This window comes from Limnothrix sp. FACHB-406, assembly GCF_014698235.1.
In the GTDB taxonomy this organism is placed as follows: Bacteria; Cyanobacteriota; Cyanobacteriia; order CACIAM-69d; family CACIAM-69d; genus CACIAM-69d.
Genome location: NZ_JACJSP010000004.1, coordinates 286,647 through 336,905, shown reverse-complemented (window position 1 = coordinate 336,905; position 50,259 = coordinate 286,647). Strand labels below are relative to the sequence as shown.

Annotated in this window: 42 protein-coding genes, 1 pseudogene and 1 riboswitch (1 of these 44 cut by a window edge); of the genes and pseudogenes, 17 read left to right on the top strand and 26 right to left on the bottom strand. The window is 56.4% G+C overall.

Annotated features, from left to right (window positions below; all coding sequences use genetic code 11):
• Nucleotides 1-223: 223 nt before the first annotated feature.
• From H6G53_RS06665 to H6G53_RS06640, 6 genes are all read right to left on the bottom strand, one after another.
• The gene (locus H6G53_RS06665; RefSeq protein ID WP_099534486.1) at nt 224-1,210 is read right to left on the bottom strand and encodes a pentapeptide repeat-containing protein; all 987 of its coding nucleotides are present in this window, start codon (nt 1,208-1,210) and stop codon (nt 224-226) included.
• The gene (locus tag H6G53_RS19195) at nt 1,188-1,880 is read right to left on the bottom strand and encodes a pentapeptide repeat-containing protein (protein WP_347343085.1); all 693 of its coding nucleotides are present in this window, start codon (nt 1,878-1,880) and stop codon (nt 1,188-1,190) included. Before H6G53_RS19195 ends, H6G53_RS06665 begins: the two co-directional genes overlap by 23 nt.
• Nucleotides 1,881-2,052: 172 nt before the next feature.
• Entirely contained in the window at nt 2,053-3,357 is a 1,305-nt protein-coding gene (locus H6G53_RS06655; RefSeq protein WP_190531591.1) for a dihydroorotase, read from the bottom strand.
• Nucleotides 3,358-4,716, bottom strand: a complete 1,359-nt coding sequence (locus H6G53_RS06650; protein ID WP_190531589.1) for a histidine phosphatase family protein — start codon at nt 4,714-4,716, stop codon at nt 3,358-3,360.
• Nucleotides 4,717-5,046: 330 nt separating this feature from the next.
• Complete coding sequence (locus H6G53_RS06645; protein ID WP_190531587.1) at nt 5,047-5,802, bottom strand: MORN repeat-containing protein; 756 nt, start codon at nt 5,800-5,802, stop codon at nt 5,047-5,049.
• Between the two features lie 332 nt (nt 5,803-6,134).
• On the bottom strand, nt 6,135-6,311 hold the full coding sequence (locus H6G53_RS06640; RefSeq protein WP_190526109.1) for a hypothetical protein: 177 nt from the start codon (nt 6,309-6,311) through the stop codon (nt 6,135-6,137).
• Nucleotides 6,312-6,876: 565 nt separating this feature from the next.
• On the opposite strand from H6G53_RS06640, the gene H6G53_RS06635 reads away from it, so the two are divergent.
• From H6G53_RS06635 to H6G53_RS06625, 3 genes are all read left to right on the top strand, one after another.
• Nucleotides 6,877-8,649, top strand: a complete 1,773-nt coding sequence (locus H6G53_RS06635) for a glycosyltransferase family 2 protein (protein ID WP_190531585.1) — start codon at nt 6,877-6,879, stop codon at nt 8,647-8,649.
• A gap of 286 nt (nt 8,650-8,935) precedes the next feature.
• Nucleotides 8,936-9,280 carry a YbaB/EbfC family nucleoid-associated protein gene (locus H6G53_RS06630; protein ID WP_099532961.1) on the top strand — a complete coding sequence of 115 codons (345 nt, stop codon included), beginning with the start codon at nt 8,936-8,938 and terminating at the stop codon, nt 9,278-9,280.
• Nucleotides 9,281-9,437: 157 nt separating this feature from the next.
• The gene (locus H6G53_RS06625; RefSeq protein ID WP_190531583.1) at nt 9,438-9,935 is read left to right on the top strand and encodes a low molecular weight protein-tyrosine-phosphatase; all 498 of its coding nucleotides are present in this window, start codon (nt 9,438-9,440) and stop codon (nt 9,933-9,935) included.
• 295 nt (nt 9,936-10,230) lie between these two features.
• On the opposite strand, the pseudogene H6G53_RS19190 reads toward H6G53_RS06625, so the two are convergent.
• The 3 genes and pseudogenes from H6G53_RS19190 to H6G53_RS06610 all read right to left on the bottom strand — a co-directional run.
• Nucleotides 10,231-10,617, bottom strand: a pseudogene (locus H6G53_RS19190) (YraN family protein); the annotation flags it as partial.
• A gap of 11 nt (nt 10,618-10,628) precedes the next feature.
• Nucleotides 10,629-11,384: a hypothetical protein gene (locus H6G53_RS06615; RefSeq protein WP_190531580.1), complete on the bottom strand. Its 756-nt coding sequence runs from the start codon at nt 11,382-11,384 to the stop codon at nt 10,629-10,631.
• A gap of 90 nt (nt 11,385-11,474) precedes the next feature.
• Nucleotides 11,475-13,445 (bottom strand): family 10 glycosylhydrolase, encoded by a 1,971-nt coding sequence (locus tag H6G53_RS06610; protein WP_190531578.1) that lies wholly within the window; start codon nt 13,443-13,445, stop codon nt 11,475-11,477.
• 403 nt (nt 13,446-13,848) lie between these two features.
• On the opposite strand from H6G53_RS06610, the gene H6G53_RS06605 reads away from it, so the two are divergent.
• On the top strand, nt 13,849-14,190 hold the full coding sequence (locus H6G53_RS06605; RefSeq protein WP_099532966.1) for a carbon dioxide-concentrating mechanism protein CcmK: 342 nt from the start codon (nt 13,849-13,851) through the stop codon (nt 14,188-14,190).
• A 108-nt stretch (nt 14,191-14,298) separates the two neighbouring features.
• On the opposite strand, the gene H6G53_RS06600 is transcribed toward H6G53_RS06605, so the two are convergent.
• The 3 genes from H6G53_RS06600 to H6G53_RS06590 form a co-directional block, all read right to left on the bottom strand.
• Complete coding sequence (locus tag H6G53_RS06600; RefSeq protein ID WP_190531576.1) at nt 14,299-18,021, bottom strand: hypothetical protein; 3,723 nt, start codon at nt 18,019-18,021, stop codon at nt 14,299-14,301.
• A gap of 177 nt (nt 18,022-18,198) precedes the next feature.
• Nucleotides 18,199-22,620 (bottom strand): DUF4347 domain-containing protein, encoded by a 4,422-nt coding sequence (locus H6G53_RS06595; RefSeq protein WP_190531574.1) that lies wholly within the window; start codon nt 22,618-22,620, stop codon nt 18,199-18,201.
• Between the two features lie 1,592 nt (nt 22,621-24,212).
• Nucleotides 24,213-25,607 carry a DUF3370 domain-containing protein gene (locus H6G53_RS06590; RefSeq protein WP_190531572.1) on the bottom strand — a complete coding sequence of 465 codons (1,395 nt, stop codon included), beginning with the start codon at nt 25,605-25,607 and terminating at the stop codon, nt 24,213-24,215.
• Nucleotides 25,608-26,518: 911 nt separating this feature from the next.
• Here H6G53_RS06590 and H6G53_RS06585 point away from each other — a divergent pair.
• The 4 genes from H6G53_RS06585 to H6G53_RS06570 all read left to right on the top strand — a co-directional run bounded on the left by H6G53_RS06585 (nt 26,519) and on the right by H6G53_RS06570 (nt 30,077).
• Nucleotides 26,519-27,205, top strand: a complete 687-nt coding sequence (locus tag H6G53_RS06585; protein ID WP_190531570.1) for a DUF4114 domain-containing protein — start codon at nt 26,519-26,521, stop codon at nt 27,203-27,205.
• A gap of 406 nt (nt 27,206-27,611) precedes the next feature.
• Nucleotides 27,612-28,604: a GRP family sugar transporter gene (locus H6G53_RS06580; RefSeq protein WP_190531568.1), complete on the top strand. Its 993-nt coding sequence runs from the start codon at nt 27,612-27,614 to the stop codon at nt 28,602-28,604.
• A 62-nt stretch (nt 28,605-28,666) separates the two neighbouring features.
• A complete protein-coding gene (locus H6G53_RS19185) occupies nt 28,667-29,095 on the top strand; it encodes a GFA family protein (protein WP_099532972.1) in 429 nt (142 codons plus the stop codon).
• A 22-nt stretch (nt 29,096-29,117) separates the two neighbouring features.
• Nucleotides 29,118-30,077 (top strand): RluA family pseudouridine synthase, encoded by a 960-nt coding sequence (locus tag H6G53_RS06570; protein WP_190531566.1) that lies wholly within the window; start codon nt 29,118-29,120, stop codon nt 30,075-30,077.
• Between the two features lie 50 nt (nt 30,078-30,127).
• Here the strand turns inward: H6G53_RS06570 and H6G53_RS06565 are convergent, their stop codons facing one another.
• Together H6G53_RS06565 and H6G53_RS06560 are read right to left on the bottom strand one after the other, a co-directional pair.
• Complete coding sequence (locus H6G53_RS06565) at nt 30,128-31,078, bottom strand: SPFH domain-containing protein (RefSeq protein ID WP_099532974.1); 951 nt, start codon at nt 31,076-31,078, stop codon at nt 30,128-30,130.
• Nucleotides 31,079-31,352: 274 nt separating this feature from the next.
• Entirely contained in the window at nt 31,353-31,832 is a 480-nt protein-coding gene (locus H6G53_RS06560; protein WP_190531564.1) for a hypothetical protein, read from the bottom strand.
• 94 nt (nt 31,833-31,926) lie between these two features.
• Between H6G53_RS06560 and H6G53_RS06555 the strand changes: the two genes are divergently transcribed.
• Nucleotides 31,927-33,273, top strand: coding sequence for a cell wall metabolism sensor histidine kinase WalK (locus H6G53_RS06555; protein ID WP_242026117.1), 1,347 nt, complete (start codon nt 31,927-31,929; stop codon nt 33,271-33,273).
• 92 nt (nt 33,274-33,365) lie between these two features.
• Here H6G53_RS06555 and recR read toward each other — a convergent pair whose 3' ends face one another.
• Nucleotides 33,366-33,992, bottom strand: a complete 627-nt coding sequence (gene recR, locus H6G53_RS06550; RefSeq protein WP_190531562.1) for a recombination mediator RecR — start codon at nt 33,990-33,992, stop codon at nt 33,366-33,368.
• A gap of 77 nt (nt 33,993-34,069) precedes the next feature.
• On the opposite strand from recR, the gene purN reads away from it, so the two are divergent.
• Nucleotides 34,070-34,762, top strand: a complete 693-nt coding sequence (gene purN, locus H6G53_RS06545; protein WP_242026116.1) for a phosphoribosylglycinamide formyltransferase — start codon at nt 34,070-34,072, stop codon at nt 34,760-34,762.
• A 242-nt stretch (nt 34,763-35,004) separates the two neighbouring features.
• Here the strand turns inward: purN and rpsJ are convergent, their stop codons facing one another.
• The 7 genes from rpsJ to H6G53_RS06510 form a co-directional block, all read right to left on the bottom strand.
• Nucleotides 35,005-35,322: a 30S ribosomal protein S10 gene (gene rpsJ, locus H6G53_RS06540; protein WP_099532978.1), complete on the bottom strand. Its 318-nt coding sequence runs from the start codon at nt 35,320-35,322 to the stop codon at nt 35,005-35,007.
• 119 nt (nt 35,323-35,441) lie between these two features.
• On the bottom strand, nt 35,442-36,671 hold the full coding sequence (gene tuf, locus H6G53_RS06535) for an elongation factor Tu (RefSeq protein WP_099532979.1): 1,230 nt from the start codon (nt 36,669-36,671) through the stop codon (nt 35,442-35,444).
• A 25-nt stretch (nt 36,672-36,696) separates the two neighbouring features.
• Nucleotides 36,697-38,772, bottom strand: coding sequence for an elongation factor G (gene fusA, locus H6G53_RS06530; protein ID WP_099532980.1), 2,076 nt, complete (start codon nt 38,770-38,772; stop codon nt 36,697-36,699).
• A gap of 228 nt (nt 38,773-39,000) precedes the next feature.
• Nucleotides 39,001-39,471, bottom strand: a complete 471-nt coding sequence (rpsG, locus tag H6G53_RS06525; RefSeq protein ID WP_099532981.1) for a 30S ribosomal protein S7 — start codon at nt 39,469-39,471, stop codon at nt 39,001-39,003.
• A gap of 279 nt (nt 39,472-39,750) precedes the next feature.
• Nucleotides 39,751-40,131, bottom strand: coding sequence for a 30S ribosomal protein S12 (gene rpsL / locus H6G53_RS06520; RefSeq protein ID WP_099532982.1), 381 nt, complete (start codon nt 40,129-40,131; stop codon nt 39,751-39,753).
• A 232-nt stretch (nt 40,132-40,363) separates the two neighbouring features.
• Nucleotides 40,364-40,705 carry an iron-sulfur cluster assembly accessory protein gene (locus H6G53_RS06515; protein ID WP_190531560.1) on the bottom strand — a complete coding sequence of 114 codons (342 nt, stop codon included), beginning with the start codon at nt 40,703-40,705 and terminating at the stop codon, nt 40,364-40,366.
• 220 nt (nt 40,706-40,925) lie between these two features.
• A complete protein-coding gene (locus tag H6G53_RS06510; RefSeq protein WP_099532984.1) occupies nt 40,926-41,348 on the bottom strand; it encodes a phosphomannose isomerase type II C-terminal cupin domain in 423 nt (140 codons plus the stop codon).
• Between the two features lie 812 nt (nt 41,349-42,160).
• Here H6G53_RS06510 and atpD point away from each other — a divergent pair.
• The 3 genes from atpD to H6G53_RS06495 all read left to right on the top strand — a co-directional run bounded on the left by atpD (nt 42,161) and on the right by H6G53_RS06495 (nt 44,852).
• Nucleotides 42,161-43,612 (top strand): F0F1 ATP synthase subunit beta, encoded by a 1,452-nt coding sequence (gene atpD, locus H6G53_RS06505; protein WP_099532986.1) that lies wholly within the window; start codon nt 42,161-42,163, stop codon nt 43,610-43,612.
• A gap of 107 nt (nt 43,613-43,719) precedes the next feature.
• Nucleotides 43,720-44,121, top strand: a complete 402-nt coding sequence (atpC, locus tag H6G53_RS06500) for an ATP synthase F1 subunit epsilon (RefSeq protein ID WP_099532987.1) — start codon at nt 43,720-43,722, stop codon at nt 44,119-44,121.
• Nucleotides 44,122-44,465: 344 nt separating this feature from the next.
• On the top strand, nt 44,466-44,852 hold the full coding sequence (locus H6G53_RS06495; RefSeq protein WP_099533033.1) for a hypothetical protein: 387 nt from the start codon (nt 44,466-44,468) through the stop codon (nt 44,850-44,852).
• Between the two features lie 272 nt (nt 44,853-45,124).
• Here H6G53_RS06495 and H6G53_RS06490 read toward each other — a convergent pair whose 3' ends face one another.
• Nucleotides 45,125-45,655: a peroxiredoxin gene (locus H6G53_RS06490; protein ID WP_099532988.1), complete on the bottom strand. Its 531-nt coding sequence runs from the start codon at nt 45,653-45,655 to the stop codon at nt 45,125-45,127.
• A gap of 295 nt (nt 45,656-45,950) precedes the next feature.
• Here H6G53_RS06490 and H6G53_RS06485 point away from each other — a divergent pair, with 295 nt between their 5' ends.
• From H6G53_RS06485 to rpsR, 4 genes are all read left to right on the top strand, one after another.
• Complete coding sequence (locus tag H6G53_RS06485) at nt 45,951-46,373, top strand: biopolymer transporter ExbD (protein WP_190531558.1); 423 nt, start codon at nt 45,951-45,953, stop codon at nt 46,371-46,373.
• A gap of 175 nt (nt 46,374-46,548) precedes the next feature.
• Nucleotides 46,549-47,094, top strand: a complete 546-nt coding sequence (locus H6G53_RS06480; protein ID WP_099532990.1) for an RDD family protein — start codon at nt 46,549-46,551, stop codon at nt 47,092-47,094.
• A 159-nt stretch (nt 47,095-47,253) separates the two neighbouring features.
• Nucleotides 47,254-47,448: a 50S ribosomal protein L33 gene (rpmG, locus tag H6G53_RS06475; protein WP_099532991.1), complete on the top strand. Its 195-nt coding sequence runs from the start codon at nt 47,254-47,256 to the stop codon at nt 47,446-47,448.
• Nucleotides 47,449-47,600: 152 nt separating this feature from the next.
• Nucleotides 47,601-47,816, top strand: a complete 216-nt coding sequence (gene rpsR, locus H6G53_RS06470) for a 30S ribosomal protein S18 (protein WP_099532992.1) — start codon at nt 47,601-47,603, stop codon at nt 47,814-47,816.
• A gap of 141 nt (nt 47,817-47,957) precedes the next feature.
• Here rpsR and H6G53_RS06465 read toward each other — a convergent pair whose 3' ends face one another.
• From H6G53_RS06465 to rnc, 3 genes are all read right to left on the bottom strand, one after another.
• Nucleotides 47,958-49,079 carry a sirohydrochlorin chelatase gene (locus H6G53_RS06465; protein WP_190531557.1) on the bottom strand — a complete coding sequence of 374 codons (1,122 nt, stop codon included), beginning with the start codon at nt 49,077-49,079 and terminating at the stop codon, nt 47,958-47,960.
• Between the two features lie 136 nt (nt 49,080-49,215).
• Nucleotides 49,216-49,388, bottom strand: a riboswitch (cobalamin riboswitch).
• Between the two features lie 4 nt (nt 49,389-49,392).
• Nucleotides 49,393-50,091 (bottom strand): Uma2 family endonuclease, encoded by a 699-nt coding sequence (locus tag H6G53_RS06460; RefSeq protein ID WP_234406846.1) that lies wholly within the window; start codon nt 50,089-50,091, stop codon nt 49,393-49,395.
• Nucleotides 50,088-50,259, bottom strand: partial view of a ribonuclease III gene (gene rnc / locus H6G53_RS06455; protein WP_190531555.1) — the final stretch only. 1,058 nt of this gene lie beyond the right edge of the window; 172 of the gene's 1,230 nt are visible here — the last part of the coding sequence; the start codon falls outside the window, past its right edge — the gene reads right to left on this strand; it ends in the stop codon at nt 50,088-50,090. The genes H6G53_RS06460 and rnc overlap by 4 nt, the downstream gene beginning before the upstream one ends.

Here is a 50,259-nt window from a genome sequence, read left to right as displayed (position 1 = left end):
TCGCAATCGTCGTCGCCGTTTTGGCTTGAGGCTTCATCTGCTGGCCGGGTTGCTCAACTACCAGGCAACACATCCAATTTGATTCGTGCAAGAGGTCTATTTTCTAGTGTTCCTACACACCACAATCTCTCTGTTCAATTCGGCGGTGGACTGTGCTCCACGAGCCGGATTTTTTTGTGGCAAATCTTGGTGGCCAATCAACGCGGCACATTAGCGCGGCAAATCAGCGCGGCACTAGGGGCGATCGCTCCGGTACGGAATGCCAAGGGCGCGGGACTCCATACAACGCCACCGTTCCCTGGCCGTTCCAGCGCTCCCCATTCGGCAGGGTAGCCCGCCGAAAATCCGCTTGCTCCAATTGAGCATCGTGCAAAACGGCCCGGGTGAGATTGCTGGCAAACAAAATGGCTTGGGTCAAATCTGCCCGACTCAAATCCGCGTCAATTAGCGCGGCCCGACTTAAATCGGTGCGGATCAGATTGGCTCGGCGGAGGTTAGCCCGACTCAGATCCACCTCTGACAAATCAAAATGGCTCAGATCGGCAGTGGCCAAGTTACTTTGGGGCGCAATTAACCACAGGCCCGCCCCGATCGGGTCAAAGTCCTGGGGCCAGCAGGTAGCCTCATCCATCAATGCCCCGTGAAAACTAGCCCCTTGGAGTTGGGCGTGGCTCAGGTCGGTTCCGCGCAAATCTGCCCGATCGAGATAGGCCTCCTGTAACTGGGCTTGGGCTAAATTCCAACCCCGTAAGTCCGCTTGGCTGAGGTTGCTGGCCGCGGCTTTCAGGTGGGAACCCAGGACGATCGCCCCTTGTTGCAACCAGTCGATCGCCCCTTGGGTGCGGGCATCCACGCGGGCCTGTCGCCAGTCCACCCCATCCACCCAAGTCCACCGCAAATCCGCCCCACAAAGATCTGCCCCGTTTAAGCTGGCTCCTCGCAGATCTGCACCCCGTAAATCAGCTTCGCGCAAATCCGCCCGCCGCAGGTAAGTGCCCCGTAGATCGGCTTCGCGCAAATCCGCCCGCCGCAGGTTCACCCCCGACAGATAGGCCGAAGACCAATTGACCGCCCGAGCCACAACCTCACGAAAGCGGGCCCCGGAAAAATCCGCCCCGCTTAAGCGTAGTTCCGACAAATTGGCTCGATCAAAATTCCACTTGCCCTGGTGATATTGCTCAATCCACTCAGCCGCCTGACTCTGTTTCATGGAGATCACCGATCGCGCCGTTGGCTACCAACTGTTGATAGTCTTCGGCCGTTAGTCCTTCGTTATTGCCCAAGACCGCACCCGTGACGATCGCCCGATGAAAATTCACCCGACTCAAGTTGGCCCCGCTCAGGTTAGCCCCGCTTAGGTTAGCCCCGCTCAGGTTGGCCAGGGCCAAGCTGGCCTTGTGCAGATCTGCTTTGGTTAAATTGACATCGCTCAAGAGGGCCCCGGACAAATCTGCCCCGGCTAAGCGTGCTTCCGCCAAATCGGCCCCGCTCAAGTCCGCATCACAAAGCTGGGAACCCCGTAGGTTCACCCGTTGCAGATTGGCCCCGCTCAGGTCACACCCCTCCAGTCGCACCCCCAGAAGTTGTCTGCCGGTTAAGTCTTGTTGGGGATTCAGTTGGGCCAGGGTCAACAAGTCGAGAAAGCTGGCTTGCGGATTGGCCCAAATGGCCGCGATCGCCCCGGCCCAGGGCCCGTCAATGGCTCCACCCGATCGCGCCAGGAGGCAATCCAACACTGCTCGCTGCTCCGGCGACAGGGGGTGACGCTCCGCCAGGTTCAACGATTGGGTAATTTGTTCGATCGCCGCATCCAAATCCACGCGCGATCGATCCGCACCCGCCTGTTCCGCAGGGGCCCCTGCATCCTGAAAAACCGTCACAATTCAATCTCCTTCAATTGCCGTTTGCACAACGGCTGCTGCACATGATCACTACCCAGTTTTTAGGGTAACCCGAAGGGAACCGGCGGCCGGCTGAATGCAAAGAGAGTTCAACATTCTCACGATCCGCATCACGGCGGCACGAGGGTTCATCAGAAGGTTCATCAACCGTTCAGGTCGGTAACCAGGTTTGCACCACGCGCCCCGTAATTTTGTGGCCCAGCCATGGGCTGTTCTGGGCCAGGGACTGCAATTGGGCCGGCTCCACTGTCCAGGTGGCGGCGGGGTCAAACCGAATCAGGGGCTGGGCCTGACCGGGGCCGATCGCTTGGGGCGTTTGGCCCAACAACTCGGCGGGCCGCTGACTGAGCGATCGCCACAGTTCCAGCGCCGTCAATTCCCCGGTCATCACCAACCCTGACCAGAGCAAGGGCAAGGCCAACTCCAGCCCGATCGCCCCTGGGGGTGCTTCGGCAAAGGCGACGGTTTTTTCTTCGTAGGTGTAGGGAGCATGATCCACGGCGATCGCGTCAATCGCTCCGGTTTTGAGGGCAGCGATCAGGGCTTGGCGATCAGTGGGATTGCCCAAGGGAGCAGGCAGATGCAGGCTGGGATCATAGGGCAAAGGGGGGCGATCGCTACCCGGCAGCGGTCGCCGGCCGTCAATGTGGCTGGTGTCGCAGAGCAATTGCAACCATGACAGGCTGGCCGTGAGGGGCAACCCATCGGTCTTGCCTTGGGCCACGAGGGCCGCGGCGCGATCGGTGGCTAAACGCATCACATGCAGGCGGGCGGGGCGATCGCGTAGCAATTCCAAGAGGGTGGCTAGGGCGCTGCTTTCGGCCGCCGCCGACACCCCCACCAGCCCCAACCGCAACGCCTCAACCCCTTCCAGCACCGGGCCGCGACTGGCCGAGGCCCTTTGACCCATCACCATCAACGGCAACCCCAAGGGCCCTGCATAATCCAGCAAGCGTTCCATTAAGACCCAATCCCGGATCGCTCGCCCGTCGGTGAAGCCCACGATGCCAGCGGTGGCTAACTCTGCCAACTCGCTCATTTGCTCCCCTTGGGTTCCTTGGGTCAAGGCTCCCCAAAGGTGCAGGCGGGGGCTTGGCTCCGGCAAGGCCGCCCAGCGATCGCGCAGGTTTTGCACCATGGCGGGCTGATCGATCACCGGTTGCGTGTTGGGCAACAGGGCGAGAGTGGTGAACCCACCGGCCAGGGCGGCGGCGGCCAAGCTGGCGAGGGTTTCTCGGGACTCATAACCCGGTTCGCCCGATCGGGAATAGCAATCCACCAGGCCCGGAGCCAAAATTTGCCCCGCCGCCTCAATCACTCGGGTTCCCTCCGGCAGGGCTTGGGGATCCGGGTCGATCGCCCTCACTTGCCCCTGATCCAACAGAACCGTGGCCCGACGATCAACCTGGGCCACCGGGTCAATCAGACGAATTTCCCGTAGCAGTTCGATCGCCATCTACAGCGCCCCAGCGGCCGTTTTGTCCAAAATAGTGCCGGATAGGTGATGGGTAATATTCATCGCCTGCAACACCGGCAAACTATCGGGCCCGTCGGGATAGCAAATTGCCGTTACCCCACCGTTCCCTTGCTTAAAGCGCCAAATGCTGTCGGGGCCAAGACCCGTGAGCTGACAGAGCAGGGCTTTATTCACGGCATCATGGGCCACCACCAAACCGGTCAAGGGGCGATCGGCTGGCGTTGCCACTTCACCCGCCTGAGCCAGCACGGCCGCCCAGGCCTGCTCAGCGCGATCGAACACCTGTTGCAAATTCTCACCCTCCGGCATTTGCACCGTTTCCGGGTGCGTTTGCCACTGTTTCAGCAAGCCCGGATATTCCGCCTCAATTTCCGATTCATACTTGCCTTCCCACAGACCGTGGCCAATCTCCTTGAGGGTATCCAGCAAGCCCAATTCCAGCCCCGGGTGATGCGCCAAAATTGCCTCCGCCGTGGCCTTGGGGCGAGCCATGGGGCTGCTGAAGGCAAAGTCGATCGCCACATCCTTCAGGAAATTGCCCGCTTTGGCCGCTTGACCGTGACCCGTTTCATTCAAGGGCACATCAATTTGGCCCTGAAACCGCCCCTGACGGTTCCATTCCGTTTCCCCGTGGCGCACCAACAGCAACTGCGGCCCCCGATCGCCCCCACCGGGCTTGGGCACGGCGGAACCCCCCAAGGCTCCCAAATGCGCCGTCAGGTTCATGGATTCCAGTTGCACCGCATCCCCTAGGCCACCGGCAAAGTTCAGCACGCTGATTCCGCAGTTCGATTGCAGCAGGCAGTGGTAGCGATCAGGGCCAATTCCCAACGCCGTACTCAACAAACAACGGTTAATGCCGTTATGGCCCACCAAAACCACCGTTTGTCCCTGATGGCGGCTCAAAATCTCTTCCCAAAAGGCCTTAGCCTGCTCTCGCAGGGACAGCACCGGGAAATGTGTTCCACTGGCCAGCGCCATGCTGAATTCGTGGGGCTGGTGTTTCCATTGGTCATAGGCTTCAGGAAACTGAGCCTTCACGTCACTCACGGCCATCCCTTCCCAAAGGGGCAAATCCACCTCTCGCAACAGTTCGTTGGTGGTCAGGGGCGGCGCGGGTTGCAATTGCTGACAGATGGTTTCGGCCGTTTGGCGCGCACGCTGCAGGGGGCTGCAATAGAAGGCATCGATCGCCAAACCTTGCAGGGCGATCGCCACCTGGGTAGCCTGGTTACGCCCCAAGTCAGTCAGCACCGACTGATCGCAGCGCCCTTGAATGATCCGGCGGGTGTTGAAGTTACTTTGTCCGTGGCGGATGAGGATAACGCGCGTAGCCAAGGGGCTGTCTCCTAAAGTGGGGGTCAGGGGGGAGCGGGGCAACAGGACTATTGCCGGGCTGAGGGCTTGTCAGAGCGAAGATGCAGCGGTTTGGCGATCGAACAGGGCCTTGCTTCGGGGATTGAAGGCGGGCCCATGGCAGACAACCGGCGCTCAGCCAGGATGCATTCTACCGCTCTGGGGTGAATCAACAGTTCTTCTGATTCGGATCTTCTGATTGAAGATTTCCATGGGAAAACAACCGCCACCCAAGGAAGCGGTTGCAACCAAAGCACACCAGGGGCCGATCGGGCCAGAAACCGCTACACCACCAAGGCGCAACCGATCAGCCTATTGCGCTAACACATCCGGTGCGGTGGTTTCGCCAAAGCCCGATCGCCGTTGGGTGGGTGGGTTAGGGCTGGCGCTGGGCGTGGGTTGTTGGGTGGGTTGCTGGGTGGGTTGGGTCGCCGCTGGCGGATTGGTGGCCTCAGAAGTGGGGGTCGATCGGCTCTGGGGCGTGGGGGTAGGGGTCTGAGCCGGTACGGTGCGCGGAGCAGGGGTCACCGGCTCAGGCGATCGCGGCTCGGTCGCTTGGTTCAAGGCCGTGCGCACGGCTTCGATCGACTGGGACTCCTTGAGTCGGCCCCCTTCCCACAGCCCCGCCAACTGTTGCCCATTGGCATAGCTATAGATGCCGCGACCGTGGAAAGCATTGTTGCGAAATTCCCCTTCGTAGCGATCGCCATTGGCGGTGCGGTAATTGCCGCGGCCGTTGAACTGTCCCGCCATAAAGTCTCCTTCATAGCGATCGCCCGCAGGCGACACATAAAGCCCCCGCCCTTGCAGCTTGCCGTTCACCACCTGGCCTTCATAAACCCCACCCGCCGCATAGGCATAGCGGCCGCGCCCCGTGCGCTGACCCGCCACAAAGTCTCCCTCGTAGCGATCGCCATTGGCCGCCAAGCAGTTACCTGGGCCCGTGAAGATGGCCGCCTTGGCTAATTCTTCACAGGACGCGGTGGCGGAATTGGTGGATAGGCGCACTTCTTCCGATCGCGCCGCTGGACTAATCCCGATCGTGCCAACACAGGCACTCAGAACCATCGGAAGCACAACACCCCGACCCCATGGCCAAGGCAAACAAGTTGAGTTGGATCGCATAAGGTTTAGATGAGTAGCTATTGCAATCGTTCTGAGCAACCGCCCATCGGCGGCATGGCGAGCGGCGTGGCTAAATCTTTTGTAACTGGCTGATCGCGATCATGACGAATTTTCTATTAAATCGTTATTTTAATCGGGCTTGTCTATTTTGTCTGCATTCAAGCAATCACTTGAATTGATCTGATTGTGAGAATTGATTTGTTTTAGAGCATTTTTACCCTAATTTTCACTCCGATTTTTGAACCATCCAAGCTTCAGTAACATCGTTGGGATCGTTACAAAAACCAGTAGGACATCTTGAGGCTGGACTCAAAATCATCTGCATCGGTTTTGTCTTGGCTCAGAGGCAATGGTTGGGAGGCAATGCTCGGAATCGCGATCGGACGCTGACCTTTCCGACCTTCAATTTTGGAAATGATGATGAAGCGATTACAAACTCCCAAAGCAGTCAATCCTTAAGTCGTTCAAGGCCAATTGCAGATCAAGAACAGATCAAAAAACAAAATCGACAGAAAATCAGTCGAAAAACCCTTCAAAATCGATCTAAGACTCCCATCAGGGACGAGGGAGATTGGCTTGAAACCTTGATTAGTTCCCTCAGCTTTGCTCATAGACATAGAGCATAACCGATGGAATAGCTGATGGATTAGCTGGGAGAATGGGCGGGAATAATGACTAGGGACAGGGTTGTGGCGATGCATTAGCGCAGATCCCGCTTGTTGGGGGCATCGTTAGCTTGGGGGGCATCGTTAGCTTGGGGGGCAATGGCTGCGGATGGCTTCCCTCCCGCGATCACCCTTGGGGTCTGAAATGCTGAAAATGCCGCCCAATTAGTCCCGAGCAGGGTACATCAGCATCGATCGAAGTAAGCAGTATGTGCGCTGGCTGATTGACCACCCCAGGGTCTGGCCCTGGCCGGGTCGGGTGATCATCCCCAGTTTGCAACACTTGAGGCGATTTCCTTGGGATCTGCGCCGTGGCTCATCCTTGCAGCCTGGGTCTGCCCACAGCCGTGCTATGCAATTCAGTATCGTCATCGCTACCTATAACCGCCGTCGGCTGCTCGATCGGGCGATCGCCTCTGCCTTGGGGCAAAGCTATCCCTGTGAAGTCGTGGTGGTGGACGACTGTTCCCGGGACGATACCCCCGAATGGGTGGCTCAGTTGCAACTCAGCCTCCCGATCGAGCGACGCGCCCAATTGGTCTATTGGCGCAACAGCATCAATCAGGGCCATTCAGCCAGCGTGAACCGAGGTGTGGAGCTGGCCAAGGGCGACTGGGTGAAGTTGCTGGATGATGATGATTATCTTGATCCCAATTGCATTGCTGAGTTTGTGCGGGCAATTCGCATTCACGATCAACGCTGTGGCAAAGGTTTACGTCCACCCGCGGCCCTGTGCTCCTGCCAGGCCTTGCAGGTGGACTTACAGGGCAATGAAATGGGGCACACCCCTCGCACGGGGCCAGGTTTAGCCTATTTCATTCCCCAAGAGGATATTCACTACGGCATGTTGGTGGAGATGGTGCCGTTTGGTACGCCGGTGCAAGTGGCCTTTCGTCGATCGGCCTTTCTGCAAGCCCGGGGCTGGGACTCTCAGTTTGATACCAATTTTGATGATATTGATGCTTGGATTCGCATTGCTGAATATGGCGATGCCATTTTTTTAAATCAGTGCTTGGCCTATCGCACCGTCTGGGACGGAGCCTATAACCGGCAATTTTCGTTCGATCGCCGGTTTGACACCAATTGGTCCATTAAACAAAAAATTCACGGGCTGGTAAACGAACGGTTTCAGCAACAATTACCCGAAAGCCAGGCGGTTCAGTCCTATCTGCGCCTGCATTGGGGATTGGTTGCCCTTAAGCATTACCAATGGTTCAAGGCTTTCTCGATCGCCGCTCCCAGTTTGCTATCGGCTCGGGGATGGGGCCTGATGTTGCGGACTCGGCTGAATCGTATTTTCCACGCCCTTACCTGGACCTATCGAGACACCCAACGCTATCTGAAGCGCCGCCTTCAGGCCTGGATTCGGGCCCAGTCGCCCCAATCGCTGCTGCGGGGTGGGTGGTTCAAACTGCGCTGGCAACAAATGCGTTTTCGGTTGCAGTTGGCGCGGCAACTGTGGCAGCAGGGGTTCCCCCTGGCGGCTTTGTTTGTGGTGAAAACGGTGGTGATGCGTTGGGCGATCGCCCTGTGGCTCGATCCTTTGGTGCGCTGGGCCCAACGATCGCCCCGGCGACGGGCTTGGCTGCTGCGCCGTGCGGCCCGACTGTGGCGTTGGCTCGATCGGGACTTAAATTTTCTGAACCATTTAGATCATGCCCAGCGCCGAAACAGTCCCCGTCACTTCAGTGCGCCCCGTCATCCCAATCACCCTCGCCCCCTCAGCGATCGGATCAGGAATCGTCTTGATCACCTGAATCGCCTGAATCGCCTGAATCGCTTAAGTCGCCTGAGCTATTTGCCAACCAGCAATCCTTTGCTCGCGCTGCCCGCTGCCCCAATCTCCAGCCCACCACAACCGCAACCGCAACCGCCCAAACCACCCATGACCCCAAGGTTGCGCCAATGGATCGATCGACTGCGGTTCGTGCAAGCTCGCCAATTGTGGCATCAGGGGCGTTGGCTGAAATCTTTGGCGCTGTCGATGCCGCTGCTGTTTTCCCCTGCCATTTGGGGGCTGATGTGGCAGCGGGGCGGGCGGGCAATGCGCCGGCCGAAGGTTCGGCGGTTTGTGCTGCTGGATTTGCCAGCAACTCCGGGCGATCGGCCTCATCCTCACCCCTGAATCAGGATGCGATCGGGGTGACAGCAAGGGCGAACTGGAGTGAAACCAGAATGAACCCAGAACAAAGCCAGGATGAAACCAGGATGCGATCAAGATGAATCGCTCCGCAATGGGAGTGGATTCTTGGGTTACCAACCGCTTAGGGGCGCGGCTGTGTTGATCGCTGCCAGTGATAGCATGAGCAGGGGCCAGGGCCGGAGAACGATCGAGTGCGATCGCCCGTCCAACCCAATGTTTCTGAACCTATCGTGATTTTGACTGCGCGCAGACCGCGCGACTAACACCTATGTCGCAAAACAAAGGATTTGGCTTCGGCTTGGGCAAAATGAAGGAAATTGCCCAAGCGATCCAAAAAGCCCAGCAAGTGCAAGAAGATGCTAAAAAGCTGCAAGAAGAGCTGGAAAAAACCGAAATTGAAGGTCAAGCGGGCAACGGCTTGGTGAAGGTGGTGATGAGCGGCAACCAAGAACCCCTCCGCGTAGAAATTTCCGCAGAAGCCTTGGGCGAAGGGGCTGAAGTTTTGTCGGATCTGGTTTTTGCGGCCATGAAAAACGCCTACACCGCTTCCACAGAAACCATGCGGCAACGAATGGAAGCCCTGACCGCTAATCTTCAGCTACCGGGCATGTAGTCCCTACAGATCTGCGATCAATTCCTCAGCCCCTGAGCCTGCTGTTCCGACATCGCAGAAGGCTAGGGGCTTCGGCCCCTGGCCTGCGGTGAGTGAGACACATCGAATTCAGTTGCCTTCTTTGGCACTTTGCTAGACTCTGCGAAATCTGTGCCCTATGCCTGTCAAACTGCTATTTGTCTGTTTGGGCAATATTTGCCGATCGCCCGCTGCCGAAAATTTGATGAATCATCTCATTGCACAGCGCGGCTTGCAGGGGCAAATTGAGTGTGATTCGGCGGGCACAGGAGCCTATCACGTGGGCGAGCCACCCGATCGGCGCATGAGCGCGGCGGCGGCGAATCACCCAGGCATTAAACTGCAAGGGCGGGCGCGACAATTTTCTTCCGTTGATTTTGCGGATTTTGACCTCATTTTGGCGATGGATCGGGATAACTATTGGGGCATTTTGGCGCGCGATCCCGATCGCAAATATCGCGACAAGGTGAAAATGATGTGCGATTTTTGTCGCCACCATGACCTCAAGGAAGTGCCTGATCCTTACTATGGCGGCCCCGAAGGATTTCAGCAGGTTATTGATCTGTTGCTTGATGCCTGTGAAGGACTGTTGGAAACCCTAATTCAGGAAGGCAAGGTTACACCTCCTGAGGATTAGGAAACTGCCGGGTTAACCACAGGATTAAACAACTGTTCACCAACTTCAGAATTAGACCATTCAGCATTCAACCATTTAGCATTTAGCCATCAAACTCGATCGCCCCAGGCCAATAGTCCCATAACACCAGGGCTTGGCCCTGAAACTGCGTGGGTTCCCCGAGGGTAATGAATTCGTTGGGTAATTCATGGGGTAATTCATGGGGTAACCCGCTGGTTGATTGACGCATCAACTCATGGGGTAACTTAAGGTTCAATTGAGGGTTCGATCGCTCGGTTAATCCTGTGATTGGCCGAATCACTGATCCCTCAACCCCAGCTACTGTTCCCCGAGGCGATCGCCCCACCAACGCCACATCAAACCGCCGAGCTAAATGGGCCCACTGGGGATGTTGAATGAAAAACAACTCCGCCGCTCGCAAGAGTTTCAGTTGCTTGGCGGGGGTGATGGCCAACGCGCCGTTGCGATCCCAATTTCCAGGACTGCGGGTTTTCACCTCCACAAAGGCCAATTCCTGACCCGATCTCGCCACCAAGTCCAACTCACCGGCCCGACAGCGCCATCGCCGCGCCTCGATCGTCCAGCCCTCTTGCATCAACCAAGCGGCCACAAATGCTTCACCCAATTCGCCTAATTGGGCCGCAGTTGATCGGCGATTGGAACCTTTGGAATGGGGGGTCATAGGCTGATGTCCTAGCGGCCCTCGCCCGTATCGAGCATTACGCCCAGAGCCAAGGCAATCCGGCGATCGAGATAGCGATTGAGATCCGCACTCATATCCAAAACGTAGCGATCGAGTAGGGTAAATTTGCGGTTAAATTCCCCAATTTGGCGATCGCTATTCCCCTCCAAAATGATGAAATTCGTTCGCAAAACCCACATCAGCGGTTCTAAAAAGCGCCGTAATAATGACAGCACAATCGAATCCTCTTTGGCGACACAAAGCAGTGAGCCATCGGGGCGATAGCAGTGCCACCGTTTGCGCAATATATCGTAGAGATAGTTCTTGCGAAATCGAGCTAAGTCCCCTTTCAAATCGCGTACAGTGAAAGTGGCCGTGAACCATTCAAATTTTTTCTCTTGAATGATTTTAATCAGTGGTTCCTGTTTACTGGCATCTCGATAGATGGTGATATGGCGCTTGGGTGAAATCAGCACAATCACCGTCAGAACTGCGATGCAAATAATGATTGTTCCCACCAAAAACACTGGCAATTGCAGGTTTTCTGGCATCACCGACATCAGAAGAGCCAGCAGCACGATCATGACGATGGTGGCAATTAAACCGGCCAAAACTGCCAGCAAGCTACGCGCCCAATGGGTTGGCCGTTCAATGAACAGGATTGGGTCTCCGTGATCATCACAAACGTCATATTTTTCCGAGAGGGTCATCAACTTTTGTCGCAATAAGAATCGATCGCGGTTAAAGACTGCATCGACCTGAAACATGCTCAATTCTCCACAACATCACCCGATCGCCCCGTGGCGGCGGCCCCGGTTAGTCCAGGTTTTTGGGCCAACGTTAACCGACAACCTGCCTCATCGCAGGGTCACCACCACCCCTTGGCTTTCACGGGCCGATCGATCCACGGCGCAGAGGGCATAGGTTCCGGCCCCCAAGGCGAGCGATCGCGCTCCGGCCGCCAACAGGCGATCGAGCGTCCAACTGTTGCCCTGTTGTCGATAAAGGGCCCAACCACGCAACCCTTCGCCACCCGCAGCCCAAGTGAGTTCTCCACCATTGACCCTCACCCCCGTGGGCGGACTCGGCGGGTTGCCGGTGGCCCTCAAAATCGGCGGCAAGGCTGGTTGGGCATAGAGTTCCTGGCGCAGTTGGTCAGCAAATCCCTGGCGGTTTTCCGCGATCGGCTCAATGTTATAGAACGCATTTCCCAAGGCCCGCTGGGCCGCCAGTTCCCGCGTGAGGGTAATTTGCTGCTCAAATTCGGCCACTGACCAAGCGCTGCTGCTGCCCAATTTGTCCAAGTTATTGCCGGGGTAAACATGGGCCCCGTTGGCAATTTGCACCCACCAGTTCAGCAGGGTGCGGTAACTTTGGGCCGTTTGATCAATCCGCCAATAGAGTTGAGGCGCAACGTAATCTAACCAGCCGGCCTTGAGCCACCATTTGGGATCGGCAAACAGGCGATCGTACTGATCCAGTCCCACAATGCCCGCCGGTTCTCCGGGGCGATAGATGCCAAAGGGGCTGATGCCGAATTTGACCCAGGGTTTGACCGATCGAATCTGTTCCGACAACCGCTTCACCAGCTTGTTTACGTTGTCGCGCCGCCAATCGGCCAAGGTTTTGCCACCCCCCCAAGACCAGTAGGTTTGGCGATCAGGAAACTCTTGCCCCTCCACGGGATAGGGATAGAAATAGTCATCTAGGTGAATGCCGTCGATGTCGTAGCGCCGCACCACATCCAACACCACGTCTACGGCTCGGTTTTGCACCTCGGGCAGGCCCGGATCCATCCAGCGCTGCGTGCCGTAGGTGTAAACGGCGTTGGGGTAAACAGCTTCCACGTGGTTCCCGGTGCCGATCGGGGCGTTGAGGGAGGTGCGGGCCCGGTAGGGATTGAACCAAGCGTGGAGTTCCAGGTTGCGTTGGCGGCATTGCTCGATCGCGAAGGCCAGCGGGTCATAGTAAGGATTGGGTGCGCGGCCCTGGGTTCCTGTTAACCACCGGCTCCAAGGCTCAATGCTGGAGTCGTAAAGCGCGTCTCCTTCCGGGCGAATTTGCAGGAAGATGGCATTTAAACGGGCCGCCGCCGCTCGATCGAGCAGGGTCACCAATTCCGCCTGCTGTTGGGCGCTGGACAGGCCCGCCTTGGACGGCCAATTCACATTCCACACACTGGCAATCCAAGCGGCTCGCAATTCCCGTCGATGGGACAGATTCACCAACTGGGGCGGCGGCTCTCCGGGTTCCACCAAGTAGGGCGAGTCGATCGTGGGGAAATTGCGATCGGCCACCAGGGCTTGATAGAGCATGGTGGCCACTTCTGCCCGGCTGCTGGCTTGGCTGGGGCGCAGTTGCCGCAAGTTGGGAAAATTCGCCACCAAGCGACGGTGCAAGGCTCGCTGCACCGGCTGTCGGGCATAGATTGCGATCGCTCCGGCATCATCAAAAAAACGGCTCAGATCCAAGGTTTCGCCGCCGGTTAAGCCCAACCCATTCACCAAGGCCACCAACACATCGGCCCGCACGATCGTGGCATCGGGGCGAAAGGAACCGTCCGGGTAGCCACTGAGCAAACCCCGTTCCCAAGCCTGCTGAATTGCAGCTCGGGCCCAATGGTTAGCGGCCACATCCCGAAAGCTGCGGGGCGATCGCACGGAGGGCCGATCGACCGATCGCACCAGCAAGGCCGCGAATTGGGCCCGAGTTAAGGGGCGATCCGGTTGGAAGGATCCATCGGGAAATCCACTAATCAACCCTCGATCGGCCAGGGCCGCGATGAAGGCTTGGGCCCAGTGGTTGGTGATGTCTGCAAACGTCGCCATTCTCCTCCAATCCCTTGCTGCGCTGCGATCGCTTCTCGCACCCTAGCATGGCCTTGAACTTTCGCCCCATGGCCCGATCCCCTTTTGGGCCCCGGCCAAGGGGGCGCTGATTAGGATCAAAAATCACTGCGATTGCAAGATTCAATCGGGCGATCGCCCCCAGATTCCCAAAGAAGTCCAAACACCCAGCGCCGCGATCGCCAATCGCCCGTACAATGTTGCGTGGACGCTCAACCCCGCGTCACAACTCCGGGCGCTGTTTGTGTTCGGCAATTCGCGCTGGGCAATTGAATTTGCGCTGGGCAATTGGTTGTGACCGCTGCCAGTTGAAGTGGTTCCATAGCTTGCAACTCTTGCAACCCATTGTTTTCATTTAGCTAGGCTTTTCACAGGAGAGCGCCCCATGGCCCAAGCGGTAGGCTCGATCGAAACCAAAGGCTTCCCCGCCGTCTTGGCCGCAGCCGATGCAATGGTTAAGGCCGGGCGCGTCACCCTCGTTGGCTACATCCGCGTGGGCAGCGCTCGCTTCACCGTTAATGTGCGCGGCGAAGTGGCTGAAGTTAAACAATCTGTTGAAGCGGGCATCGCGGCGGCCGAAAACGTCTTCGGCGGCGTGGTGGAATCGTGGGTGATCATCCCGCGTCCCCACGAGAATGTGGTGGCGGTGCTGCCCATTGAATACAACGACAAGGTGGAACAGTATCGCGTGGCGGTGGAAGGCCCGCGCCTGCTCACTTCGCGCTAGGGCTGATTGCTAAAGACCCCATTGCCCCATTGGTCACTGGCCGCCCGAGCAGGGCGGCTTTTGTTTAGGCATCGAGCCTTTGGATCGGCCTAGGTCTCAGCACCATTCCTAATCCCAGCGATCGAGGTCGTCTGACCAACGCTGTAACAGGGCCCTGGCTCGATCGCGCTGGGTTTCAAAGGTGGCCGCCAGCCAGATCATTCCCGTGCCCAACGCCAGCCCCACCAACCATTTCAGGAACGACCACCGGGCATTCAGCTCCACAAAATTGGCCAAGGTGGCGGCTCCCAGCAACAGGGATCCCATCAGCAGGTAGGCGCGCACTTGCCAAAAAATGCCAGTCCCGATCGCCCCGAGGGCCAACACCAGACTCACCCAATCGGTGCTGTGCTGTGCGAAGGCCGCCCAAGCAATGATTCCCGTGCCGGCCAATCGCAGGCCGTGGCGCAGGGGCCGGCCCTTGGCCCCCTGCCAAGCGGGGTCAATTTCCGCCGCCAAAATTAAGCTGCTGCCCAAGGGCCCCACATAGAGCAGGGCTTCCATGGAACCGGCCAGCCACAGACTCCGCCAAATCGACCAGGTGGCAAACAGCAGCCCCAGGTAATACAACCGGCGACGGCGCAACAGGGCCGCCAACGCACCATAACTGGCGGCCACCACCATCAGCGCGGGCGGGGCGATCGACCCGGCCAGTAAGAGGCTCATGCTGGCGGGCAACCAAAGGGCAACCCGTTCCCAGGCGATTTTTTGGGAGCGGGTTTGGCCCAAAACCGCCAGCCCGATCGCGCTGAAGGCCGCCAGAACAGCCCAATGGGGGTCAAAGGCGGCCCAGCCAGGCAACCAAGCGCGGCCCCAACTGATCCAGGCGATCGTTTGCAAAGCCGCCAGATCCACCCACAGGCCCGAGGTGCGCCACCCCTGAACCCAGGGATAGGCCACCAACAATCCCAAGGCTGCCCAGGCCAAGGGGCCGTGGGTGGGGCCCGCCGTCAGCCACAGCAAGCCCGAAAACCCAGTGCCCACCAGCCAGTGGCCATGGGCTGTCCAGGCCAGCGTGCGGCCATTGAGAGCAAAGAGCGATCGCCCCCATCGATCGCGTCCGAGGTCATAAAACCAAGCCAGGAATCCTGCCACGACGGCAAACAACACCAGGGCATCGGTTGTGGTTCCGGCGGGCAACCAATGACCCGTCCAAAAGAAAGCTAATTCACCCCAACCCCAGGAGGCGATCGCCAGGGAACTGTAACTCAGCCAGCGTTGATGGGGCGATCGGGCGGCCACCCGCAAACCAATGAGCGCCACCCCCACCATCAGCAAGCCCGTCCAACTATCCCAATAGCTCGATCGCCACAACAGGGTTAACAGGCCATAGCCCAAGGGCAACCACCGACGGCTGGGGAACTGTCGCCCCAACCGCTCTGTCGCAAACAGGCAGATGAACCCCAGCCCAAGCGTCGCCACCGCATAGTGGCTGAGGGAGCCGTTCAGTTGGCGAAGGGTTTCCGCCGTCGCCAATTCCAAGGCTGCGGCTCCCGCCCAGAGTAACCCCGGAATGGCAGCGGGCCGACCGGCCCGCCGACTGGTGAGCAACCGAAACCCGATCACCCCCAATAGCAGCCCAATCACCCACCCTTCCCAACGCGCCTGGGGCTGATCTCCGTCCAGGGCCAACACCAACAGCCGCAGAGCCGTAAAGGGCAACAGCAACCAACTCACCGCTGTGGCCCAGCGATCGAGAGCTTGGCCATAGAGACGCAGCAGCGGACTCGATCGCCCCACCGCCAACCACCACAGCCCCCAAGCCACAACCAAAAGACCACTTTGCAACGTCACCCAAGGGCCAAAGGCCAGGCCGCTCCAAGACCCCACGCCGGCCCCGGTCAAGGCGGATAAGGACAACCAACCAAAGGTCACGGCCATCAGGGCCACCCACCCTTGTCGAAACCCAGGCAGCAGGGAGCTGGCCCCCAAGGCCAACCCGGCCACACCTAGGGACAGAGCGAGGGACTGGGGTGAGTAAATGGCCAGGGATTGGGCCAAGACCAATCCTCCGGCCCCTAGGCCCTTGGCAGCTTTGCGGAACCTTTCGGGCCCGATCGCTGCTAACCCCAACAGGGCCAGCGGAATCGCCAACCAACTGAGCAAGCCCGAGGTCGCCACCTGTGCAGGGACGGTTTCCCAAACCCCATGGGTCAGTTGCACCAGGCTCAAACCCGCCAGGCCAAGACCCAGCCACCAACTGGTTTTCACCCAAGGTTGCCAAGGGGAACGATCGCCCCCGATCGCCACCAAACTCCACAAAACCAGGGTGGCTCCAATGCCCACCTGCCCCCAACCGATCGGGGCGCTGGTGGTGGGCAAGCCAAACCGGGCCAGGGCATAAACAGCGGCCAGAGCGGCCGTGAGGGTGCAGTTGGCCAGGACTTGAGGCAGCAGGGATCCCAAGGGCGATCGACTGGCAACCAGGCCGAAGCTGGCGGTGGTGAGCAAGCTGAGGGGCAAAAGCCGCAGGTTATGGGGCCAGAGGGCCAGGGCATAGGCATTGAGCAACAACAGGATTCCCAGCGCTAGGCCCAAACCAAATTTCGCCAAATCGGGGCGATCGCGTCGCTGCTGGGCGATCGCCAGCCCCCCCGGCACGATCGGGTAAGGCAACCACAGCAACCCCAAAACCTGTTCCGGTTGCCGCAGTTCCAGCAGGGATTGGGCCGCAACCCAGAGACTCGATCGCCAATCATCGGGCAACAGGGCCGCGGTTCCCCGGCAAGCTCCCGCCATCACCAGGGTTAAGCCCAACAGATCCGCTTTCCGCCCCGATCGCTGCAACCGTTCCCACAACAGACCTCCCGCAATCAGGGCCAAGGTTAATTGCTGCCAAGGAGCCGTGGCATCCGTCTGCCCCAGCAACCAACCCAAGCCCACCAGCAACCAGCCAAACCCATTCAGCCCCACCTTGGCCCGGGTCGCCTCGCGAGCATCCAAAATCACCAGCAACCCAGACACCACCATCACCAACGCCACATCGGCCAGGCTGGCAATCTGGGTGGCCAGGGCCCGCAACAACAAAATCAGCAGTGAACCGGCCATCAGGGCCCGATGATGGCGCGATCGCAGTTGCCACCGGCCAGGCCAGGCGGCCGCCAGGGCAATGAACCCCGCGCAAATCGTCACCCCAGCCCAAGCTTGGCCCGATGGCCAGTTCCAATGCAATCCACAGGCCAACAGGATCAAGAGGGCAACCGATCGCCGACTCACCATCGTCCAGGCAATCATCAACCACAGTGCGCCCGCTCCAAACCAGCCCCACAGGGGCAACCCCAAACCATCGGCGGCCCAGGCATTCACCGGCAACAGCAGGGTCACCAGGGCGCGTAGGGTTTGGCCCGTTAGGCGCAATCGGGCCTGGCGATCGGTCCAGAGGGCAGCCCCCCAAAACAAGATCGTGTACAGCAGCAAGATGCCATATTGCCCCACGCCTCCCACTTGGCTCCAAAAGCTGGCCGCCAACCAGGCAGAGGACACCACCACCAAAAACGCCCCCAACAGCAGCAACCAAACCACGCTCAGCTCCGCCGTAATGGCCCGCAGCCGACCGGAGGACTGGGTGGCGGGTTGGGGGGAGGAGCTGGGAACGGGAGCAACGGGCGATCGAGCAATGGCGGGCAATGGACAGGTGAGCCAAGTGCTGGCCACTTCGCGCACCCAATCTTCCGACACCAACCCCAAACGCAACCACACCTCCAACCCCTCCAAAAGTCGGGGGTCAGAGGTGCGGACAGCCAATTCAATGGTTAGCAGGTGGTCGCGGTGTTGCGGAGCAAGGTCAGCCATAAAGGGAGTCGGAGGGACACGATCGGCTCAGGAGGGGTCAACCGCCACGAGCCTAACCCGATCGCCCTGCCATCCCCCAACCACCCGGCCAGTTCCACCGCTGTCGGTGGGTAGTGGTTGCGGCCAACGACTGCCCACCGATCGCGTGCCCTAGACCGATTTGATCTAGGCTTCGATCTAGACCGAGATGAAGTCCTGGCTATTCACGAATTGCAAGGCGGGAATGCCCTGGAGACGGGCGATCGGGGTCTCACCGGCTCGCACCAGGATCGAGTTGCCCTCTTCAACAAAGGACAAATCGGTAAATCGCAACCCACCAGCCAGAGCAATTCGGTCATTGTTAGCGAAGTAGTCGGAAATGATGTCCAGACCGCGATTGAGACCGATCACAAAGGTATCGATTCCCTCGCCACCAAAGAGCACGTCATCCCCTTGATCGCCGGAAAGCACGTCATTGCCCGCACTGCCCGTGAGGGTGTCGTTCCCCTTGCCCCCAAAAAGGGTGTCGTCATCCTCGCAACCATCCAGTTGGTCATCGCCATCGTTGCCAAAGAGCAAGTCATTCCCGGCGTTACCGGACAACACATCGTTATCGGAACCCGTGCTAACGGACTGGGGCCGATCGGGATTGTTGCCGTAGAGGGTATCGTTGCCTGCTTCACCGCAGAGGGTGTCGTTGCCCCGATCGCCCATCAACAAATCCAATCCAGCCCCTCCCCAGAGGTAGTCATTCCCCTGACCACCCCGGGCCGTATCGTTGCCATCTTCGCCCGCCAGGCTGTCATTGCCATCGTTGCCCAACAGCAAGTCTTCATTGCCGCCGCCCAACAGCAGATCGTTGCCGGTGCGATCGGGATCCCGCGTGTTGTTGTTGCCACCAATCAGGGTGTCGTTGCCCAGGTCACCGGACAGCACATCATTGCCCTTATCGCCATAGAGCAAATCGTTGTCCTTACCGCCATACACCAAGTCATCCTCTTGACCGGCGTAAATGGTGTCTTGACCCTGACCACCGTTCAGGTTGTCTTGGCCACGACCGCCATAGAGCAGGTCATCGTCCGTGCCGCCCCCGATCGGGACATTGCTGCCACCGCTGCCCAATAGGGTGTCGTTGCCCAGGTCACCGTAGAGCACGTCATTGCCCAAATCGCCCAGGATCAAATCATTGTCCCGGCCGCCAAAGGCCGTGTCCTTGCCATCGCCCCCGGAAAGGGTGTCTTGACCTTCGTTGCCATAGAGCAGGTCATCGCCGCCCAAGCCAAACAACAGGTCTTGGCCGTTGGGATCGGTAATGAGGCGCACACCGGTTCCACCGATCAGGGTGTCGTTGCCCAAGTCACCGATCAGAATGTCGTTACCCCGATCGCCGTGCAGCAAGTCGGCTTCCTTGCCGCCGCGAATGTAGTCATCCCCTTGGCCGCCAAACACCGTATCTTCACCTTCATTGGCGCTGATCACGTCATTTTCGGTATTGCCAAAGATCAAGTCCCGATCGCTCGGATCCGGCCGGTTATCCGGGCGACCCTGGCCGCCGATGATGGTGTCGGCTCCTTGGTCGCCGCGCAGGATGTCACTGCCCCGGTCGCCCAGCAGAATATCGTTATCCTTGCCGCCATTGATGATGTCTTGGCCATTGCCGCCAAAGATCACATCATCACCCTCATTGCCGTTGAGCAGGTCGTTGCCCTCGCCCCCGCCGAGGCGATCGGCATCCACCCCGGAACCTACCGCAGCGCGATTGCCCAAGCCACCAAAAATGGAATCGTTGCCCAGGTCGCCAATCAGTTCATCGGAACCGGGGCCGCCCCGCAGGCGATCGTTGCCTGCAAACCCCGACACAAAATCGTTGGACGCTGTGCCCACCAAGTCATCATTACCCGGCGTGCCCAGCAGCCGGTTACCGCCGGTTTCGGGCGGCGGCGGAATCACCAGCGCGGGTAGCTCAGGCACAATCAGAGGGTTGGGAATTTGCCAGGAAGCCGCCAACGGCGAGGCCACACAACCGCAATTCGGGGCCACACCCGCCACATCAGCAAAACTGGTGATGAAGAAGGGCAGATCTCCCAAAGCGGTGTTAACCGGAGTGGGCGGCGTGGGCGGCGTGCTGGCCACCGAAATTCCCGGCGGCGCAATGAAGGAAATCGTGCCACTGATCAGGCTGCGATTGCCTTTGATATCAATCACGTCGAAGGTCAGAAAGTCCTTACCCGTGAAATCGGCCCGGGGGATAAAGAACAGATTGCCGAATTCTTCCGGAGTCAGGAGGCCTGTGCTGGTGAGTTTGCGTCCCCCATTGAACGGATCGCCCACGTACAAGTCACCCAAGGCCGGTAGGCGGGTGATGTTGTAATTCTTGATCGAATCGCTGTTTGGGTCGATCGCCGTGGGTGGCAGTCCCCCCAGCCGAAACTTGACAACGCCGTTTTCGGGAGGTTCGGTCAAATCCGTAGCCGAGCCGGGAACCACGTTGAAGATCCCGTTCAAGGGAACCGGCGGTTCGGCAATAATTTCCGGGCGATCGAACAATACCGTTGCCGAATCTGGACTCAGGTTCCCCTTGTCATCCCTTGCGGAGTACTTGAAGAACCCTTTGCCATCGGGTGACTCAAACCGTAGGTTGCCGACATTGCCCGGCGGAATCGATTGCCCCGCCGACAGGGAAACCTTCGCCCCCGTCAGTGGATCGAGCAAAAACAGTGAACTCCCCGGGGGAATTTCCGTAATCACAAATTCCCGAATCGGATCACTATCGGGATCAACCGCCGCCAAAGGAATGGAACCATTGGGGTTATAGGGCAACACCAAATTGCGCGGGGTCGGCGGTGTATTCACACCACCCAGCACTCGAGTCGCATCGGTCGCCGTAATCACTTGTGGGTCGAGGGGCCCCAAATCCGGGTCAAAAAGCCCAGCCGGTAGGGAGACTCGGGCCGTGTTGGTAATCACCCCAGTGGCCGTATCCGAGAGGCGACCCGACACCTGGAAGGTTTTCGTTTCTCCAGCATTGAGCGCCAAGCCAATCCCGGGAGGAGCCAGCACATTGGGATTCCAAACGGGACTGAGCAATTCTGCCGGGGGCGCATCGGACAGATTCAGCAAGAACGGGGCCGTAATGTCGCAGCCACCGGTGTTGGAGATCGTAATGCTGTAGGTGATGGTGCTGCCGGGAAGTACTGCTTCTAGCCCATCGGTTTTGGTGAGATTAATGTTGGGCTGGATCGGCTGGATCGGCAACGTTCCCAGGTCGCCCACGCTGATCGGCAGGTCAGTGGTGAGGGCCACACCGTTAACCACGGTTCCCGCCGGAATCCGGGTGCGGGCTACCAGGTTTGCTCCTCCCGAATTAGGGTCAATTCGATACAGCCCACCACCACTATCTGCAGCGATAGTGGTGGCATAGAAGTTGCCGTCGTAACCCAGAGCTAAACCTGAGAAGGGAACACTGCTTCTAGTCAGGAGTTGTGCTGAAACTGGCACCGGCACAGAAGGACTGTCGGACGTTTTGCTCAACTCAGAAGCAGGAATTTTGTAAATGTGGCCAGATGCGTTGGGGCTTCGCAAAACTATTAGAAGCGAGCCATCGGGAGTAACAGCAAAGTCACCACTAGCAGTTGTGGGTAAAGGACCTAGCTTACTGGGATCGGCAGGATCCGGGCCTGTTACTGATAAGGTTTTGGTTGTGGCTCCAGTGGCTGAGTTGATGAACTCAATAGTTTCATTGCTGCCAGCAATCAGGTTTCCAGCAGCATCGAAGGTCAAACGTCCAGAAGTTCTCGTGTTTGGAAGGGATGCTGGGCTAGGGGTTTGAGTTGGGTTCAAATCAAGGATTTGAATAGGCCCCCCGACAGACGATCCTTGAGGAACAGGATTTGGAAGGATGTAGATCTCAGTTGTGCCGGGTTTTCTAGCAATAGCATCGCTACCCCTGCCGCCGATGACATTGGCTCTTTCAAGCTGAACCAAACCTGTTGCTAGATCAACCCTCACCAGGTCGTTTTGTATACCGCCAACACCATCGAAGTTGGCGATTCCAAGGAATTGGTTGGGAATACAGGGAGCTAACAGGCCTGGATATTGGGCGATCGCCCGCTGTGTGAAGGGCACTGGGGATTGCAGGGGCCCGGTCGATCGATCCAAGCGCCAAGACCCACCCCGATCGGCCGATCCCACCGGACTGGTGGCCGCACCCACGGTCGCTTGGGTCAGGTGAGCCAGGGTTTCAATCAGTTGCTGCCCCAGGATGCCGGCCCCCGTGCGGCAACCATAGAGCAAGATTTCAGCTCGATCGCTCAGCAACAGGGCCCAGCGACGCAGCCAGTCCTGCACATCCCGAGACAGATTTGCTACGGACAGCCCCCGATCGCCCAACTGCAACCAGCCCGGTTGACCGTGAGCAATCACATGGAGTTGTTGAACCGGTTTTTCAGCCAAGGCTTGGGTCACTTGGGCCCAAGCTGCCGCCGTTGGCTCCAATTTCAGCACCCTTGTGCCGGGCTGCACTCCCTGAATCAATTGGTCGATCGCTTCTACCCTTGCATCAATCACAACCAAGGTGGATTCAAGGTTGTTGGGCTGGCGTGACTGAGAAGACGTAGACAAAACAATCGATCGATCGGTGGACTGCAATGAGCTATCAAAATGTTGATCTTGCGAATCACAATTTTGATCATTGCTTTGGCGTTGCATCGATGATGAACCCTCAGCAAAAATACTCAGAGTAGTCAACCCAGACGATTGTGTTGATTGATGCGTGCTCATGAAGCTCTCACAGAAAGGTAGAAAACAATGTGTCTTGCATCCCTTTAACGGGGAAATAAATAGATGCCCCGGACGATTGATAAATTTGAGAGAACTTGATCGCTCTCGTCTAAATTTAATGATGGACTAGTTGTGCCGAGAGAAGGGTCATGGGCAGTTCCAACGCATGATATTGGTCACGAATTCACCGTGAAAACCAAGCAAGGAAAGGTCATCCAGACTGTGGCAGAACGAGTATTCGGAAATTCACAATCTTGATTGAAAATTCACAATCTTGATTGAAAAATTCTCGAAAAATTTAAATTCTTTGAATGAAATTGATCCATGCATTTTGAGTTCTGATCATGACTCAATGCCAACCAATTCATTCACTCTTCGTCTTTACGTCTTCCGCTTAAGGTCAATCTCAAGGCCATGAAAAGCCATGACGATATCACAACAGCTTGAACGTACCCTGACCAACGACCCGGGTTTCACCAGAGCGCTGAACTGAGTAAACTGTCTTCGTTGCGGACTTGTAAAGGACTCTTGGGACAGTCCGTGAAATTGATGAGACGGTTCGACACCTAAAGGAACGACTTCAAGGCAGATCCTGGGCGATCGAGTATCAAAGACTACAGCCAGTTTCACTGGTTTTTCATCTTTGCTGTGTAATCTGCGATCGCTCAAATTTTGGGTAGGGTGACCATCGTTGAGCAATTTCTTGAGTCTTATCTATCTAAAGGAAACATATTTTTCTGTTTGAATGTGTTTGAATCGATCTGCACCCTGATTTTAAAATATAGCGATAAATTTCTTAAGAAAACTCAGTTCAAAGGAAGATTTTAGATTTTTCATTAAAATAAAGTCCTCGTACAATCATTCCTTCAATTTTCAATCAAGAAAACAAATAAGCATTGTTCGATAGTTTAAGCTTGATGATTCAGTAATTTAATTCTTGATTTCCGATGATCTTTGATAATTATTTGACAGTCAAATCATTTCGAAATCACAAAAACGTCACAATCAAGACGATTCACCAACTTTCATACTGCTCAATCATAATTTAGTCATCGTAGTTTGTAGTATTTAGCAATTGGGATCGAATAATTGTCGAATAATCAATGCTGAGAGAGAGAATCAATTGGTGAAGGACGAATTGATCGATGACTTGGCTTTGATCTTTCGATCGCCGTAGCTGGCGTGGCTCAAAATCGAGGGAGACAGAAAACCTTTTAATTGACTCAGACCAATCGATTCGATCGCACCAAGAAAATGACAACACTGAGCGCGGAAAGTTAGATGCTGGGGCTAGATGGGACTCTGGAAATGATGTCAGGCTGAGTCATCCTGCTTGGGGTTTGGTTGATTGCATCCTAAACCGCAAAAATGAAAAACCAGTGAAGCCACAAAAATCATGGCCCCCAAATACCCTGGATCATCCCTGACTCAGGTTATGGATTCCTGAGCGTTTGCAAGGTCAAAACCTGGGGCGGGGTGGCATCGGGGGGATAGATCAGGCTGACTTGCACGAGCCGATCGCCCTGGGGCGGCAACTGTACCGTCGCGAGGGGCTGACCCGGTTCTCCTCGGCGCTGCACCAAATGTACATATCGCGTTTGTGGCAATCCCCGATCGTCGGGATATCGAATGCGGACGGTTCCCCGAAAGAAGACCGAGTTGGGTAACGGATCGAAAAACTGCAACCCCGGCGCGGGCGCATCAAATTTCACTGGCGTTTCTAGGGCAATGGCCACCGTCTGCGGTTGGGCTGTGGGGTTATGCAGGGGCAAGGTGAGGTCATATTCAATCCCGTAGTTGCCATGGGCGGCCCAGGCCGTATCCGGGTAGCGAGCCACGATCGGGGCGGTTTGCACTTGCTCAGTCCCCAACCGACCGGCAACCAGGGTGCTCACACCATAGGAAAAGGCTGCACCGGGAGCGGGAATGCTGAGGCGTGGGTTGTTGGGCCCATCGGTAACGATCGCGCGCCAACGAGACCCGATCGCCACGCCGGCCACCCGGCCATAGCGCAGGGGGCCCGGTGCGCCGGGGGCTGTGGGAACCGGTTCGCGCGGCCCTGACAGTGTTCCGGTGGTGAGCGTGGATCGCCAGTCCGCTTCCGTGGGGGGCTGTTCTCCACCATCGGGGGTTGCCTGGGCAAAACGGGCGAGGGTGGCGGCATAAACCGGGCGATCGCTGTCCAGACGCAGCAGGGTTGAGCGACCGTTCAGGGGTGGGTTGAGCGATCGAACCGGAATGGGCAAACTGGTCAGCACAACTGTCTCGCCCGGGGGAATGGTGACCCGATCGGGCAAATCCGCTTGGCGGCGGCCGCGCAACACCCAATCCACCGCTCGGCTGCCGGGGCCCGAGTAGACCTGGCCGATCGGGTTATCCACCATCGGCGGCAGCGCAATAAATGGCGCATCGGGCTGGCTGAGATAACTGGCCCCCTGAAGAACTCGCACCGTTGCCGATCGATTGGGATCCGCGTTGCCCAGCACAATTCCCACATAGAGCGATCGCAGGTCGATCGCCCCATCCGGCCCCGTTGCCGCCGCTTTGGCAATGTGGTGGGCAAAAATATCAAACCGCCCTTGAAACACCTGGTTGAGGTGTGCCTCGGGACTGCGCATCCCAGCAGGGGGAAAGGTCGAGAGCAAAATTCCCGCTTGCTGGACAATTTCCGGGCTGTTGCTATTCAGCACAGGCACCGCATCCAAATGTCCCGGGAGCGATCGCACCTCTTGGGGCCGTAGATTCGGACTCGGACTTGGTGCAGGCGTTCCGGGTGGCAAGCCCTGTGCTCCCACAATCCCCGCCAGTAGCCAGCTTGCCAACACCATCCTTCAAGCCCTCCCGCAACCACAAAGCATCGCGGCTCCCATTATCTCAAACCAATGGCCCCTCCTGGGTTGCCGGCCGCTGGGGTTAATCAACAGTTCCTCAATCCATCGCCCTAATCGAATCGGGCAACTCGCAACCCTCGATCGCCCCAGCCGCGCAACTCCCCAGCGCAAAAAACCAACATAGCCCAGCATCAACCGGCACTAAACAGCCGAATTAGCCGAAAAACGGGCTAAAACGTTTCATTTAGGATTACTAACCTCTTCGTGCCCCTCGAAAGCCGAAATAGTTCAACAGCCCTTTGGCCACAAAAGCCACGACAACTCATCAGTCCCAAGAGGACAATGGCATCAGAAATCGCAATCAAAAATCTTGAGTAATTTGGAGTGATTTTTGGAGCAACTTTTGCAGAATCACCTGAACAGAGTTATCAATTTTTCGCCTAAAGGCTTCGTGATTTCTGACAAAAACTTCCCGTGATGACGGTCACCATAATTTAAACTTTCTCAAATTCTCAATCGCCAAAAGCTTTGCCCATAAAGACTTTTAGTCTTTTTAAATTTGATCTTTATTTAATCTTTAAACTTTAAATAGGCTTCATAAAACTAGCTTGCAATTAAAGATTCCGCCAAGAGCCAGAAAAACGCTAGACAGGCTTTCGTAAACACAGTACAAGTAAATCAAGAACCCAAAAGAGCGCGTGCTTTTCCAGGCAAAACAAGCGGACTAAATCATTCACCGGTTTGGTAAGTGGGCGCGATCGACATCAAGGGTGCTGTCAGGAAAAGCGATTCCAGCAAAACTACCACTGCTCACCAAGAACATTCGGATTAGGACTAGGAGGATTTAAATCGTGAAAGGTTTTATTTGGAAAGGCTTTGTCCTCGCAGCGGCTACCCTCGTCGGCACCATGTCTGCCTCCGCTGCTCGCGCGTTGCAACTAACTCCCGAACAGTTGGCCCAATTTGATACTTACGTCCAACAGGAGCGCAAAGCATTTACGGCGCTGGAACTTTCAAAAATTAACCCCAACAGCCTGAAATGGTCGGGTGCTGCTGATTCGCTGGAAGTTTACTTCATCAACGAAGGCGCAGGTTATCGCAACCAGTTGCTCTTTTCCGCCAACAATGGCCCTTTGAGCACGGTCTTCAACGATGTGTCTTCCAAGGAGTCGATTTTGGCTGAGGCTGATGGCCCCCTGAAGCGGGGTCAAGGCGTGAGCCTCGGATCCTTCAGCAAAGGCAGCGTGATTGACTTCTTCCTGAACTCTGATGGTTACAGCCGTGGCGAAAACTACGCCGGCATGACTTCGGATCAGGTTTATGGCACCGGGACTTGGAACTTCTTGGGCGCTGATGCCAACCGCAACGGCGACAAGTTGCAACACATGATTGCCTATGACCTGGGCGATGGTTGGACTCTGATGGGCTTTGAAGACATCGTGACCGGCGGTGACCTGGACTATAACGACACGGTGTTTGTGGTTCGTGGTGTTTCCGGCTCGAAGGTGGCAACGCCTGAGCCTTCGGTGATGCTGTCGTTGGCTGCTGCTGCGGCTTTGGGCTTGGTGTCCCGCCGTCGTCAGCAAGATAGCTAGACCGCTCAAGTGATGCTGCCATGGGTTGCCACTCAACAGTAGGCAGATGATTGAATGGGCGGATGATTGAAGTGGGTGGTGGCTAGCGCTTGCTAGTTGTTAGCAATCGCTAGCCATCAGACTGGCGGGTGAACCTTTCAATTGGGCTGAAGTTCCATCCGCCAGTTCGATCGAGCAATGGATATGGATTTGGTTCGGTAGGTCATGGGTGAGTTGAGCAAAGTCAACTCGCCCACCTTTTTTCGGCTAATTTTCGGCTAATTTTCGGCTAATTTTCGGCTAATTTTCGGCTACTGGTTGGCGACCTGGCGGGCAAAGGCTGTTTTTTGGAAAAACCGCGCTTGGCCTGGGCCTAGCCTGTGCCATCATCTCCGGGTTAGGAATGCTGACCGGGAGAGTTTGGCTTTTGGACGTTACAGGATGGATGGCGGCAACGCTGGCGGCTAGTTCGATCGCCCCGGTGGGGATGGCGCACCCTGGCGTGGGCTGGTTGGGGGCAACAGTGGCGGCACTGTTTTGGGGGTCGTATCTAGTGCCCGTGAAGCGGCTACCGACGGTGGATCCCTTGGCGGCGCAACTGAGCATGGCGATCGGGATTGTGCTGTTAGCCATTCCGTTGGCGATCGCCTCTGGCGCTTGGATTCCCAATGGTTGGGGCCTGCTGGCGGGGGTGATTTGGGCCTTGGGCAATTACGGCTCTATTTTTGTGGTGCGGGCCTTGGGATTGGCGCGGGGGTTGGCCCTGTGGGCCACGATCGGGATTGGGGTTTCGTTTCTTTGGGGAGCGTTGTTTTTTCGGGAGCCGGTGTTGTTGCCGGTGGCCGTTGGGGGAGTGGCGCTGCTGGTGGCGGGAATTGCCCTGATGAATTGGCCCGATCGCCCGGCCGGAACGCAACCCCCAGACACTCGATCGACCAATTCACCGGTTAACCGATCGAGCCAGCAGCCCAGCCGCCGACCCAAAATCCAGAATCAGGGCTGGTGGCTTTGTGGCGTGGTGGGGTTGCTGTTTGGATCGCAATCAGTCCCCTTTGCCTTTGCGGCCCAAAGCCCGATCGCCTTTGTGCCGTCTATGTCCCTTGGAATTTTGGGAACAGCGAGTCTGTTGGCTGGGCAACGGGGCGGTCGGGTGTTGCGGCAGTTGCCCCGATCGAGCCTGTTGGCGTTGGTTTGCTCGGGAATGCTTTGGAATGTGGCGAATGTGGGCAGCTTTTTCGCGGTCGATCACCTCGGAATGGCGGTGGGAATGCCCCTAACTCAGTTTGCGATCGTGGTGAATGCAGCTTGGGGTCTGTGGTTATTTCGAGAGGTGACCGGTCGCCAGCAAATTTTGCGAGTGGCGATCGGGACGTTCTGCGCCTTTGGTGGAATTATTCTGATTGGAGGATCGCGCCTTTGAGGGTTGTTTAATGCATAGTTGAGCCTCAAAGCGCTATGAGACATAAATGAGGAAAGGCTTTTATGAACGTTCCATTTTCAGGTGGCTGTGCGTGCGGTGTTATACGCTACGAGTGCTCTAGCCAACCAATGGCGATGCTCAATTGCCATTGTCGCGATTGTCAGCAATCTAGCGGAGCGCCATTCGCATCTGGCGTGGTTGTCTCTACAAAGTCCATTAGGGTTACGGGTTCTCCAAGCACGTACTCCGTTCGCGCCTCTAGTGGTGCTCAAACAACTCGCAGCTTTTGTCCAAATTGCGGTAGCCCTTTATTCGCAACCGGCGAAGCAAGGCCCGATTTCACATCCATACGCTTCACGACGCTTGACGATCAAAGTAACTTTTATCCAGCGTTGGACATCTGGACATCGAGCGCAGCTTCGTGGGTTTGCCTGAATGAGGAGCTGCCACATTTTCCGCAGTCGCCACCCCAAAGTAACGACCGTCTTTGAATATCCGAGTTTGTATATCTGAATGGCGGGAGAAACCGGCAAGCTCAATCAGGGCTGGGTCTATCAAGATCGGGTCGATCGCGCAGCGGCGGGCCTCACCCTTTTGGCCTACTACAGCCAAAACTATCGGCACTCCACGGAACAGACTTGGCGCGATCGAATTTTGGCGGGTCAAATTTTGGTTGAAGATGGCCCGGCCAGTCCTCAGCAAATTCTGCGATCGGGACAACGGTTAACCTACCATCGCCCTCCTTGGGTGGAACCAACCGTGCCCCTGGATTTTGCAGTGCTCTATGAAGATGCCGATCTGTTGGTGGTGGCGAAACCCGCTGGCTTGCCCGTGATGCCGGCGGGGGGTTTCTTGGAACACACCCTGTTGCGGCAATTACAAAAACGCTATCCACAATCCAGCCCTGTGCCCATTCACCGACTGGGGCGCGGCACTTCCGGTTTGGTGTTGTTGGCCCGATCGCCCCAGGCTCGATCGCACCTGACCCAACAAATGCGCGATCGACAAATGCATAAGGTCTACTGGGCTTTGGCAATGGGCAACGCTCCCATGAATCGGTTTCGGATTGAGCAGCCGATCGGCAAAATTCCCCACCCCCAATTGGGGCATCTTTACGGGGTCACCCCGGATGGAGCCTTTGCCCGCAGCGATTGCCAAGTGTTGCGGCGGGATCGTGACCAAATGTTGGTTGAAGTCACCATTCTCACGGGCCGTCCTCACCAAATTCGGATTCATTTAGCCGCCGCCGGATTTCCCCTCGTGGGCGACCCACTCTATGGGGCCGGTGGGCAACCGCAACTGACCCCGATCGCGCCGGAGGCCGCAAGGGATCCCGATGCGATCGCCCTGCCCGGCGACTGTGGCTATTGGCTCCATGCCCAAACCCTCGCCTTCCGCCATCCCCAAACCCAAGCCCCGATCGAGGTTTGCTGTCCTGCGCCGTCGCCATTTGGCCAACCCGCCCATAGTTAGCGCCAGGTCTTGAGCACCAAATCTTGAGCACCAGATCTTGAGCACCAGATCTAGGGAGCCTTGGAACCCGCCGCCGAGCCGCCGATTTGAACATTGGGCGTTTGGATGGTTGGGGCTTGCTGACCGTTCCACTTTTCAATGCGAGTTCGTTCCACCCGCAACCGCTCCAACTCCAATAATTGCGGGGTGATGGAACCCGCCCGCAGGCGATTGGACTCCGCCTCCGCCCGGGCCTGCTCGATCGTCACCAACGCTTCTCCCTTGGCCCTCGCCACATTGGAGGCCGCCTCTGCTTCCACTTTGCGGCGATTGGCCTCAGCCGTTTGGGCCGCCTGTTGGGCCGCAAACTGTTCGTTAATGCTTTTTTGAATGTCTGGGGGCAGCCGCAACGGCCCCAAAAGGGACACATCTTGAACGGTGATGAACTGAAAGCGTCGTTGCACACAGGCCCGCACCGTTGCCACTAATCGCTGCTGGCTGGTGGGCACTTGCACAGGAGTCAGGGCTAAGGTTTCTGCCGCTTCCGAAAAACAATTTCTCAATCCATTTCTCAGCTCATTCGCCCGAAATTGATCGGGAGTTTTGCGATAGGTTTCATAAAACTCATGCAGTCTGGTTTTGGTGGTGTTGGGAATTACTTCCGTAGAAAAACCAAACGATAGACCCACATCAGCCGAAACGGGACTACCGGCCACCGAAAACACGATCGACTCATCAACGGGTGAGCCTTCCGTTGTTTCTTTGGTGAAAGGATAGGTATTGACAAATGTTGGAAAAACAACGATTTCTTCTGTGTAACCATTAAACCAAACACGCCCCGAAACCAATTCAGCTTTATCAATTCCTTTGCTGCCACCATAGAGTTGAATTTTGAGGCCGGCATACCCTGGCTCAACGGTGGTGATGCTGGTTCCAGGAATGATGCCACAGGCGTTAAGGGCTGAGGTAAGCAGGGCAAGCAGCGAAGTTTGGATGATGACTCGTTTTGGGAATTTTTTCATGGTTGACGCTCTCACTTTCAATTAAAAATCAGTTAAAAGAATGGCTGAAAAGTGTCTTGAAGCACTTGCCAGCCCGTAGGGTGGGCAGTGCCCACCGAACCGTTGCTTCATGGCATTTGCGATATGGCGTGTCAATTATTTTAGGTAAAGGATTTATTAATCAAGAATTAATCATGAATTCAGTAGGTAATCAATCAAGTTGTTGGTAAAAATCAATCAAAAATTAATTTCAAACAAAGCTTGCATTAAGCCATCTTTTTAGGGCGATCAGTGATTAGGGCGATCGGTGAGTAGGTTTAACGGCTTGGGACTGATCAGCAACATGGGAAATCAGCCGTTGATGATCAGTTTCCCAATCAGGAAAAGGCTGCAACAAATCTAAGGGCGATCGGTTCAAGACACGATAGGTTTCATCCTGATTGAGCAATTGCAATGTTTCGATCGCCTCCTCCACCGATCGTGAAGAAATCGCCAGTAATTGCACCGTTCGCAGCCGCCGATAGACCGGATCGTATTGCGCCAACAGGGTTCGGGCCCGTCGAGCATCCAGCCACCGCCACAGGCCATAACCCAGCGATCCAACCCAGGCGATCGGCACGCCCAACACAATCGCAAACCCCAAGAGGGGCCAATGGGAATTGAGAAAGAACGGCGCGATCGCAAAGAGCAACAAGCCCAGCAAGATTTCTGCCAGGGCAGTGAGTAACCAGCGTTGCCAGGTTTGAAGCGGCCAGCGCCGCCCGCGTCGTTTCATGGTCACCTTGCCCATCGCCTGTGCAATGGCATGTTGAATCGCCGGTTTCGATGATGTGGTGAGAAGTTGGATGATTGCTCGATCGTAGCCAGCGATGCCCACGATTGCCCAGCGTTTGATCGATCGACCTCTCGATCGACCTCTCGATCGACCTTGGGATTTACGTCATCGGGGCCACGAAGCCGATCGACCTTGGCACAATGAAATGAGCTGCCCCTGTTCCCGGGCCGGTAGCCACATCAATCCACCCTCACCCCCCCGATCGCCCTTGAACTCCCTGCTCACCGACCTGACCAAACTTCGCCCCCACTTGCGATCGCGCCTGTTGCTATCCCACCTGCTGGTGGTTTTCCTCAGCATCGGTAGCTTTGCGTTGGTGGGTTGGTTCTCGTCCCCCAAAACCTTTGTTTGGAAGCTGGATGAGCTGGAGGTGCGGGGGTTTCGGTTGCGCTATGCCCGCACCCAACTGGTGAACAGTTTTGGGTTTGTGTTGCAGCAAAGTACCCTTTGGTCAGCGCTGGTTGGGGCCACGGCGGCAGGAGCCTTTAGCTATTGGGCGGCTTTGCGGATTGCGCGGCCCCTGAAGCACATGGAAGAGGTGACTGTGCGGTTTGCCTCGGGGGAACTGGATGCCCGAATTCAAGCCAGTGATATTCCAGAACTAAATCAGTTGGGCAGTAGTTTCAATCGTTTGGCCACGAGCTTAGAGGGCACGGAGCAGCGCCGCCGGGATTTGATCAGCGACCTGACCCATGAACTGCGCACACCGCTGACGGTGGTAAGGGGCTATCTCGAAGAACTGAGTGAAGGGCGCATTGATCCCACGCCGGATTTGTTCGATCGCCTGATTCGCGAAACCAAGCGACTGGAGCGGCTGGTGAGCGACACTCAAGAACTATCACGGGCAGAAACAGGTTATTTACCAATTCATGTGCAGTCGATCGATCTGCGGCCGCTTTTGGAATCGATCATTAACCGCATTGCCGATCAGGTGTTTGATGACGAACCAAAGTTAATTTTGGATTGTCCGGCTGTGCTGCCGCTCGTGGCTGCCGACCCCGATCGGGTGGAACAGGTGTTGCTGAATCTGATGGGCAATGCCTTACGCCACACCACCTGTGGCTCAATTCGCCTTTGGGCCAACCCCAAGGATGAACGCGCCCTTTGGGTCGGGGTCACGGATACGGGGGAAGGCATTTCTGAGGAAGATTTGCCCCATGTGTTTGAGCGATTTTGGCGGGCCGATCGCAGTCGTTGCCGCCATGAGGGTCGCCAATCCACTGGCGCGGGAATTGGTCTATCCATTTCTCGGCGGTTGGTGGAGCTTCAGGGGGGTGAAATGGAGGTGACCAGCGAGCTAGGCAAGGGCAGCACGTTTCAATTCAGCCTCCCGATCGCGATCGGGAGCGAGAAACTTCAGAAAAGCATCGAAACAAATTAGCAGTAGAAGCATCCAGCAAACCTGACTCCCTCTCCCCAGCCCGAGCGATCGCCCAGGTAATCACCCCAGTAATTACCAGTAATGATCAGAAACTATTCCACCTCGCGCCGCCCTTCCAAAGCCCTGGCCAAGGTCACCTCATCGGCATATTCCAACTCACCCCCCACGGGCAACCCAAACGCAATTCTGGTCACCTTGGTAAAGGGCTTGAGCAGTTGGGATAGATACAGGGTGGTAGTTTCCCCTTCAATGCTGGGCCCGATCGCCAAAATTACCTCATGGGTCTTTTCGCGATGCACCCGCTGCACCAGGGGCTGAATCGTCAGGCTTTCGGGGCCAATGCCATCCATGGGGGAAATGACCCCGCCTAAAACGTGGTAGCGCCCACGATATTCACGAGTGCGCTCGATCGCAATCAGATCCCGCGAATCCGCCACCACGCAAATCGTCTGTTGATCGCGGTTCGGGTTGCTGCAAACCTCGCAAACCGGCTCCGCCGAGAGGTGATAGCAAACTTGGCAATGGCCCACCTGTTGCTTGGCATCCAGCAGCGTTTGGGCCAGGGTTTGAATTTCCGCTTCCGGGCGATTCAACAGATACAGCGCCAACCGCTGGGCAGATTTGGGGCCAATGCCCGGTAGCCGTTGCAATTGCTCAATCAATCGAGCCAAAGGACGAGTATAAACAGCACACCTCCTGCGCTGCGCCGCGTAAAGCACCAGTTTGTTTCGCAGTCGCGTATTCTAGCACTTCCCTTTCGGGCAAGCGGAGCCTACAATCGTGCTGATTTTTCGCAATGGCTGGAACTATGACCGAGGCTCCGATCGATCGCGCTTCCGAGCCTAACTTGGTCTCCCCTCAACTGTCCGGTGACCTATTAGCGCTCTATCAAAACCTGCCCCCGATCGCCCTGGGTGTATTGGCCTCAGGAAGTGGCAGCAATTTTGAAACCATCATGGAGGCGATCGCCGATGGCCGCTTACGGGCAGAGGTGAAAGTGCTGGTTTACAACAATCCCGGGGCCAAAGTCGCCGCCCGGGCAGCCCGCTGGGGCGTGACCGCCGTTCTCCTCGACCATCGCCAATACCCCGATCGCAACCAGTTTGACGCTGCCGTTGTCCAAGCGCTCCAGTCCGCTGGAGTGGAATGGGTTGCCATGGCCGGTTGGATGCGGCGGGCCACCGAAACCCTCGTCAACGCCTTTCCCCAGCGGGCCATCAACATTCACCCCAGCCTGTTGCCCAGCTTTCCCGGCATTCGAGCCGTTGAACAGGCCCTCGCCGCCCAAGTCAGAATCACTGGCTGCACGGTGCATTTCGTGGAGCTAGAGGTGGACAGCGGCCCCATCCTGATGCAGGCTGCTGTTCCTGTTTACCCCACCGACAGCGCCGAAACGCTCCATGCCAGAATCCAAACCCAAGAGCATTTGATTTTTCCCCAGGCGATCGCCCTGGCCGTCGCTCAAGCCAATCAAGCCACTCAGCCCTAGTCGCTTCAAGATCAATCCAAGCTCAATCCAAAATCAATCCAAAACGCCCAAGAGTTACATGAACTCTCGGGCGCTGAAGCATTAGCTTGAGTAACAAACTCAATCCCCCACTGGGCAATTCAACCAACGCAGCGTTTAATTACTGGCAACACTGGCAACTTTTTTAATTACTGGCAGTTGCTGGTAATTGCTGATTGAAATTGCTAGGGATAATTGGCGATCAATCGCCCTACTGAAAATCTCTAGAGCTTCACTTCAATATCCACACCAGCCGGCAAATCGAGCTTCATCAAAGCATCGATCGTTTTCGACGACGGTTGATAAATATCAACCACACGGCGGTGAGTGCGCGTTTCAAAATGCTCACGCGAATCCTTATCTACGTGGGGAGAACGCAGCACGCAATAGATCTTGCGCTTCGTCGGCAGCGGAATCGGGCCCACCGCCGTTGCGCTCGTGCGGTTCGCCGTATCCACAATCTTTTCGCAGGAAGCATCCAACAGCTTCCGATCGAAAGCTTGCAAGCGGATCCGGATTTTCTGTTGCTGAATCGTCGCCATACTCAAAGACTCAGGGGGTGTAAAGACTCAAATTTTCAAGGTTCAGGGTTTGACTGAAGACAGCCGTAGGAACGCTGAATTCAGCGTTCCTACAGTGTCTAGCTCAGATGAACCAACAACTACTTAACGATCTTGGCAACCACGCCAGCACCAATCGTCCGGCCGCCTTCGCGAATAGCGAAGCGCATCCCCTGTTCGATTGCCACCGGGCAGATCAACTCAACCGTCATCTTGATCCGGTCACCGGGCATCACCATTTCCACGGTCGAGCCGTCGTCAGCGGTGTAAGCCGTGATTTGACCGGTCACATCCGTAGTCCGCACGTAGAACTGAGGACGATAGCCAGCGAAGAACGGGGTGTGGCGGCCGCCTTCTTCCTTGGTCAACACGTACACTTCAGCCTCGAATTGCGTATGGGGGCTGATCGACTTCGGCTTCGCCAGCACCATGCCGCGCTCGATATCTTCCTTTTGGATACCGCGCAACAGCAAACCAGCGTTGTCCCCAGCCATCCCTTGATCCAGGGACTTCTTGAACATTTCCACGCCGGTCACAGTGGTGCTGCGGGTGTCCTTCAGACCCACGATTTCCACCGTGTCGCCCACCTTGACGATACCGCGCTCGATCCGGCCGGTGGCAACCGTACCACGACCCGTAATCGAGAACACGTCTTCCACCGCCATCAGGAAGTCACGATCCACATCACGCTCAGGAGTGGGCACGTAGGCATCCACTTCATCCATCAGCTTCAGGATCTTGTCAACCCACTCGTTTTCGCCGCGAGCGATCTTGGGGTTAGCGGTCAGGGCTTCCACAGCCTTCACAGCCGAACCAATCACGATCGGGATGTCGTCGCCGGGGAAGTCATAGCTGCTCAGCAGTTCACGGACTTCCAGCTCAACCAGCTCCAGCAGTTCAGCATCATCCACCAAGTCTTCCTTGTTCAGGAAAACCACCAGGTTGGGCACGCCCACCTGACGAGCCAGCAGGATGTGCTCACGGGTTTGGGGCATGGGGCCGTCAGCCGCCGACACCACCAGGATGCCGCCGTCCATTTGAGCAGCACCGGTGATCATGTTCTTCACGTAGTCCGCGTGACCAGGGCAGTCCACGTGGGCGTAGTGACGATCTTCGGTCTCGTATTCCACGTGAGCCGTGTTGATCGTGATCCCACGGGCTTTTTCTTCCGGTGCGGAGTCGATGTCGGCGTAGTTACGAGCCTTGGCCTTCCCTTGAGCCGCCAGCGACATGGTGATTGCAGCGGTCAGGGTCGTTTTGCCGTGGTCAACGTGACCGATCGTCCCGATGTTGACGTGAGGTTTAGTCCGTTCAAACTTTTCGCGTGCCATGAGTCTTGTGCGTTCCTTTTCCTTGCTATGCGTTCCCCTTACTCTTCGCGATGATCGCCTCAGCGACGTTGCGAGGAACTTCGCTGTATTGGCTGAACTCCATCGAGAAGATACCGCGGCCTTGCGTCATCGAGCGAATGTCGGTGGCATAACCAAACATTTCTGCCAGAGGTACTTTAGCAGCAACCTTGGCCGTTCCGCTCTCGGAACCCATCCCTTCGATTTGACCGCGACGGGAGTTAAGGTTCCCCATCACGTCACCGAGAAACTCTTCAGGAGCTTCAACCTCAACCTTCATCAAAGGTTCGAGGAGGACGGGTGCTGCTTTCATGACCGCCTCGCGGACAGCCATGGAGCCAGCAATTTTGAATGCCATTTCCGACGAGTCCACATCGTGGTAAGACCCATCGACCATGGTGACCTTCACATCGATCAGTGGGTAGCCTGCTAGGATACCGGATTCGCAAGCTTCGCGCATCCCCTGTTCCGCAGGGCCGATGTATTCCTTCGGCACCACACCACCGACGATCTTCGAGACGAACTCAAAGCCCGTCCCCGGTTCGCCCGGCTCAATCTCAACCACCACGTGGCCGTATTGACCCTTACCACCGCTCTGGCGGACAAACTTGCCTTCTGCTTTGGCAGCCTTGCCGATGGTTTCGCGATACGCCACCTGAGGCGCACCCACGTTGGCTTCCACGCGGAATTCCCGCATCATCCGGTCTACTAGGATTTCGAGGTGCAGCTCACCCATCCCAGCGATCACGGTTTGATTGGTTTCCGAGTCAATGCTGACGCGGAAGGTCGGATCTTCTTCCGAGAGGGATTGCAGGGCCTTGGATAGTTTTTCCATGTCCTGCTTGGTCTTCGGCTCAACGGCCACCGAGATCACCGGCTCAGGAATGAACAGGGATTCCAGAATGACCGGATCGCTTTCGCTACAAATCGTGTCGCCGGTGATGGTGTCCTTCAGACCCAGGGCTGCGCCGAGGTCGCCAGCACGCATTTCGTCTACTTCGATTCGTTCGTCAGCTTTGAGCACGATCAAGCGCGAAATCCGCTCTTTCTTACCCTTGGTGGCGTTGTAGACGTAGCTACCCTTGGTGATCACGCCGGAGTAGACCCGGATGAAGGTCAAGCGACCGTAGGGGTCAGCCATGATCTTGAAGGCCAGGGCTGCCGGGGGCGCGTTGTCGTCGGCCGGACGGGTCACTTCCGAACCGTCGGGCAGCAGACCCTTAATCGGGGGCACGTCGATCGGGGCGGGCAGGTAGTCCACCACGGCATCGAGCAGCAGTTGAACCCCTTTGTTCTTGAAGGCAGAACCACAGAGCATGGGGACGATCGTGCCGTCGATCGTGCCCTTGCGCAGCGCACCCTTGATTTCCTCTTGGGTCAGCTCTTCGCCTTCAAGATACTTTTCGGTCAAGACATCGTCGGTTTCTGCAACCGCTTCCACCAACTTCAGGCGATATTCATCAGCCAGGTCAACCAGATCTTCAGGAATATCGGTTTCTTGGATGTCGGTGCCCAGATCGTTGGTGTAGAGGTAGGCACGCATCTTCACCAGGTCAACAATGCCGCGCAACTCGGATTCAGCCCCGATCGGGATTTGAATCGGCACAGCATTGGCCTTCAGGCGATCGCGCACCTGACCATAGACCTTGTAGAAGTTCGCACCCGTCCGGTCCATCTTGTTCACGAACACGATCCGGGGCACTTTGTAACGGTCAGCTTGCCGCCACACCGTTTCCGACTGGGGCTGCACGCCACCCACCGAACAGAACACCGCGATCACACCATCGAGCACCCGCATGGAGCGCTCCACCTCGATCGTGAAGTCCACGTGACCAGGCGTATCAATGATGTTGATCTTGTGATCGTTCCAGCTCGTACTGATGGCCGCAGCGGTGATCGTGATCCCACGCTCACGCTCCTGCTCCATCCAGTCCGTGACGGCAGTTCCTTCGTGAACTTCACCGATCTTGTGAACCACGCCCGAGTAATACAGAATCCGCTCGGTCGTCGTTGTTTTGCCCGCATCAATGTGGGCGGCAATTCCAATATTTCGCACTCGTTCGAGCGGAATCGATCTGGCCACTTTAACCTCCTGGGACTCCTATCGCAGATACCATGTTACATCCTTGTTAAGTAATCGAAACAAAGACAGAACGCCGGGGGAACAGATTGGGCTGATCGCTATTTAGAGTGCGATCGAACCCCGCTGCCACCAAAGCGCTTGTCTCAGTTTCCAACTCATGAGGACTGAAGCACTGAGCCACTTGTCAGCCGATGAATCGTCGTGACAAACGCTCGAAACTCTCGAAACCTAGTAGCGATAGTGAGCAAAGGCCTTGTTCGCTTCCGCCATCCGGTGCGTTTCTTCGCGCTTCCGGATTGCGCTACCCGTTTCGTTGGCCGCATCCATCACTTCATTCGCAAAGCGGCTCACCATGCTGCGGCCGCCGCGTTGGCGAGCAAATTGGATCAACCAGCGCAGGGCCAGGGCAATGCCCCGATCGCTCCGCACTTCCATGGGCACTTGGTAAGTCGCACCACCCACCCGGCGGGCTTTCACTTCCACCAGGGGCGTTGCGTTCTTCACGGCCCGCTCGAAAACATCAAGCGGTTCCGAGCCAGTGCGCTCTTGGATCAGCTTGAAGGCATCGTAAACAATCCGGGAAGCAACCGACTTCTTACCGGATTTCATGATCCGGCGAACGGTCATGCTGACCAGGCGGCTGTTGTAAACAGGGTCAGGGGGAACAGGGCGTTTGTTGACAGTTGTGCGACGAGACATATAACAGTAGCCGTTAGGTCACAATCAGAGCGTGAACAAGCAAACTAAAACTTTGGTGTCGCAAAGTCCATGAATATCTGCCACCCAGTCAGCACTCAGTCAGGGGGCTGCATGGGTGCTTGCCGGGAGCCTGAAATGGCTAACCGCGATTTTCTAATTCCTTTGCGTACCAAGCACCCGAGCAGTCACCGGCAACTTCATCATGAGCAATTTCAGTGGTTGAACTGACCATGTTGAAGTTGCGGTTAACAGTGCCGGCCCGGGACTACGGAACCACCATTATTTTTGGGGCTTCGGGCGCTTCGCACCGTACTTGGATCGCCCTTGCTTACGATCTTTAACGCCGGCAGTGTCAAGGGTTCCGCGAATGATGTGGTAGCGCACGCCGGGCAGGTCTTTTACCCGACCACCGCGAATCATGACCACTGAGTGTTCTTGCAGATTGTGCCCAATGCCCGGAATGTAGGCTGTCACTTCAAAGCCGGAGGTTAGGCGAACACGTGCCACCTTACGCAGGGCAGAGTTGGGCTTTTTGGGTGTGGTGGTGTACACGCGCGTGCAAACGCCGCGGCGCTGAGGACAGCTTTTGAGCGCTGGCGATTTGGTTTTGCTCTTAGCTTTGGCGCGCTCAGATCGGATGAGTTGCTGAATCGTGGGCATGGGCTTACTGCACCGGCAGATTCTAGATATTCGATGGGGTCATAAAATGTCACGGTCTATAACTATACGGATGGGCTGTTACCTTTGTCAATGAAGCGTAGCTAGGTTGACAGCTTTCTGGGAATGGCTTCGCTAGGTGGGCGTTTCGCCAGGGTTTGCCGTTTCTTGGCCGTTGCGGTGGTCATGGTTTCGAGACGATCGCCCTCAACCCTTGACCAAACGCATCGATCGGCTACGATTCGCCATGGTCAAAGGAGTGCCCACAACTGCAATTGTTGCGAGCATTGGGATTTTGAAACCGGAAATTACCACCCACCAGATCTTCGGAATAGTCGATCGTCAAGCCCCGCAGGTAGGGCAAATCATGATCGCGCACGATCGCCCGCCAACCATCTCCTTCCAGAGCCTGTTCATCAGGGCCGATCGTCTGGCTCGGTGGGTGGAACTGCAAGACATAGGTTAAGGAGCGACATCCTCCCGATCGCACCTCCAGCCGAAACCAGCCTTGCTCCAGTCCCCATTGTTGAGCAAGACGTTGAACTTCAGCTTGGGCCGCAGCAGACAGAACCAACATGGATAATCAACAGAATTTTTGAGAAATGGTTTAAAAAATGCGGTCAACGAAGTGTGATTTGGCTCGCCAAACGCCAAGAGCCACCCCTGAAACCTTTGCCATAGCAACAGCGTTCACGATCTTAGGCAAACCCAGGCAAACAGACTCAATGCAAAATCAGGGCAAGCCAAATCAAGACCAATCAAGCAAAACAAATCAAAATTAAATCGAAGCAATTACCCTACTTAGCAGCAGGGGTGCGGGCGTAGTCATCCTGAAAACGAACGATATCGTCTTCGCCCAAATACTCCCCATTCTGCACTTCAATCAACACCAGGGGAATAGTGCCGGGGTTCTCCAGCCGGTGGGCAGTGCATTGGGGAACGTAGGTGGATTGATTGGGCGTGAGCATGATTTCGTTATCGCCACAAACCACACGCGCCGTGCCTGAGACAACGATCCAATGCTCGCTGCGATGGTGATGCATCTGCAAGCTCAAGCGATGGCCGGGCCCCACCTCAATGCGCTTGATTTTGTAGCCGCGTCCCTCTTCCAACACCGTAAAAGATCCCCAGGGCCGTGCTTCGGTTTGGTTCGTGCTGAGTCCGTTTTTCGGAGCAACACCGTTCTCGGTCTCGGGAGTTTGAGTTTTTGTTGCAGCCACCGTACTGTCCTCGTTGAGTGTGGGTGTTCAGTTATGGGTCATTTCTGACCGACTGTCCTTGCGCGTTTGCAAATCTTTAGCTCGTGAGCCATTCGGGGAGTCGGCCCTTACTAGGTAAAGTACCCAAGCTCAAATGGTGTTGATCTGGATGATGTTGATTTAGTGCTGATCGCTGGGCGTTGATCACGGAGCCAATCGAAGCCCATCACTGGTCATTGAGTCGATCGCCAGGTTAATCGCCCGTTGATGACCCACTGGAGCTTTCAGGAACCTCCCAGCCGATCGATCCACATCCCAACATTTCGGTTGATGCAGTTCAGCTCCCTTTGCCGCTGAACCCCCTGATCATTCCTCTGTTTCGAGTATAGGCGAGGAATTTTGAGGCGAAAACAGTTTCCCTGCTCAGCACTAACCCCCTCCAAACCAGTCAGCACCCGCTCGATCGCCCCAGATTCATCCCCCAGCAGCATCACCCTGTTGCGCCTCCCAGGAATCGCCAATTCGCAAAACCAGAGCGTCCCGATCGCCCAATTATTTCCCAGTTCCTCGATCCCCAACCTTGGGATTCGATCGCCCCCCAGGGATTCACAGTGACCTGTGGCGCATCGGTGATAATCTGATACTTGGCAAAAATACCGATGAAGGCGCGCTGGCGTACCTTCAGTGCGGTTCGCCCCGTTAACACCGAGTTTGAAAAACCGCTCGCACCCCAATCAGCGATCGCCCGGTGCCTCCCACCACGACAGCGCGATCACTGGATTTGCGAGCAAGCCAACCCAGATCATTGAAGCGATAAACTCACAGGCTCGAGCATGGTCACCACCACTGAAAAAACCAACGTCGGCTACATCACGCAAGTCATCGGCCCCGTGATCGACGTGAAGTTCCCCGGCGGTAAATTGCCCCGCATTTACAACGCCCTCAAAGTCCAGGGAACGAACCGCGCCGGTCAAGAAGTTTCTGTGACCTGCGAAGTGCAACAGTTGCTCGGCGACCAACAAGTCCGTGCTGTGGCAATGAGCAGCACCGATGGTCTCGTGCGCGGCATGGAAGTCCAAGACACCGGTGCACCGATCAGCGTTCCCGTGGGTAAAGCCACGCTCGGCCGCATTTTCAACGTTTTGGGCGAACCCGTTGATAACCAAGGGCCCGTCGAAGCCACTGAATTTTCTCCCATCCACCGGGCAGCCCCCAAGCTGACCGAACTGGAAACCAAGCCCTCCGTGTTCGAAACCGGGATCAAGGTCGTTGACCTGCTGACCCCCTACCGTCGCGGCGGCAAAATCGGTCTGTTCGGCGGCGCTGGCGTGGGCAAGACCGTGATCATGATGGAATTGATCAACAACATTGCCACCCAGCACGGTGGGGTGTCGGTGTTTGCCGGTGTGGGCGAACGAACCCGCGAAGGGAACGACCTCTACAACGAAATGAAGGAGTCGGGCGTAATCAACGAGGAGAACCTGAAGGAGTCCAAGATTGCGCTGGTTTACGGCCAAATGAACGAGCCGCCGGGAGCACGGATGCGTGTTGGTCTGTCGGGTCTGACCATGGCTGAATACTTCCGCGACACCAACAAGCAAGACGTGCTGTTGTTTGTGGACAACATCTTCCGCTTTGTGCAAGCTGGTTCGGAAGTGTCGGCGCTGCTGGGTCGGATGCCCTCCGCCGTGGGTTACCAGCCCACCCTGGGTACGGATGTGGGTGACCTGCAAGAGCGGATTACCTCGACCACCGAAGGCTCGATCACCTCGATTCAAGCTGTCTACGTGCCCGCAGATGACTTGACCGACCCCGCTCCGGCAACCACCTTTGCTCACTTGGACGGTACTACCGTATTGTCCCGGGGCTTGGCCGCTAAGGGAATCTACCCGGCTGTGGATCCGTTGGGTTCGACCTCGACGATGCTGCAACCGGCGATTGTGGGTCGCGATCACTACGACACGGCTCGGGCAGTGCAAGCTACCCTGCAACGCTACAAGGAACTGCAAGACATCATCGCCATTTTGGGTCTGGATGAATTGTCTGAAGAAGACCGCTTGACGGTGGCCCGCGCCCGGAAGCTGGAGCGTTTCCTGTCGCAGCCGTTCTTTGTGGCGGAAGTGTTTACCGGCTCGCCTGGTAAGTACGTGACCCTGGAAGACACGATCAAGGGCTTCAAGCTGATCCTGTCGGGTGAGCTGGATAAGTATCCTGAGCAAGCCTTCTATATGGTTGGCGACATCGATGAAGCGATCGCCAAGGGCGAAAAGCTGCTGAATAGCTAGTTTTTAAATCGCGTTGCGGAATGCGGGGGCTGGGCTAACCGGTCTCCGCTGCCGCTGGTGTTGTTTGTTCACGGTGTTGCAATTCCGCTCGATCGAGCCAAGAGGTTATGAGCTTAACAGTTCGTGTTATTTCCCCAGACAAGACCGTTTGGGATAACCAGGCAGAGGAAGTGATCCTGCCGAGTACCACAGGACAGTTAGGCATCCTACCCGGCCACGCGCCGCTGCTGACGGCGTTGGGCACGGGAGTGATGCGTGTTCGGGTCAGCAAGGATTGGTTGCCGATCGCCCTGATGGGTGGCTTTGCTGAAATCGAAGATAACGAAGTGACGGTGCTGGTGAATGGAGCCGAACGGGGTGACTCGATCGACCGTTCCGCCGCCCAAGCAGAATATACCGACGCAGAAGCTCGGGTAGCTGCCGCTAACAGTCCTCAAGAGAAAATTAAGGCAACCCAAGCCCTCAAACGCGCCCGTGCTCGGGTGCAGGCGGCTGGTGGCACGGTTTAGACCGCCAACCAATTTTCATAGTTTCTCGATCTCAATATCTATTTGTTGATGATCTTGATTATTCAGATCAACGATTGGATTGACTCATCCAAGGCGGGTTAGGGCTAAACCTATCCCGCTTTTCTTTATCCTGTTCCGACCTCGCTCCTATCCATCTCGCTTTTAATGAGAAGAGGCAACTTTGCTCACCGGTCGCGGGGATCCGTCGGTCTTCGCGTCAGGGTTTTGGTAATCTCCTCCGAACGATCAAAATCATGCAAATTTCAGGTTTATTGCGGGCGATCGGGCAGCAACTGAGCAAACGGCTGGGACAATGCGGGGCGATCGGCCTGTTGGGCTTGTTGATGTGGCTGATGGTTCCCACTGGTGCGGCCCAAGCCCTCACCAATATCAAGCTGTCGGATTTGAACTATCGGGAATGTCCGGCTGAAGTGGCCGCTGGGGCCGTCACCTCTGGTGGCGCAACGCTGCCGGCCAAATGCTTCATCGTCTATGGCAAGGCAAACAACACCACGGGAAAAACGGTGTTTGATGCGGATATCTTTGGGCGAATCTATGACGCGACGGATAATTCCATTATGGAAAATCGCACTCGTTTGGGCGCGATCGAGCAAATTCCGCCCGGCGTGAGCGAATTTGAGTTTCGGATTTCTGTGCCCGTCAGCCAACCGGAGCCACTCCAGCTCAAGCAATTTAAGGCAGCAGGGTTCACCGCTCGCGTGCGTCGTTAATGGGTCGCCAAGATGGCTACCCACCCTTGGGATGAGTTCTGGAATTAACCCAAAGATGCCTATCCAATTGCCATAACCATCCCGAGCTAACAGAAAAAACGACAGCAAAAACAGCAGCAAGAACGACAGCAAAAAGAGGGGCCCGTCTTTTAACTTGCCCCTCCTCGATGACATGGGTTAATTGAGCTAAGCCGCTCGATCGACCAAGCCGATTAAATCGATCCAGTTAATCCAATCAGTCGAATCGATCAATTGAGTCGATCGAGCAGTTTTTATGACTGCACCGACTTCAAGTAAGCCAGCATCGTATCAGCATCAGAAACTTCAAAAGGATCGCTGGGAGCATTGTCTCCATAGCCAGGTTCAATGAACATCTTTTCGATCGCGCCGTCATTGACCACCATGGAATAGCGCCAGGAACGCATCCCAAAACCCAGATTGGACTTGTCTACCAACATGCCCATCTTGCGAGTAAATTCCCCATTGCCATCGGGCAGCAAGAAGACATTCTGGGCGTTTTGTTGTTTGCCCCATTGAAACATCACAAAGGCATCATTCACCGACAAACAAACCACCGCATCCACGCCTAGGCTCTTAATTTCTTCATAGAGTTCTTCGTAGCGCGGCAGATGGCTGGTGGAACAGGTGGGCGTGAAAGCACCCGGCAGCGAAAACAACACAACGCGCTTGCCACCGAAGAGGTCTTGGGTGCTGAGATCTTGCCAACGGAAGGGGTTAGGGCCCGGCACGGACTCATCGCGGACGCGGGTTTTGAACACAACATCGGGGACACGATCGAGCATGGTGGTGACTTCCTTATGGGTGAGATGGAATCTTGCCTAAACTCATAATGATTATGACTTACAAGAAATGATTTGACAAGGGAAGAATTTGACAAGCGATCGCCCTTGGTCGGCGATCGATGCGCCTACAACCGAATCTAAGGAGGGGGAGTCGCTAAAATCAACGCAGTGCAATCATTAATTTCAACTGATTTAACCGTTGCAAGCGTGGGCGCTGCCAGCATGGGCACTGCCAGCATGGGCGAACAGATCGGGACTAAATTTCGTTGCAGTTATTGAAATTGGGGCACAGATGATGAATTTTCTAGATTCGGATGATGATCCGCCCCTCCAAATTAACGTCACGCCCATGGTGGACGTGATTTTTGCAATTCTGGCGTTTTTTGTGGTGGCTACGGCTTTCTTGACCCGATCGCGGGGTTTGCCGGTGAACTTGCCCAGCGCCGCCACAGGCCAAGCCCAAACCCAGTCAATGCCAGTGGTGACGGTGGATGCGGCGGGAAATTTGGCAGTCGATCGACAGCCGATCCCGATCGAACAATTACCCACCCTGGTGCAGGCAAAGTTGGGGCCTCGCACCCCAGAGCAGCCCTTGCGCACCGTGGCCATTGAGGCCGATCGAGCCGTGAGCCACGGGCGAGTGGTGGAAGTGATGGATCGGTTGCGCCAAATCCCCAACCTGCAATTGGCGATCGCGACGCGATCGAGCGACCCCTAACCCCAAGAGCCTGAGCCTTGGGATTCCGAGCCATGACAATCCCAGCTATGGCATTTCGAGCCATGGCATTAATGGCATTATTTGGGGAGAATCGCAGCAGACCACTGCGCTGATTCTGATGCGTTGATTCTGAATTAGATCTCCCCCTCCTCCTCATTGTTTAGGCTCACCTGCCATGCGCGATCGCCTTGAACCTGCTCCTTACCTTCCCCGTGTGCCCCTGTGGCGGCGTGGTGTGGCCACGGCGATCGATGCGGTCATTGCGGGACTGTTCAGCAGCCTGTTGGGAGCCGGGTTTGAACTGCCGGTTTTTGTGATCCTGTGGCTCCTGGTGCGGGTGGTGATGGTAGCCAATAATCGCGGCCAAAGCATTGGGCGATTGGCCATGGATATCAAACTGGTGAACCCCCGCACCCGCCGCCTGCCAACGATGGTGGAGCTGACCCAACGGGAGGGCATCGTGGGCATTGAAGCTTGGCTGGCCTTGCAGGGATTGTCCCTGTTGTCACAGGTGAACCCGGTGGCGCTGCTTTGTTTGGCTCCGGCAATTGTCGATGGCATTGTGACGGCTACGGATGAAAGCCGCCAACAACAGTCCTTTCACGATCGCCTGATTGGGTCGATTGTGGTGCAAACTTCTCGGGGGTTTTCCCTAGATTTGAAGGTGCAACGGTGGTATCGTCTCCTGCGCGATCGAACTGAGCGTTTTATGCGAAGATAGAGTGCTGCAAAACTGCCCGAATCCGTTTGCGGACAAAATCAGCAGTTCTGCTCGATCGGCGATCGCCCCCCGCCTGTTTTGCCCAGTGCCAATGCGGCGGCGCACGATCGTCCAATCGCAAACCCTTTGCACCGATCGAACCATTAGGAGTTTCCCACCGTGGCTAAAGGTAAAGACGTACGGCTCGTGATCACCCTGGAGTGCACCGAGTGCCGCACCAACACCGACAAGCGCTCGCCCGGCGTGTCGCGCTACACCACCCAAAAGAACCGCCGCAACACCACCGCGCGTTTGGAACTGAAAAAGTTCTGCCCCCACTGCAACAAGCACACAGTGCACCGCGAAATTAAGTAATTTTTCGCCCATAACCCAGTCCTTGCCCGGAGCGCTCGATCGCCCCGGTCGCGGATTGTGCAGTCTCGTTATACGAACTCGGTGCGATCGGCTGTTTCCAAGCCGAGCCGCCCGCTTTTCCTGAATCACCCCTGAATCCTTAGCGAATCACCATGGCTTACTATCGTCGTCGCGTTTCTCCCCTCAAACCCGAAGAGCCGATCGACTACAAAGACGTTGACCTGCTGCGTCGCTTCATCACCGAGCGCGGCAAAATCCTGCCCCGTCGTGTAACCGGTCTGACGGCCAAGCAACAACGCGATTTGGCTGTAGCCATCAAGCGCGCCCGCATCCTAGCCCTGCTGCCATTCATCAACAAAGAAGCCTAGATCTCCGTTTGGCATTTGGTTTTTAAGCCTTTGGGTTTTTCTAAACCTTTTGCCTAGAAACGCTGTATTTAAGGTGTTTAAAAGGGGCGATCGACTAGTTCGATCGCCCCTTTGCCGTATCCAAAATCCGTGAACCCAATCCTAGGGAACCCGCCAAGCCTTTTCGTGATAGTCGTTTTGGGTGGCGTAGGGGTCGGGTGCGTCGTGGCTGTGTCCATGCCCATGACTATGATCATGGCCGTGGCTATGCCCATGGCTGTGGCCGTGATCATGACTATGCCCATGGCTGTGGGCATGATGCCCGTGATCGTGACTATGGCCGTGATCGTGGTGATGATGTCCGCTCGCCATCGCGTCCGGGGCGATCGCCTCGCCATCATCCTGACCCAAGCCCAACAGATTGCGGCTGACGGCCCGGCGGAACTTGCATAGCTCGCAGTTCATGGCCACCTGACCAGCGATCGCCTCCTGTTCCCGCTCCTTCACCAACTCAAACAAGACGGGATCTAAGCCAATTTCCGGCAGGGATTGGATTTGCACATCGGGGCGATCGAGCCGCGCTTGGTCGGAATAGCCGTGAATCCGCTTCATCAGTGCCCCCGTGAACAGGAAGTGCGGCAACACCACCACCCGTTTGGGGTTCCAAGTCCAAGCCCGTTCCCAACCCGCATCCAAACGCGGATGGGTGATGCCACTAAAACACAGCTCCAATCCCTTGAAGCCGCTGCCTTCCCAGAGCACCCGCGCCAACTTATAAGCATCGCCATTGGCATCGGGATCCGAAGCGCCACGACCCACGAACAGCAACACTGATTCATCGCGGGGGATTTCACTTTGCCGATCGAGTTCATCCAAGCGCGATCGCCACAATTCCACCAGGCGATCGGCCACACCAAAATGGCGACCATAGTGGAACTTCAGCTCCGGATGGCGGGCCCGGGCGCGATCGAGTTCATTGGTCACATCAAACTTGTTGTGCCGCGCCGCAAACAGCAACACCGGCAGAGCGGTCATTTCCTGGTAGCCCATGGCCACCATTCGATCGACCCCTTCTTGAATCGACGGTTCCGTCAACTCCAAAAAACAAGGAACGACGGGCCGCGAGGTGTCATAGGCCGCAAAGGCTTCCACAAACTCCATGAAGGTGCGGCGGCCATCGTCGTCGCGCGTGCCGTGACCAATCAACAGCAGCGGAAACTTGTCAGGGGTAGACGGGGCGATCGCTTCAACGGACTCAGCGGACTTAACAGACACATTCAGCATGGATTTCAGTTCGCGCCCCGGTGCATCGCCGAGGGTCTAAGGGAATGGGTGATTTGAACTGACGGGGCGATCAGTTTCCGCGTTTTTAATGGCTCACAGCCGATCGAATGCCACTCGCACAGGACAGGGAAGCAGCGCGATCGCCCCAGCAGATTGGAGGCATTCCGACTCATGGTTTGCTCAGGGCTGGCTAAGCATATTTGTTGGCACAGCCCCACCAATCACGGCTGCGGCACAGTCGCGGAATTTCACCGCCATTTCCCACCAAGCTGCCGAAATACCTTAGCACCTTGCCCGGTCTGGTACATTGCCCCTACTGGGGATCGAGGCTGGTGGGGTTGGTGGAATTTGCCGCGATCGCCTGTTGAAATTCTTGCAGTAACCAGCGGGTGACTTGGCCGTGATTGGTGGTGCGGCTGCGATGAAAAGCCTCTTGCAACAGCGTCAAATCCAAACCGGGCAACACGCGCGATCGGGTAATGCGTTCACTTCCCTTTCCGATCATGCTGAAGGCCAACAGCCGCACGTTTTGCACGTCCACCACCCAATATTCTTGAACGCCGATTTCTTCATAAATCAGCCGTTTTTCGCCCAAATCATCCCCCAAGGAGCTGTAGGCCACTTCGATCGCCAAATCTGGAGCGGGATAGCGATCTAAATCGACAATTGTTTCATCCCAAGGAATTAAATTAGCCCGATCGCCCACATGAAACGAGGCATCGGGCTGCACTTCCAATTCGCCCGATCGGCGATAGGTGCAATTGTCGTGGCCATCCAAATCCAGACCCAGCAGGCTGCTGTAGAGGGCAATCGCTGCCAACAGAATGTAGTGATCCCGAGCGTGGGGATTCCCGATCGCTGCCATCTCCAATAACATCCTGCCTTGGTAGTAATAGCCTTTGGGCGATCGACTGGATTCTTGCTCGGCCAGGGCGATCGTGGCCAGGTAAGTTTCCCAGCTTGTGGGCTGCCAATGGGCGATCGGCTCAGTATTTGGAACGATGGCAATCACGGGCGATCGACCTCAACCCCTTCCGCTTTCAGCATAGCTAAAGTTGCGATCGCCGCTTGGGTTTCTGCCGCTTTGATCGTGTCACCAATGCCTTGACCGTAGGGGAAATGAGCAATTTGGACGAGCACTGTCCAGGGTGGGCCTTGTGGAGATCGACAATAGACTAAC

Coding starts and splice junctions, on each gene's coding strand:
- H6G53_RS06665 (WP_099534486.1), bottom strand. CDS start 1,210: ATGAAACAGAGTCAGGCGGCTGAGTGGATTGAGCAATATCACCAGGGC.
- H6G53_RS06655 (WP_190531591.1), bottom strand. CDS start 3,357: ATGGCGATCGAACTGCTACGGGAAATTCGTCTGATTGACCCGGTGGCC.
- H6G53_RS06645 (WP_190531587.1), bottom strand. CDS start 5,802: ATGGTTCTGAGTGCCTGTGTTGGCACGATCGGGATTAGTCCAGCGGCG.
- H6G53_RS06635 (WP_190531585.1), top strand. CDS start 6,877: ATGCAATTCAGTATCGTCATCGCTACCTATAACCGCCGTCGGCTGCTC.
- H6G53_RS06630 (WP_099532961.1), top strand. CDS start 8,936: ATGTCGCAAAACAAAGGATTTGGCTTCGGCTTGGGCAAAATGAAGGAA.
- H6G53_RS06625 (WP_190531583.1), top strand. CDS start 9,438: ATGCCTGTCAAACTGCTATTTGTCTGTTTGGGCAATATTTGCCGATCG.
- H6G53_RS06615 (WP_190531580.1), bottom strand. CDS start 11,384: ATGTTTCAGGTCGATGCAGTCTTTAACCGCGATCGATTCTTATTGCGA.
- H6G53_RS06610 (WP_190531578.1), bottom strand. CDS start 13,445: ATGGCGACGTTTGCAGACATCACCAACCACTGGGCCCAAGCCTTCATC.
- H6G53_RS06605 (WP_099532966.1), top strand. CDS start 13,849: ATGGCCCAAGCGGTAGGCTCGATCGAAACCAAAGGCTTCCCCGCCGTC.
- H6G53_RS06600 (WP_190531576.1), bottom strand. CDS start 18,021: ATGGCTGACCTTGCTCCGCAACACCGCGACCACCTGCTAACCATTGAA.
- H6G53_RS06590 (WP_190531572.1), bottom strand. CDS start 25,607: ATGGTGTTGGCAAGCTGGCTACTGGCGGGGATTGTGGGAGCACAGGGC.
- H6G53_RS06585 (WP_190531570.1), top strand. CDS start 26,519: ATGTCTGCCTCCGCTGCTCGCGCGTTGCAACTAACTCCCGAACAGTTG.
- H6G53_RS19185 (WP_099532972.1), top strand. CDS start 28,667: ATGAACGTTCCATTTTCAGGTGGCTGTGCGTGCGGTGTTATACGCTAC.
- H6G53_RS06570 (WP_190531566.1), top strand. CDS start 29,118: ATGGCGGGAGAAACCGGCAAGCTCAATCAGGGCTGGGTCTATCAAGAT.
- H6G53_RS06565 (WP_099532974.1), bottom strand. CDS start 31,078: ATGAAAAAATTCCCAAAACGAGTCATCATCCAAACTTCGCTGCTTGCC.
- H6G53_RS06560 (WP_190531564.1), bottom strand. CDS start 31,832: ATGAAACGACGCGGGCGGCGCTGGCCGCTTCAAACCTGGCAACGCTGG.
- H6G53_RS06555 (WP_242026117.1), top strand. CDS start 31,927: ATGCCCACGATTGCCCAGCGTTTGATCGATCGACCTCTCGATCGACCT.
- purN (WP_242026116.1), top strand. CDS start 34,070: ATGGCTGGAACTATGACCGAGGCTCCGATCGATCGCGCTTCCGAGCCT.
- rpsJ (WP_099532978.1), bottom strand. CDS start 35,322: ATGGCGACGATTCAGCAACAGAAAATCCGGATCCGCTTGCAAGCTTTC.
- tuf (WP_099532979.1), bottom strand. CDS start 36,671: ATGGCACGCGAAAAGTTTGAACGGACTAAACCTCACGTCAACATCGGG.
- rpsG (WP_099532981.1), bottom strand. CDS start 39,471: ATGTCTCGTCGCACAACTGTCAACAAACGCCCTGTTCCCCCTGACCCT.
- rpsL (WP_099532982.1), bottom strand. CDS start 40,131: ATGCCCACGATTCAGCAACTCATCCGATCTGAGCGCGCCAAAGCTAAG.
- H6G53_RS06515 (WP_190531560.1), bottom strand. CDS start 40,705: ATGTTGGTTCTGTCTGCTGCGGCCCAAGCTGAAGTTCAACGTCTTGCT.
- atpD (WP_099532986.1), top strand. CDS start 42,161: ATGGTCACCACCACTGAAAAAACCAACGTCGGCTACATCACGCAAGTC.
- atpC (WP_099532987.1), top strand. CDS start 43,720: ATGAGCTTAACAGTTCGTGTTATTTCCCCAGACAAGACCGTTTGGGAT.
- H6G53_RS06495 (WP_099533033.1), top strand. CDS start 44,466: ATGTGGCTGATGGTTCCCACTGGTGCGGCCCAAGCCCTCACCAATATC.
- H6G53_RS06490 (WP_099532988.1), bottom strand. CDS start 45,655: ATGCTCGATCGTGTCCCCGATGTTGTGTTCAAAACCCGCGTCCGCGAT.
- H6G53_RS06485 (WP_190531558.1), top strand. CDS start 45,951: ATGAATTTTCTAGATTCGGATGATGATCCGCCCCTCCAAATTAACGTC.
- H6G53_RS06480 (WP_099532990.1), top strand. CDS start 46,549: ATGCGCGATCGCCTTGAACCTGCTCCTTACCTTCCCCGTGTGCCCCTG.
- rpsR (WP_099532992.1), top strand. CDS start 47,601: ATGGCTTACTATCGTCGTCGCGTTTCTCCCCTCAAACCCGAAGAGCCG.
- H6G53_RS06465 (WP_190531557.1), bottom strand. CDS start 49,079: ATGCTGAATGTGTCTGTTAAGTCCGCTGAGTCCGTTGAAGCGATCGCC.